Source organism: Paenibacillus sp. IITD108 (assembly GCF_036541265.1).
In the GTDB taxonomy this organism is placed as follows: domain Bacteria; phylum Bacillota; class Bacilli; order Paenibacillales; family Paenibacillaceae; genus Pristimantibacillus.
Window position 1 is genome coordinate 115,343 of the sequence record NZ_JAZHCT010000003.1, and the last position, 57,671, is coordinate 173,013.

Genomic DNA, 57,671 nt, shown 5'->3' on the forward strand with positions numbered 1-57,671 from the left:
GGAGGTGCCAGCCGGCACAGATGATGTGGAATATGAAGAACATGAAGAAGAAACAAGCGGATCTGGAGGTACAGGAAATAATAACGGAGGAACAGGGGGAGAAATAGTGAATGAGGAGGAAGTTCCTCTAGAAAAACTTCCAAAGACTGGTGATACTTCCGCGCTGCCATACTACTTCATTGGCTCATTCGTAACATTGGCGGGCATCGTAACCCTTTTTGCACGCAGAAAATCCCTGTAATTTAACCCAGTTCTAAGAGATACCCTGCGCATCCTTGCTAAGGATGCGCAGCTTCTTGATGACATATAAGAACATGTAGCGAATTTGCTAGCGAATTTGGTTCTTCGGATGCGGCTGCGACGGACACGCTGCATGCTGATTGTTGCGGTCATAAACGACCGTTAGGACCCTGTTTTTCTATTTTTTGAATTATAACGGTCAAAAAGGTCCCTTATAGTTTAATTTACTCCGTTCATTGCTTGTTTTTATCGTGTAACGGTCACCCTTGTCTGTTACAAATTTTTTTACACCATTTTCGTCGGCTAAGGGACATTTATGTCCGGTGTGATTATAAACTAAAAAGAGCAACTCCCAAAATACTAGAATGTAGAAAATTCTAATATTCAAGAATTGCTCTTTCTTTTATTAGTTCAAGGTAACCCAGCCGTATTTGATGGAGTTGATAACCGCTTGCGTACGGTCGTCTACCTCCATTTTTTGAAGGATACTGCTGACATGGTTTTTAACTGTTTTCTCACTAATGAACAGATGGTCGCCAATCATACGATTGCTCTTGCCTTCTGCCATCAGTCTCAGCACTTCAGCTTCACGGCGGGTTAGCGGGCTTTCCTCGCTATCAATATATTTCACGCCATTCTCACGAGCTGCTGCTGCTCCTCCAGCGACACCCATCTCATCCAAGTATGTCATGCGGCGCAGCTGATTAATCAGCTTGCCAGTTACCTTTGGATGAATAAAGGAGTGCCCCTGCGATACTGAACGAATTGCATTAATAAGCGATTCCGCTTCCATATCTTTAAGCAAATAACCGGTTGCTCCTTTACGCAAAGCTTCGAACACATAGCTTTCATCATCATGTATCGATAATATAATAACCTTCACTTCGGGAAACATCGTTTTAAGACGCTCGGTTGCAGCTACCCCAGTCTCGACAGGCATATTAATATCCATTAATACAATTTCAGGCTGGATTTGATTGCAGAACTCCATCACTTGAATGCCATCGCCGCACTCGCCGATGACCTCCAAATCATCCTCCATATTCAAAATACGTTTTAGCCCTTCGCGAAACAATTGATGATCGTCGGCTAAGAGGATTTTAATTTTTTCTTTTTTGCTATCTGGATTCAAGCTCATTCATTTCATTCTCCTTTCCACCATCTGTAGTAGTTGGAATATCTATAGTAATTGTCGTACCTTCTCCCCGTATTGAATCAATATTTAGCTTTCCGTTTACCAGTTCCACACGCTCTCGCATCCCGATAATGCCAAAATGAGAATTTTGCGAGGATGCCGATATTTTGTCGAGCTTGTTAATAGAAAAGCCAACTCCATTATCTTGAATCATAAGCGTGATAAGTCCTGGCTTGAACGTAATTTCCAATACTACAAAAGTTGCGCTGGCATGCTTCAGTACATTAGAGAACGCTTCCTGCACCAGACGGAAAATAGCAGCCTCCATAGCCGAAGGCAATCTAATTTCTTTACCGACTAATTCGTATTTTGTATGGATTTTAGACTTTTCTTCAAAGTCTTGAGTAAATTTGCGCAAAGCAGGCACAAGTCCCAAATCATCCAGCGCCATTGGCCGCAAATTAAATATGATTTTGCGAATTTCCTCCAAGCCGGAGCGGACCTGCCCTTTTAAATCCATCAGCTCATGATGGACAAGCTCAAATTGCTCTCTAACGAGCATGCGCTCGGCAATCTCTGTACGAAGTACAATATTGGCAAGCGATTGGGCTGGACCATCATGAATTTCCCTTGCAATTCGTTTGCGCTCTTCTTCCTGAGCCAAAATAATTTTTAAACCTAGCAGCTGCCTAGTCTTGGCTGATTCAATAATTCTTGTAACCTGATTCAAATCTCCTGACAAATACTCAAGCACGACATTCATTTGCGAAGCGATCATTTCGGCGCGCTCAATCGATTGCTCGACATTGCGCGCACGCTTTTGCAAATCATCGCGGCGAGCCTTCAAATAGTGCTCTTTCTCACGAAAAATAGCAAGCTCTGTCTGAATTAAGGTCGCCTTTTCATAAGCTGTTTTTATATCAGCCTCAGTATAGCGCACAAAATCTCGGCTCACCTCTGTCAGGCGGATTCGGGCATGCCGATAAGACATTTCAAGCTGGTCTACCTTATCAATAATGGTGACCGTTTCTTGAAGCACCTGCTCCAGCTCTTGCTCTAAGGACTCAAGCTCCTTGCGGGCGGATTCGCAAATTTCATATATTTGATACTTGCTGTCTTCCATTACCTTTATAGCATTCGAGATGACTCGGTCTAAATCAAAAGTAAGGTGGTCCAATTGATCGGCACCCCTTTATGAATAACGTTTTCCATTTCTATAATAACACAAGCCTATACAGCTGAGTCTATGCTATTCAATGGTAATTTTTTTGTTTGTAGGCTCATATTCCACTTTGAATCCCAGCTGCTCAGAAAATAGTCTGATCGGAATCAAGGTGCGCCCATTTTGTGTAAATGGGGCAACCTCTGACTGATAACGCACGCCGTTAAGCGTATATTCCTTCTGGCCTATATTCATCTCGAGCATTTGCTTACCTCGCAAAACCGTCACTCTTCTTGTCTTATGCTCATACACAATTTCTGAGCCCATCGCTTCGGATACGAAACGTACGGGAACATAAGTCGTGCCTTTCTGCAATAGCGGTGCTGTTTCCAGCTTTAGTGACTTGCCATTGACCTTAGCTGTGGAATTGCCAACCTGCATCTCGATTTTAGCATTTTGCGGATTAGCCACTTCAGCCGTTGTCAGCACGCGGATATTGTCTATGGCGACCGCGCCGGCTGCTGCTTTGTTAGAGCCCGCCTCATCTAGCTGTACGACATATACACGTTTAAGCTTTACTGGATATTTCATTCCGCTTGGCAAATTCATTCTGACATTTTTCCAGCCGCTCCAGTTAAGCTCCTTGGCAATGTCCACATAATTTATTTTGCCATCTGCATCTACAATTTCGGCACGCATCCAGTTGCGGCTATTATCGCTGTATACATCCATCGTCATAGCGCCTGGTGTACCTGGCAACGTAATACCGCCGCTTTTTCCAAATACAGCATAGGAAGCTTTCGTCCCTGTACTGTTTGTAAAGTCATAAGAAATTTGCAAAGCTCTGCCTGTTTTCTGATCAGGAAGATCGGTAACAAGTTTTACTGACCCTTTAGTTGTATCGGCAGGAGTGACCTGTGATGTAATAGCATATCGAGAAACTTCGAAATCTTCCAGCATATCTGCACTCTCGCTCTTCGCCAATGGAATCATGGCGCCATAGCCATCATATCTGGCAATCGCATAGCCGATTTGCGTGTTTGGCTCGATAGAATGTACAGTTACTTGCCCATCCTTGTAAGAACCTTCAAATCCGACAAACTCCCATTCCAAAGCGCTGGTGTTCAAGGTGTAGCTCTTGCCGTTTTTCAAAGTTACTGATACTGGTGCATTAAATGTCGCGCCTGGCACTAACAACGCCGAACCGGCGTTTATTTTCATGGACTTGATTTGGTCGGATCCGACAACGTCCACTTTATATTTTACTGAAACGTCTCCAGCAGTTGCAATAATATGGGTTTGACCAATTTTGGTTGCTGTAAATTCATTCCCGTTCAACGTACCAATAGCCTTTTCGGATGACCATACGACATCAACCTGATCCATAGCAACAGGATTGTAGTAAGTATCATAACCGCTGACATTAAACTTTGCGCTTTGACCAACTAGCATCATATTATCACCGCTGACCAGCATCGCCTTCAGCTTGCCTTGCGGCGCCAGACTGAATACGCCAATGCCGTTAGCAACGCTGCGCATGGAATTCTCCTGCGTTGGATGAGAAAGCTGAACGTTAAAGCTGCCGAGTGGGCGATCAATCATTGTGGTTGAACCTCCGCCATCGAGGTTAATACCTTTATAGACGCCGAGCTCTACCATCGCCTGCTGCAGCTCCTTCAGGCTCAAACCCGTATTTCCGTTTTTGCGCTCACTAGTAATCATATACACCTTAGTTCCGTCTTTGGAATATCCAATAGCAGAACGGGAAGTATAAGAAGAACCGCTAACACCTGATATGTCGCGCGAAAACGCCGATGGCGCGCCTTGATCAACTAGCAGCGTATGACCGCCCATAAGCATCTCAAAGCTGGACGGATCGACCGCCTTGCCTGTTGTATTGGATTTTAAAGCATACTCAGACGTAATCGCCTGACCAATTTTCAAATTGTCGCGAACAAATTTTGCAGCTTTTCCGCTTGTGCGCAAAATGTATCCATTCTCAGGAATAGCATCTGCAAGCGGAGTTTCATACGAGATTTTTTCGATAATGCCGTCAATGACCAGCACCTCTGTCGGCTTGGTTGCAGAATTGCTCGGACGCTGAGCTCCTCCCCAAGCACTCGTATACATATACATCACATCAACATGACTATATGTAATGCCTTCTACCTCCGGGTAGTAAGCAGATTGATTCACACCTTCCAACGGAAACGTAAGTCCTGTATCGGTTGTTACCATGCCTTCAAAGGTATATGAATCTATAACGGGCTTGCGATCCTTCGTAATCGCAATAGCATACATCCCTTTTTGCCTGGATGGGCTGGACAGCAGCATGCCGCTTGTAACTTGCGCTCCTAACGGCGCCCCATCATTAGCCATTACGAAAATATCTCCGTTAATACCGGCCACTGCCTTATTTTCTTTGACCATATTCATTATGTTATTTTTTTGTGCGATGCTGTTCCCTTTTCCACTCATTGCATTTAATGCAACGTTGGGGTTGGATAAATCTACTTCGATCACATGAACAGCTGTTTGAACATTGGCGCTGCCTCTTTTTATCGTAAACGTATAGTCTATCCGTTTGGCACCTGACGTAATTATCGACTGCTGCACCTGCTTTAATGAGCTGGCTGCCGCCGCTTGCTCTATGCTTAAAACATTCCATTGCCTCGGCAATAATTCTCCTGCAGTCTGGGTTAATAATAATGCCCCTAAAGTAATAACGATAACTCTTTTTCCAGTTCTGGCAATCCGACGGCCTACCAAGTGAAACTCTTTTTGCATAGCTTCTGCAACTCTCCTATCTCTACTTATCTTCTATTATAGACTACATAAGTAGTAGAAAAGTTCCGTTTTATAGCAAACAAGCTAGCAAAATTTTGGCAGTTTCATATTTTAGCTACCTTTTTACTATGATATAGGTGCTGAGAAGCTTGCAAAAAAGCCGCCAAATATAGCTTTCATACTATACCTAACGACTTTTCGCAATTTGCGTTAGCAATCATTAAAAATTTTTAACGATAGGATGTCTTCGTCATCATGCTCTTTTATGGAGTTAAAAATTCTGCTTTTTCCAGCAAACGGCGGATCATGACTGTGCCTTCTGCACGAGTCGCATTCGTCTGCGGGCTAAGCGTCGTTTTTGTTTTGCCGTTAATAATGCCCAAATAAATCGCATTGGCCATATCTGTTTTGGCATAGGCACTGATTTTACTGCGGTCGGAATAGACAGACAAATACGTATCTACAGATTGTGGAAGCTTATCTGTTATGCCTGCCACCTTAGCAGCCCGCATCATCATGGCCGCCATTTCCTCGCGCTTGATCGGATCATTCGGTTTGAAGGTTGTCGTCGTCTTGCCGTTAACGATGCCTGCTTTGGCAGCTGCGCCGATATAAGCGCCCATTACCGTATTGGCATTGACATCCTTAAACTTGGCGGCTGCTGTACGATCTCCTTCAAGTCCTAAGCCCTTGGCAACATAAGTAGCAAACTCGCCGCGCGTTATTTGCTTTTGCGGCTCGAATTTTGTTGCACTGTAGCCATCAACAATAAATTTGCGTGACATCATAAGTACGTCTTCAGCAGACCAGTGGTTTGCAATATCCGTAAAGGTAGCTGTATTGCGCACTAGCGCATAGGCGCTGTTTCCTTGGCGTTTGAAGGCAGCGATGGTCCTATTGCCATCCTGCTTGAAAACAGTCGGAACATACGTAAGCAGTCCTGTTACAGGATCTACCCATACGGCAGCAGTCTGACTATAGTTAACAGACGATGAAGTGCTTATCGTTCTTGTCACATAGCTTCCAAAGCTTGTAATCTCCTTGCGGCTGCTTCCATTCATCACTGCAACCTCATAGTATACCGGACCTGCAATCATCGTTGCTTTTGAATTGCTTATTGCTCTAGTGAGATCAGAAGTAAACGTAGATGTTCCTTCGTCAATCGAAATCACGACTTCATTAGAAATGCCGCTTCCATTGTTGTAGCGCGACAACTCTGCGAAATTCAACCCTTTCAACGGCAATTCATAACTAGCATCGCCATGTTGGACTATCCACGTCACATTGCCGCTTATTTTTTGCGACATTTCCAATGCAATAACCGGAATCGACACGATCCCTGCCCTCTCGGTCGAAGGTACTCGGAAAACAATTCGTGGATTGCTTATTCCCGCATTGTGTGAAGTCGTAATCGCTGTAATGAAGTTTTCATTGTTTATTTTATACTTGCTTGCACTCGTTCCAGCTGGCGATACCGAAGAGCTTGTTGTAGCGGTTGATGTTTTCAGCAAAATCGCATTCGTCTCTACAACCTCATAATCACCTGTAAGCGTGTCGATCAACGTCGTTTGGTTTACTACATTGACATTATTGAAGCTGCTTACCAAAACGCCGTTCGCTGTCTTCAAACCGTTATCCGACTGAGTATAGTAGACCACGACTCGCTCCCCTACTTGAGCCGGCGAGGTTAGCGTTAATATGATAGAATTGCCGCTGATATTAACGTTATTTACCAATCTAACTGAATCATTGACACGAACCATGAACATGCTCGTTGGTAAGGAATTGTTATACTGCAGCGGTTCAGTAAAGCTTAACGTAACGATAGAACCTTTAATTATTGCGCTTTGCATAGAAGCAGGCAAACCGCTTCCGCCCGAGCTGCCTTGGTTAGCCAAAATATTGCTGAAGGAAGGGGCGAAATAACCGTAATAATCATTTACGAAACTGGTTGATCCAACATAAGTCACTGATACCGTTTGATTCGCTTGAATGCCGGACGTAAGCGTCAAATATACAGAGTCGCCTGATATGCTGACCGATTGAATCGATCTTGCTGCACTATTGACCAGTACACTATATTGCGATGCAGTTGGTACCGTGTTCGGATTTAATGTTTTGTTATATTTAAGAATGACTGACGTGCCAGATGCTGTAATATACTGCAATGCTGGAGGATACTGATAATTACCTCCTGTTGATGACTGCGAGATAGTATAACTGCTGATGGAACCCACTCTAAGACCATTTTGACCAGTAAGCGGGTAGCTGCCCGGTGTGTAGGATACTCGAACCGTACTGCCGCTTGCAATTGAAGTGTTAATGTAAAGAATGACTGAGCTGCCGCTGACCGAAAGGGATGATGGTACGTAGCTCGTGCCATTTACATAAACGGTAAACTGGGAACTTGCATAGCTGTTAACACTCGACAATGGCTGGTTAAAATTAAGGATAACCGTATTACCGGATGCACTGCCGCTAGATAACGCGGGTGCAGAGCTGCTCAAGCCATTTTTGACCTCTAAATTATCAAAGCTCGGAGCGAAATTACCGGACAAATCCTGAACAGGGTTGGTCGCCGGCCTTGTATAAGACACCTTCACTTGATGATTGCTGCCAATTGTACCGGATATCGTTAACGTTACCATGTTTCCTGCTGTGTCAACCTTCGTCACCTGGCGGTCAATGCCAGCTACCTTTACAGCATAGCTCGCAGGGGAGGTTTTGATTTTGGCATTCAACGGCTCGTTATAAATTAAGCGAATGATCGATCCGCTCGCTTCACTTGAAGATATAGCTGGCGGAGTTGTATCTCCTCCGACCGTTTTGAAGGTCCAACGATTCGTATTGTCGATGCCGACAAAATAATTGTCGACTAAATCGGATATTGCATCATCCGCGATAGTAATATAATAATCTCTGTTAGGTGTTAAATTAACACTAGGCTTAAACGTAATTGCTTTGCTGTCCTTCGAATCGACCATAATGTCAGAGGCCGAAATCGGGGTAACAGAGCCATCCTTCTGATTAAACCAAATTCTAGGGATCGAGGATACTTTAACAGGCTTGTTAAAGATCGCCGTAAAGGTTTCATCGACGGCTACAGGATTAGCACCATCCTCTGGCGTCATGCCAACCAGATAAGGGCCTTCAGTAACTGTTGTAACGCTAAAGCGCCATTCTGTCGTATTCGTAATTCCTCTGAAAGCATTACCCGCCGCATCTCGAATCGCTGTATTGGAAATTTTCACATAGTATTGGGTATTGTTCAAGTAAGGAGCTGAAGCCTCGCCTGAGATTGACCCTGTTACATTAACCGTAATCGTATTCGTTCCCCAGCCTGAAATACGCGATGAGGTAGCCGGAATTTCACGCAACAGCTTATCGCCAGTTACTTGACGCACCTCTAGTTTGCCATTCCAATCGCCAGGAAATACAGGCTCATTAAAAGTAATAACAAGCGGCGTATTTACCCCTGCCCCACTGCCTGTAGGCGTTCTTTGCGAGATGGTTGGAGGGTTATTATCATCAGGTGCTGTGGTGAATCTCCAATCCATCGTAGATGTAATCCCCGAGAATATGCGATCGCTGGAAGCTCCTCTTTCGCTAAATGCCCCAGGCTCTACAACGATGTAATAGCTGACATTTGCCGTTAATCTACTACTCGGTCTGATGGTTACTTCATTATTTACGATTGTAACCTGTGAGCTGTTTGCCGGAATACTCAAACGAGTGCCTGTACTCACCGGAATAATATCGATATTTTTATTCGGCTGCGCCACGACATTTTTATCAAATCTCATTACAAAGGATGTATTGCTTGGTACTTGAAAAGCATTGTTGCTTGGAAATAATGCATCTGTTGCCTGCAAATTAACCGGCGATGCTTCCGTTTTAAAATTCCATGTGCGATAATCCGATAAATTACCGTTACCATCTCTAAAAAGAGCAGCCGGAAGTTTAACTGTATATTGCGTATTAGGACGGAGTGCATCCTTTGGCGTTATTATAATTCTTGAGGAACCACTTCCAATAACCTCTGTTGAAGTAATGGAAATTTTGCGGATATCACCCGCGCCTTCAAGCTCAATTTCACCGCCGTTGCTGTAAACCGTTTTGTCAAAATCAACAATGAGGCTGGTCATAACGGGCACATTCGCAGATTGATGCACAGGTGAGACACCCGTAATGACTGGTCTTGCTGTATCGTCGGAGTCAGATGTTGTAAAGCGCCATTGTGCAGGCTGGCCAATTCCGATAAAGGGACTGCCATTGCTTATATTTTGAAAAGCGCCTGCTTCTATTTGCACGTAGTATGTAGTATTTAAATCGAGCTGGACAGTACGATAAAAAGTAACTTCCTTGCCATCGGAAGATATACGTACACTGCTGGCATTAATCGTATTTACAATGCTGTTATTGCTATCCAAATGTATCGTAATTTTCGCATTGCTTTGGCCAATTCTTACGGGCTCATCAAATAAAATCGTCATAGGCGATGATGTTTTGCGACTCACATTCGTCGATCCATTAGCGGGAAATTGACTCATAACGACAGGGCCGCTGCTGGCAGCGCTCGCCGTCTCCTGCCTTCCGCCCCAACCAGTCATGACGAAGGACAATACCATCATAACCGCCACGAACAGCGACAGCTTGTTCTTCCATTTCATAAATACACACTCCTCGTAAAAATACACTCGTACTTTTTATTTCGGTTTTTAGAGTATGAAAATGAATACCAAGAAGAAAACGAAAAGCGAGCATCCCTCTGAATGAAGGGAATGCTCGCTTCTTGTTGTTCAACTAATCCGAATTTTCAATTCTAGAACATCTTCATATTTTTAGTCGGAATTATTGAATCATTCATCTTTAAAAATGCTTTGCGATATCCTTTGGATTTCCTTTGCAATTTTTCTGCCAATTCACCGATGCCTCTTGCATAAGATTCATTATGAAAATACGACCAATCCAAATATTCATACATGCCTGTTAATAATCTTTCCGCCCACTCTTTGCTCTTGCCATCGTTTGTTGCATAAAATGATTCAATCCTATCTAATATTAGATCTTCAGGGGAAATAATATAAACCGGAAGATTAGTTGATTCACATTGATAGGTAAATATTCGTTCTTGATTTCCTGCCAAGGGTCCCTTAGGAAATTCCACTAATGATTCTAACTCTTTATGATACAGATTTTTATCACCAAGAACTCGTTTATAACCAAGGCTCTCCATTAATGCATATTCCAGGCCGTCTAAATCAGCAATAAAATCAGTATCATGAGTCGCATATTCGCCACCCGTATACACTTCAACTGCTCCGCCGCCAACAAGAACCGGAACAGAGAGTTGATTTTCTTTGAATGCTTCAGTTATTATACTGGCAATCGCTAATCTGCGTTCCAAAGTATCTGTTAAAGACCTGCATTCGTCTAATTTATTTTTCAACTCTCCAGATATCTTCATTTGACTTCACCCCCAAAGGCTTACCTGTTTTCATATTGATAAATTTTGAGGGGTCAAATTGTTTCCAAATTCTAAATGATTCAAGTGCAATTACTGCAGTCCTTTTTTCAATATTACGCGACCTGGTTTCTGGCTGCTCTGAAATAATTGCCTTGCTAAAGGCTAATATCCTAGAAGACCTTTGAATCTCCCTTAACTTATCCATATTCAACATGCAAACACCTCCTTGAGGATTACTAAACAATCCTACTGGTACATTTCCTTTTATTTATTATATCACTTTTTCACAAATCTGAACCCTCAGTATAATACAAAAACGCCACTTTCAGCTTCCTGTAGGAAGTTAAAAGTGACGCTTTATTGATTTTATTAAAGGCCAGCTTGCTGTTGAAGCACTTCTACCTTATCCAAACGCTCCCATGGCAAATCAATATCAGTACGGCCAAAATGACCATATGCAGCTGTTTTCGCATAGATCGGACGACGAAGATCCAAGGACTTGATAATGCCCGCTGGACGCAAGTCGAAGTTATTTGTAATTAGCTCGACTAGCTTCTCATCTGTCACTTTTCCTGTTCCGTAAGTATCCACATTGATGGACACCGGCTTCGCAACACCGATAGCATAAGCTAGCTGGATTTCGCATTTATCAGCAAGCCCAGCTGCAACGATGTTTTTAGCCACGTAGCGTGCCGCATAAGCCGCCGAACGGTCAACCTTAGTTGGATCCTTGCCGGAGAATGCGCCGCCGCCATGACGCGCGTAGCCGCCGTATGTGTCGACGATAATTTTGCGGCCTGTAAGACCAGCGTCACCTTGCGGTCCGCCGATTACAAAACGGCCTGTTGGATTAATAAAATATTTCGTTTCAGCATCAAGCCATTCTTCAGGAACAACTGGCTTAATAACATGCTCCATAATATCGCTTTGAATTTGCTCCAAAGTTACCTCTTCAGCATGCTGAGTGGAAACTACAATGGTGTCGACACGAACGGGACGTCCGTCTACATACTCAATTGTAACTTGTGTCTTGCCATCTGGACGCAAATAGCCAAGCGTGTCATCTTTACGCACTTCAGACAAACGGCGAGCAATGCGATGAGAAAGAGCGATTGGAAGCGGCATAAACTCAGGAGTCTCGTTTGTAGCGAAACCAAACATTAAACCTTGGTCGCCTGCCCCGATATCTTCATTCTCTTGCTTCATATCCTTGCCTTCACGCGACTCAAGAGCTGCGTTAACACCTTGAGCGATGTCTGCCGATTGCTCGTTTAGAGAAGTCAAAACTGCGCAAGTGCTGGAATCAAAACCATATTTTGCGCGTGTATAGCCAATTTCTTTAATCGTGCGGCGAGCAATAGCTGAAATATCAATAAAATCAGCACGGCTGCTGATCTCGCCAATAACAAGCACAAGCCCTGTAGCCACAGATACTTCACAAGCTACGCGAGCATTAGGATCAGCTTCTAGAAATGCATCCAAAACCGCGTCTGAGATTTGGTCACAAATTTTGTCGGGATGACCTTCTGTAACTGATTCCGATGTAAACAAGTGGCGTCCTTTAACTGACATCCGTATCAACCTCCTACAACCTAAATAAAGAGAATAGACAAGTCCAACGATCCTACAAAAAAAATTAACCTTTTCCATATAGGAAAAGGTTGTTAGACAACTCTTCTAAAACAGTATGATAACGAAAATGTCGCTTAGTGTCAATGAAATACATACTTTCCCGGTTAGAAAAATGCGGAAATTTGTATCTATATGCATGTATCCCTTATTAGAGCAGGCTGTATTACACAAAAGTTAAAAATAATTTAAATTTTGCTTACAGCTGAAATCCTAACTGCTCAGCTTGCTGCACCAATCTGCGCGTCATTTCACCGCCGATTGAGCCAGTCTGTCTGGTTGTCATACTAGACCATTGCGGCACTTTTGGTGCGCCCGAAATAGCGCCTAGCTCTCCTGCAAACTCTGTATCCGCTGAGCCTGGTGCTGCTTCAGCTGGCATCAAGCCAAATTCCTGAGCGATTTCATACTTCATTTGATTTAGCGATGCGCGAGCTTCCGGAATAACAATCTTATTAGAACGAGCCATTTACAAACACCTCCGACGTATATTGGATTACGCCTGTAGTATGTGTCAATGGCTCCATTCTAAAGCGTATAATCTTCTGTCAAACCGACCAAATTATACATGTATAGATCAAAATTGGACATCTTTAAATCGATATTCTAAAGATGCATTATTTAATTGTATAACTGCCTTTAACCATAATCGTAAGCGGCCGTTTCTCATCAGCTGCACCTTGAATACCTCTGCCTTCACGAGGGAACCATATTAGATGATTAGTCGGCACTTCTTTGCCCTTCTTTATATCTACACCGCCAGTTAGATCTGATATGCCATTCGTATCCGAGCTGAACGCAATCGCCTTACCAACGCGTACAACCGCTTCCGTACCTGCATCAGCCATCAACGTCTTGCCAACCGGAAGCTCTACGATCTCGATTGCATCACTAACCGCACTGCCGCCATTTGAGCCGCCTTGGTTGCCGCCTGAGGAGCCTCCCGCTGCCAGTTTAGCGATTTGCTCATCGACATAGCTCTTCGTGACCACTGGATCTTCTATCGTACCTGGCGTAATCGCATTGGAATTGGCCACCAACGGCTTCGCCATTATCATTCCGACTCCAACTCCCGCCGCTATAAGTACCGCCGCGCTCGTCACTTTTAAAACTTTCATATTCACTTCTTACAACTCCTCCTGTCTAGTATCCTATTCAATAGGATACTAGATTTGAAGATGGTAGGCTAGAGAGAAAACTACCACACATTTTCTTTGCTTGCTAATAAAAATTTGTTACCATCATACTCATGATAAATATTTAACATATATTTATGATGAGTAACTTCAAAAATTGCATTTTCGTCTTTAAAAATAATTTTCTTAATTTTACCTTCACCTGACTCCAAAAACTCTGTATCAACTTTAAATTCATCTATTGACAGAACCTTAGAATAACGAACATATGGTTTATCAGCATCAACTAGTTCAATAATAAGTTTATGCTTTTCAAAATCATTTTCGTAAGCTCCATTTTCTATTAAATCATAATGTAAACTTAATTCTATACCATCAAAATCAAAATCTGATGTCGACTTATCTCTCACATGGAAAGAAGCAAATGAATTATTAATGCTAAAATCATAGTTTAAATAGTTTATTTCTGTAAGTTCATTTTGCTTTTGTACGATATCTTCTTTTTTCAATTTATAAGCTACTGATTTAATTAGTGCATTGTTAGATGTATCATCCTTTTCATGAATCCGCTGTCCAACATATAGATCTAATTCTTCTTTATAATAATTTCTAGGAATTCTAGCCATCGCACTTAACAGAACTCTCCCGTCAGGAAATACTTGCTCTGAGAAAGTATTAATATCAATCGGAATAACTGCTTTACCATCAGCTTGAATATATCCGCCTAAATCTGTTAAATTAACCGCCCTTCTTTCCTTATTTGTAAGAATAATCTCAGCATAAAAGAAATCATTCTTGCCATCACCATAAACTGCTGTTTTTCCAATAGATATTTCAGATTTCATTCCAATATTTTCGATACTGTAAGTATAATTTTTTTCACGTTTTATAATTGTACTTGTTTTAGTATCAGAAAATTGGTGTAGAACTTTTTCATCTTTTGAATCGCTCTTCTCTGTGACAACGAATGATATTTGTTTTATGTCTGTAGAGTAAGGAATATCTGCGTAAACAACAAAATTCGTAGAAGCTTTTGATGTAAGAATATCAACATCATCCAATTGCAAAGTTCCCATATTTTTAGGTTGAATTTTAACTCCATTTACCAAGAAATAACCACTAATACTAGGTATTTTCTTACTTCCATTGCTATTATTAGTTATTAGTATATCAGCAACCAACATATCAGACTTCTCCAAATAAGTTCGCTCTACGCTAGTTACTGCCACTTCGTAGTCTCCATAGGTAAAGTTACCGCCAATTGAACCTTGTTTATTTTTTTCATCCAGCTTGTAACTAGCAACAATAAACCCTTTATTATTATCTTGCTTAATTCGAATTATTAGTTCACTATCTTTTAATACCAAATCATTAGGTAGCATTCCAGTCAACTGAACATTATTATTAATACCAGGTAATAGTTCAATGCCTTCTCCTGAATAAGTTAGTGGATAACTGGTTCCATTTTTTGTTTGTAAAGTAAAAGAAACATCTTTTAAGTTTATAGTTTCTTGACTGTTATTTTGAAAAGTGAAATCAGTATAAAGATAACTATTATTCTCAACCTTATTTACGAACGATTCATTCACCTTAGTGTCTACTTTGCTATTATTTATAATAAGCTCTTTATTTTTTCCAATGGGTGTTGCAGTCATGGTTGCTTGTTTTGGAAGTTGATAAACGCCAAAAGGAATATAAGCATTTTTACTGTTTTTCAATTGTGCGACTAATTCTGATTTATTCATATCAAAATCACCAGTAATCTCGGCACTTAATTGCAACGATTTCTTCTCACCAATTTGTAATTCTGCTGATTCATTTTCAAAATTCATCAAATACTGCTTTCCGCTTTTATCTTTTATATAAAACTTTAGATCTGGGAACTTTACATTTTCACTTCCAGTATTGTGTACATCAAAGTCAACAAAAACATATTTTTTACCTTTATCTTGATATATTTGAGCCTCTTTAACTAATGTATTAATAATTTGACCATTTAAGTATAGTGGATTAACTTTCCCGAAGGTTATGCTTGGCATTTGGTTTGAAATAGGCAAAGTGAACAAACCAATAGGTATTTTAATGCTACTTGTTTCTTCAGCAGTAACGACAGCTAAAGTGAAGCTTTTCGCAGTACTTGCTATTGGTACCATGGATTGCAGAGTTATTATTCTCTTTTCTCTCGGTTGAAGGCTAACATTACTTAAATCTTCGGCTTCCACATTGTAAATTAATTGATTTTCAGTTTGTATAAAAAATTTCATCTTTCCTAAATTAACTGGTTTGTTTCCAGTGTTATCAAGAACAAGATTTATTGTGAAATACGAATTATTTTGATCTTTATGGACAATCGCTTGTTTAACTGATGCTTTAACGTTAGTACCATCGTAAATCATATTTTTAGAACTCGTGGCTGGAACTTTATCTGTTCCTTTGGCAGGATACTTTATTGAACCTAGGGTTCTCTCATAATTTACAGCATCAAAATCCCATTTAATAACATCAAAAATAAAATCATTAATTTTAGTTTGCTTATCTACCAAAGCATAATATGTAATCGTCACAGAAGTATCCGATGCAACATAAGTCTTATTTTTATCTTGTTCACTTATTTTAACACTAAATACTTTACCATTTTTATTTTTAACTCTCATCCAATAATCAATTAAATTCATTTCCCTTTCGTTTTTATTACTATAAGTAACTGAAAAAGATAAAACATTTCCTTGATCTTGCATTAACATGTGTGCATCACTTATAAACGCAGTACTCTTGCCACCTATATTGACAACTTGACTACTAATTTCATTTTGCGATGCTGCGTATACATAAGATTGGTTATTATTTGGCAAAATATTGCTCATACTTACTGCACTAACTGTCAATGTGATAGCTGCAACTTTAACAAACCTATGTCTCATTATTTTTCCTCCTAATACTCTATTACTAATTAGACGTTAATGAATAGGCTTTTGTTTCATATTAACAAAAAAAGACTGTGGGGTAGCCCACAGTCTTTTTTGTATTGGTTATTAACCAATAATAATCTTAAGTGTTTTAGTTAGACCATTTGAAGTTACAATAGTTACTTCAAACGATTTACCGGAGTTACTAGCTTCAACCAAACCAGAGATAGTACCAGTTGCATCAATAGCAAGTGAAGCACCTAACGCGCTATCTTTACCAGTAATTGCATACTTTTGATCTAGGTTGAAATCAATACCATATTGGTCACGTACTCTGAAGTTTACTTCAGCAGTTGCTGCTTTTGGACCAATAGATTTAGCGTTTAGAGCAGTACCATTAGTTGTTACAAAAACAGGAGAAGTATAGTCACTGCTTCCTTTGCGAACTACGATTGTAGAAGCAGCAGGTTTAGCACTATTGTACTTAACAGTCTTAACAAGATTTTGAGCACCATTAGCAGTATCAACAACAACAGTTAATGTAGCTTCTTTTTCTGCTCCGTCAGTGTTAACTTTAGCTGCTGGAGCCTCAATTGCGCTGTAGCTAGAGTTAACGGATAGACCGTTACTAATTCCAGCAGTAACAACTAGACCTTGGTCTACTTTAACTTTTTTGTTGCCTTTAAGACCTTCTAGTGTAATAGCACGGTTGTAATCAGCTAGATTGAAAGAACCAGAAGTGAAGTCATTATTAGCTGTAGTAAGATCTCCACCTGTGTAAACTGTACCGATATCAGCAAGTTGGAAAGTAGTGATTGCTTTCAATTCAACTGCTTCTAAAGAAAGCACGTACTCATCTACTTTAGCGCCAGTATCGTTGAATAGAGTAAGCTTAAATTGCTCAGTACCTTTTGCAGCTGTGGATGTCGAAAAAGCAACCGTTGCAGGAGTTGAAGCTGAATCAATTACGTTAGTTCCCGCAGGAATTGTAACGGCATGAGTTGTAGCAGAAGAATTAACGTACTCTACTTCAACTTCCCAGTTTGCTGGAAGGGAAATGCTGTTTGCATATTGGTCAATTAGTGCTAGGTTGCCAGAACCCAAAGTAATACCTTGACCTTGTTGTAGCAATGTGTAAACATCATCTTTTAGACCTTTAATAGCTGTAGCAACCGGAGCTGCTGCTGCACTCAAAGTCAAGCTTTGAACTTTATGATTAGCTGTAATAGTAGTTAGAACTACTGTATCAGCATTTGGAGTTACACTGATTTTAACTGCATTTTTGTTTACATAGTCCACATCATATTGGATAGTAGCACCTGTTACAGAAACAGTAGTACCATCTTTAAGTGTCAACTTGTCATTTGCAGGAGCATTAATATTGTCAAGAGCCAATTCACTACTATTCACTAGAGCATTGCCAAATTGATCTGCTGCTGTGAAAGGAATTTGTGTCTTAACTGATTTCTTTAATTGCGCATCCGGTTGAGAGAAATTCATTGTATCAACTTTTGCGTTAGCAACAACTTCAAAAGATTTATTAGCATTAGTACCATTCGGAGCAACAATTGTTACAACTGTAATACCATGAGTTGCATCAATAGTATTAGCATTGATATTGATAACTGTTTGATCATTGCGATCAGCTACAGCTGTGTCAGTATCCAATACTTTAACACTGGAGCTAAGAATTGTAAGCGAACCTAGGTCAGCTGCAGTCAATACATTGCCGTATTGATCTTTCGCAATTACCGGAATGTAATAATCACTTGCATTGTCATTCAAACGATCAACATTGATGACTTTACCTTGCAAATCTTCATTTTTAGTTGTTAGATCACCAATTTCAATGGATGCTACTGCTGCAGCTTGAACCACTGATAGAGTAGCAGTGCCTACTGCTGTAGAAGGCTTGTGAACAATAGTCACAACTACTTTTTGATCTACAACATAATCATATGCAGATGCTAGTGAGGAACCATCAGATAGCACCAATGCACCTTTATTAAATGAATTCACTGTACCTTTAGAAGAAGTGATCGAAAGATCGCCTAGGTTAATAGTTGATGTTACATCTTCTCCATATTGGTTATAGAACTTAACATTAACGCGAAGACCTTGTTTGTTGCCAGTAGCAACTGCAGGGCTTTCAACAATAATACCATTTTGAGAAGGGAATTCGATTTTAGAAACTTTAGCTTCAGTCACATCAGTCTCAGCTGTAAGTTCCACATCTTCACCTTTAACTGTAACTTTGTGTTTACCAGTTGAGAAGTTAAAAGAAGCTGTTAGTTTTGCTTCATCCTTCGCTTCGTTCCATTCAACTTTAGCAATGTTAACGTTCACTTTATCTCTTTTAAGATCAAAGGTAAGTTCTTCTTTAACAGCTTTGTTGAATTTAACAGTAATTACTTTAGCGCCAGTAGCTTTTGCAGAAGAGATTTGTAGAGCGCCAGCTTGAGCAAGAATTTCTTTTGCAGAGTAAACAACCTCTACAAGCACACCACGGTTAGCATTAACTGTGTAGTCGTCTTGCTTAGCAAGAAGACCAGCAGCGATAGCAGATGCAACTGCGTCAGCAGCCCAAGCATCTACTTTACCTTCAACTTCTTCACCAGCTGGTACAGTCACGTCAGCATGCTTAGCAAGCTTAACAGCGATAGTAGCCAATTGTTGAACAGTTACTTGTGCACTTGGATCGAATTTATTATTGCCTTTACCTTCAAGGATACCAACTTGAGTAGCGTAGTTGATGTAGTCAGTTGCCCAACCAGCACCTACTAGGTCAGTGTAACCAGCGTCTTTAACTTCAACGCCTTCGCTGTAGCCAGTTAGTAGAGCTACGATTTTGGAAGCTTGTGCGCGAGTCATTTCTTTGTCAAGGTGAGCCTCACCATCAGGATAACCTTCGAAAAGACCTGCTTTCACAAGCTCTTCATATTTTTGTTCAGTTGTAAGTTTTGTCTCTTCCGCTGCGGAAGCGACAGCTGCGAACATGGAAAATACCATTGCAATCGCAACTAATAAGGATAAACTTTTCTTCATAACCTTTTTTTCTCCTCCTCTAAATTGCTTCGGTTGTTGAGAGTTTTGTTTGAAAATAGAATTGCTCGTTTCCCTCATAGCCGATTCACCCCCTTCCCAGAGTAGAGCATGAATTTGTATAAATAATGTCTACGCATGTTAAACCCTATGTAAGCCATGTCGTAGAAACTTGTAAACAAGAAGAAGGACTACCATCCCGTTAAAGGAAGTAGTTTTTAAACAGTTAAGAGTGTATGTACCAGCTCACTTATAAACTCTTAAGATTAGAGATAGAAATAGACGCAAAATACCTGCATCACTACAACATTATACAATGGGTATCTGCTACCGTAAAGAGTAAGTTGTGAATTCATTCCATTTCTTCACAAAAAGTTTACTTTCTTACTCCTAACAGCTCACTTGTTCCAACTTACATATGTTAAGACGTTTGAACACGGAAAAAGTTGCGCGAAAAACAAAATAATTTTCTTCAATTTTAATTATGTATATCGACAAACTTTACTCCGTTATGGCTCTATTATAGCCCAAGCCTGCCAGTTTCGTCGATGCTTAAGATTTTCCATATGAGAATCACATTTTCCACGTAATGGTAGACTAGCTATACTTTAAAGACTCTAGTACAAGCATACCTTGTACTAGAGTACTTTGCAAATAATTACAACCTTAGTATATGCAAGAAAGGTCAGAAGCGGCTGCCCGCCTCCGACCACCTTTTTGTTAGTTATAAATTTTAGGAAGCTTCTTGAGATCGAACATTACTTTTGTAATGATGATAGCCGCATCACTGCGAAGCAAGCGTGCTTTTGGTTCGAATACTGAACCATTCTTAGGGTTGCTAGCATCAATATACTTTCCTTGGATAAAGCCTTTTTTCTCGATGGCTATTACAGAAGGAATAGAGTAATAATCGAAGCTGCCGCTGTCCTTAAAGATTTTATCAAGATTGGTCTTAGCTTTAGCTGCGTTTGTCTCCAGCTTCAATTCTAGTGCGCGCGCAATAATAACTGCCGCTTCCTGGCGGGACAACTCTACGTCTTCGTCAAAGAAGCCAGGACGCTTACCATTAACAATATTTGCTCTTGCTAAGGTCTCAATATAGCGGTAATCATACAGGGCCGAAGCGTTGTAAGCGTTGGTGATTGTCTCCGGATAGTATGTGAAATGCATATCCCCCTGATAATTGAGCGGTATATCCAGTGCTCTTACGATCATTCTAGCGAATTCTCCGCGTGTTACGAAGCGATCACCGCCAAATACACCGATTGGATCAATCGCGTTCATAACGCCCTTGGCAAAAGCAGCTTCCATTGCTTCACGTGCGTAAGGATGATCTGTAATGTCATTGTATCCTCTGGTCATTTTAACAGCGACATAGTAACCAAACTTAGTAAACGGAACCGTGATCGTGTTCTTTTTGGAATCGACTACACCACCAATGTTTTCCCACATGCTGTTGTACGGATCAAAGCGGAACACTGTAACCGTAGTCGCTCCTGAAACAACGATGTTCGGATCATAAGCCAGCGTCAGCGATCCTGCAGCTGATGGCATTAATTCACGATCAAATTTGTCTAGACGATTGGCGAAGTTCTCCTTATACATACCTACAATATTATAGAAAGGGAACGGATCCATCCCAGCTTTGATCGGATCCAACTTAGCTGTAGACGGATCATCCGCTAAACCGCCGTCGATCCAAAACAACGGGCTTGCTTTGATATATTGCCGTGCCTGATCCTGGAAGCGATAACCGATATGCAAATTGCCTGTCGCCTGCGACTCTGCTGAGTAGTTCGGAATTTGGTTCTCGAATTGTCGGCGGTTAATAATACCGTCATCCGGATTAGCAATAGCAAACAAAATATCATGCTGATTGTAAATATGATTTTCGCCCTTAATAATGGAATCCAGATCTTTTCTATTAGGTCTGATCAGCTGTGTGTTTTTAGGGAACGTCAAAGTAAGAGCATTATTAAACACTTTATGAGATGCTGCCATCGTCTGCAGTGCTTGTGCGCCTGGAATATTAGTAGGCACGTACTTCACAATAAGCTCCTGCTTAATCGTATCCTTGCCGCGCGTGATTGTGAATGGAATTTTCGTGTCTTTATTCGCGCCTAGATTTTTATATACGTACCGGAAAGCTTCCTGATATTTCTCCTCACCAGCTACATAATTGATAAAGGTGATCTTCTCTGCCTGTTCTTTGCCAACCATAATAGAATCAGCGCCTGGAGAAGCAATAATAACCTCAGCATAGTTCATATTTGTAATTCTGTTCTCAGGCAATGGCGCCAAAATCGTATATGGAATGGAAACAGAGTTCACTTCCATACGATAAGTAGCACGTGGACCTGCCTCGCCGCTGTTGAACACGGAGATGACATACACCTGTGGACTGCCATCGATCGGCATCATCTGCTTTTTAATATCGAAGTAAAAGTATTCCTTGTCCACATTGTAGTAGAATTCAATTAGCGCATCTACGGTAGAAGCACTCTCTAGAACCACCATATTATTTTCTGTGGTCCGACCTACTTCAGTGCCATCATTTCTCACTGCAATAAAGCCCTTGCTAAGATCCCATTTCACTGGAGTTTTCCAGTTTGGCGAATCAATTACTACCATGTAGTTTTTACGGTCAGTCGCTAGTTGAAGCCAACGATTGTTAAAGTCTGTCTCTTTTCCTAAATCGATAAAATCAAACGTACCAAATACATTGAATTCAGCTTCTTTAGTCGTATACACGCTGCCATTGCTTGTAAACTTAGGGTCGCTCGGATTGCGCTGACCGCTTGTTGAATATGGATATACACCCTCTGTATCCGGTGCCGGAACGACAGGCAGATTTTTCGGCACAATTGTAAACTTCATTGTACTTTCATATAAATCTGTATTGTTTCGATAAACGAATTTCAACGTATTCTCGCCGGCTTTGTTAATTATTGCCCCTAGGTCCGGAACAGGATTACTGGATGTACCAGGTTTCGGTTCGAACTTAGTCTTAATCGTTGTCCCCGTCTGATTTGCAGCCACTTGCAATGGAATTTCTACATTATTAATATACATAAACACCGTTTGACGCTTGGTTACGCCGCCGGAAGTGGTATCTTCATACCAAATGTCATCTTCATTGGCTACGTTAAACAGTTGTCCTTTAAATTGGCCAAGTTTAGTAAGAAGTGACGGTATTGAATCAAACACGGCATCATATGACTCGGTCATACCATTTACAATCTTGTCAAACTTGACAAATGGGCCATATAAAAGCTTCGCTATAATAGTTTTCTTATCTAACGTTGCTTTCCCAGTCTCTTTGAACTCAAACGTAATTGAATTCGTTCCTGACTTAGGGAGCTTGCTGACTTCAATAAAGACACGCAGGAAAGGTACCTGTTGGTTGTCAATTTTTCTATACACAACTTCGTTAAAGGTTAACTGGCTAAAATTAATACCGGTATTGAGTTTGAATATATCGTTGAGATTACTTAAAGATGTATGGTTGCCAACAAGCACTTCTACAGCCATAGGCATTGAATAAACGTCCACTCCGCCACTAGGAATGCTTTGTCCTTGCAAGCCTTTTACACGCGATTCTGACATCGATTTATCATAACCGGATAAGTAATTTATTTCATGGATATAAGCCTTTGTATTATTCCTAACAGTAAAGTTGTATAAGTTAGACAATGAATACACTGTTTTATTAGGCGCTTTTATTCGCAAATTGTAATTAGCATCGAATTCAAGCTGCGGGAGCTCGACTTCAAATGTAACAGTAGAAAAATCAGGATTGTCTGTGGTATAGCTAATAATATTTGTGCTGCTTAAGCTAACATTTGTGATAGCTCCGCTTCCCTTCTGCAATTGAAGGGATATTAGCCTGGATAGTGCTGTCTTGTTAAGCGTAACCGTGTCGCCAGGATTTGCGGGATCAAATAATCTGTACAGCGGGAGCGGTACAATGGCTGTTCCCGACAAACTAATATGCCCAGCACCTACACTTGGAGCTTGAAAGTTCAAATTAGGCGTTAAAGATGTCGTTTGGGACGGATTCGCTGTATTGAACAGCTTCATGTCATAAAACGTTACTGCTCCATTATAAAAAGCAACTTGTCTTGTTGTTTCAGTTACTTGGCTGCCATTATGAACTTTAAAGGTAATTGTGTTAATACCTGGATCAATCGTTAATTGTGATGTACTGAATCTATTTTCAGAGGAAGCTGTCGACACATTAAAATCAAAGCTTCTACCGTTAATAATAACAGTAACCTTCTGAGCATTAGGCGCTTTACCTGAAATAACAATTGTTCCTTGGTTAACAGTATTTGTTTGCGTTGTATACAGCATCGTTACGCTGTCTTCAAACAGCTCATGCTCACGGTTCTCAAAGTTAACCTTCAAGTCATAGAGCATCGGACTGTCTCTGTACTCAATATAAATCGACTCTTCTACTCGGGCAGCTCCCGATATACCGGTAAACGTAATTTTATTCAAACCCGGGAACAGGATCAGACCAGATACAGTAATCCGGTTATCTCCTGTTGTTTGAATACCCGTGGTAATTTCTTCTGTTTTGTTTAATTCTTTATCATCGAGTGTAACCTGTTTTACGTTATAGCTGATCGTGTTGCCAACTATATCATGAATAGTTCCTTGCAATTGAATGGTCGAAGTAGATACAATTCTCGCACTTTGAGCTGTGTACTGCTCATTAGGGAAATTAAATCTTCGATTTTCACCCGGATCATTAGCTGCACTCGCACTCGGCGCAAGACCTGCTGCCGGAAACAGTCCGATCAATAAGGCGATTGCAACGATAATCGATAATACTTTTTTCAAAATAATGCTCCTCCCTCGTCCTATTAGTCAGATGATCTGTTCTATTCTCTATAGACGCACTCACCGCCAAAAAGTTCTGTACTTTTGTTATCGGCACTATTTTGTCAGATGTTTAGAGATGTTAGCGAATCTTCTTCATAAAAAAAAGCTTCTACTCCGTCCGCCCTCTCGGGCTGGCTCGAAATAGAAGCTTCAGTAATTCATTATTATTTATAATAAGAATAATTAATATAATAGCTATTACTTGCCGCGCGATGGCGTGTCCACCTTCGCTATACGAACTTTAATACGGTGAAACAAATTAATGAGCGGCTTGCGGGTTTTGTCCACGATGCCTGTAACCTCAGCGCCCAGCTGCAAGAAGAATAAGAGCAGGCAGATAACGACAAAGGTGATCCAGTTGGCTGCGTTAGATTGGACAACGGCCGATTGAATAACGGCCAGGACGCCGAACACAGCGCTCACGCCCCAAATGATAAGCACGGTGCGCTTGTGGCTGAAGCCCAGATCCTGCAAGCGGTGATGCAAATGCTCCTTGTCTGGAGCGAATATCGGCTTCTTGTTCACCCAGCGTCTTACGATAGCAAAAAATGTATCGGTAAGCGGTACGCCGATAATAAGAAGCGGTGTTACAAACGATACGATCGCGACCTGCTTGAAGCCAAGCATGGACAGTGTCGCAAGGCTGAAGCCAAGGAAGAGCGCTCCTGAATCGCCCATAAATATCTTGGCCGGATGGAAGTTAAATACCAGGAAGCCGATAATACCGCCAAGCAACAGCGTGCTGAGCAGCATAACAGGCTGATTGCCCATAATCAGGGCCATAACTGCAATCGTGGCAATAGCAATTCCGGATACTCCGCCTGCAAGGCCGTCAAGACCATCGATCAGGTTGATGGCGTTAGTTACGCCGACGATCCATAGAATCGTAATCGGTATACCGATCCACTCTGCAACTGGCTGCATCGTTTGGCCAAACGGCACATTAACCAAATCGATATGAACATCAAAGCCGAATACTACGACGCATGCTGCAATAATTTGCCCGAGCAGCTTAACCTTTGCCGAAAGCTCGAAACGGTCGTCCAGCGCTCCTAATAGAATAATAATTGTGCCGCCCACCAGCAGCGCGTTAATCATATTCAAATCCTTAGGGCGCAATAGACCTTCTGGAATAAATGGCGATAGTGCAAAATATGCTGCTACAAATCCGATATAGATGGCCAAGCCGCCTAGCCGAGGCATAATCCGCGTATGTACCTTCCGGTGATTAGGCTTGTCTATGGCTCCAACGAAAAAAGCGAACTTTTTAACTAACGGTGTCATGACTACTGCAATAAGAAGTGCAACTATAAAACCGATAAAATAAAGAATGCCAACTGGCATAAGAGCAACTCTCCTTTTTCGACCTGACGAAATCCGTGACTCCGAATGAATTATACTCCTAAAGAGCTATAATTTCCATCCCTTTTTCTAGAGATTAAAAGGAATTAAGATTAGATTTTCGTCATTTTAAGGTTGTTTTGTTACTTTTTCTTTATCTCTCAGCACGTTCACTACAAATTTCGGCAGTGCAAGCATACGTCCGAAGCGCTTCGGCTCTTGCAAAAGCCGGAACAGCCACTCCAGCTTCAGCTTCTGCACAAGCATCGGCGCACGCTTCAGCTTGCCCGAAATAACATCAAAGCTGCCTCCGACACCCATAATAAGCGGAACGCCCAGCTGCTCGCGATGCTTCACGATCCACGGCTCCTGCGTTTCAGCGCCGCGCGCTACGAACAACAGCTGCGGCTCCTTCTGCTTAATATGCGCAATGACCTCCTGGTCCTCGTCCGCGCCGAAAAAGCCGTTGCGAGCGCCTACAATCTTAACTTGCGGATATTGCAGCTGCAGCTTCTCAGCTGCCGCATCAATAATTTCTTGCGTCGTGCCAAGCAAATAAGCTTTCCACTTGCGCTTCTCTCCTTGCTCCATCAAAAGATTAAGCAGCTCGATGCCCGCAATGCGCTCGGCAACAGGCTCGCCGCATTTCTTGGCAGCCCAAACAACGCCTACGCCGTCAGGAACGATTAAATCGGCTTTCTTCATCATTGTTTTATACGCAGGCTTCTCAAGCGCCGCCATGACCATGATCGGATTCGCTGTGATGACATGGGTTTGCTCGCCTGCTTCTATACGTTTTGTTAAATATTGTACCGTCTCATTCATTCCCATCTTGGAGAAGGGAATGCCGTAAATCGATACGCTAGGAACCTCTTTTGTCATGAGGAAATCACCTCGATCTATTATGACGCAAAAACTGTATCATTTGTTGCGCTGGTTGCTGGGATTGATGTCTTAATTGATCGATTGCTGCCTGATGCTGCTCCAGCCACGCCGCTTTCTGATCAAGCAGCCGGCAAGCCTCGTCTGCAAAAAGCCCGGCATCGAGCCGCTCAGTCGTACCTGTAGCGGACAGTCCAAGCCGAGCCAAAAATTGATCGATCTTAGGATCGTACGACAGGCCCAGCATCGGCACGCTCTGGTTTGCTGCATATATTAACGCATGAAGTCTCATGCCAAATAATAAATCGCAGCGGCTTACTTCAAGCAGCATGAGCTGCGGATCATCCTTCACATCGACTAATTCCATCTTGCAGCCATCGCCCAGTTTGCCTTCAAGCTGCTGCATAACCTTTTCAGAAGTAATGCGGTCAGGCGGCAAATGAAAGGGCAAAAACCGAATGCATACAGCACGGCGCTGTGACAATTCGATCAATGCAGCTGCCACTCTGTCCATATCCGCGCCATCGCTGCGCCAATCGCGCAGCGATACACCGACAACAGGAATATTGCCAGCTGGCTTATCCCGCAAGTTGTCCGCTCGATTGCTTCCGCTTGGCAGCGGCATGCCCATTACAGGATCGGGCACAAGCTCGATTCCCTCCGGCCGCACGCCAAGACTCGCCAACAGCTCCGCAGACTGCGCATCACGCACAGATACATAGGCGCTGCGCTTCATGACGTGGCGGATCATCGGCTTCAGCCAGCCCCGATTGACAGGTCCGATTCCCTGCGCATATATAAAAGTCGGCTTGCCCAGCCACTGGGCAAGCTTAATAACAGCTGCATAATAAGGAATCGTCTTCGAACTAGTAGCATCCTGCAGCAGGCTGCCGCCGCCGCTGATCAAGCCGTCACAGCTGCGCAGCGCGCCAAGCAGCTCTGCCGGGCGCATGCGATGCACAGCCTCTACCCCATACATTTGGCTTGTCCAGGCAGGGTCGGAAGACAATACGACCGGGACGATCTGCACCCCTTGCTTCTTCCCCTGCTCGTCCAGCGCCAGCAAAATAGACCGGAGCACAGCTTCATCCCCGCTATTTTTATATCCGTAATAACCGGAAATGGCTATGCTGAAACTTTTTTCATTACGTTTTTGGGCATCCATTTGCGCCAAGCTCCTTCCAATACCAGCCATACAGCTATAAACAAGCAGCCAATGATAAGACCGGTACCAAGTCCAAGCAGCGTACGTATGCTTGAAATGTAGAATGGTGTATGAATGTGAGTAAATGTGCTTACCATTGTCAATTGTCCGATTACGCCTGCAATAATGAGCAGCCAGGACGCACGATAACGCAGTGCAAGGAACAAGCCCAAAAGCATTGGCGGATGGCCCAGCATGAACTCTTTGAACCGCGGCCTAACACCGAAGGAAGACTCCAGCCAATTGCGGATAAGCAGCTCTATTGCGGATACCTTGCCGGCGTTGCCTGTACGGGACAAATAATATAACCCTACCGCTGCCAGCACGACAGCGATACAAACCCAAAGCACCGTAATCGGCTGTGAAAGCGCACCGCGAATGCGCTTGATCACACCGCCAAAGCTATTCGTGCTGTAGAAGAACACATAAATCGCTACTAAAATAATTGGAGCAAAATGCAATACGCTCACGCCTCTAAATTGCTCAAGCACAAGGCTGTACGTAATATTGTTCAGCAGTCCGGTTACTAGCGGAACAGCAGATAAAGAGATAAGTGTAGCTACGATAAACCAGTTCAGTGCAAGGCCAAAGCGGCGCTTGATCGACTGATTTGGGAAAATCCATTTCGTTTCCTGTCCAGACTCAGAAACAGAAGGCGATTCCGTCCAAACCTCGCCGCCAACCATTCTGCGATCCCCGATCGTTCTCGCGTATATTCGGTTAAGCACCCAAATAACGCCGAGCGTTGGAGCTGCTACGGCAGCCCCTAAGGCCAGTCCCTGCTCCAGCAAGGAGCTGTTAAGAACAAACAAGCCTGCGGAGCCAATCAAACCTAACACGAACACTGGAATAATAACAGCAGGTATAAACGCAGCTATAAGCAGCGCGATAATCGCAACCGCACCCAGCGCAACTACTGCACGGAGCGGCTTGTCCCAAGACGGCACGCTATAAGTGAATGCTTGCGCCTCGCCAGGAGGAAAGCCTGCTTCCGTCAGCTGCTCGATTACGCCATTCTCGCCGCCCATAATGGAGGCAAGCTTGTCCGCGGAATGAATAAGGCCAGTACGCTGCGGATTTTGCTTAATCATCGTATTCAAGAAGAACATTCTAATGTTGCGGTCTTTGGCAGCAAGCAGAAAACGGTCGGCAATGCCTTCCTTCGTCATCTCAGCACTATCCTCTGGCGACAGCGAATATAATCTGGCTACATTATAGTCTGTAATAAAAGCAAGCTTGTTTATGCCTTGCTGCGGTTTTTTCAAGTTCTCAATAGCTACTAAACCGATGTTTTCCTGATTAAGCAGCTCGCCAAAGCTGTCCAAGCTTTTCAATTCAGCCTGGTCGGCAGCGCCTGTCGCCTTATCGCCGTCGAACAGCAATCTCTTCACGCCATATTGCTTCAAGCGGTTTAACTGAGCAGCTGCCTTTTCGGAATCATAAGGAATACGGTCTGTAGGTCTTGGCAAAATATTAAAGCCAAACTCCTTCAATGTTTGCAGCGTCATCGGATCGTAATCCATCGGCTTCAGCACAACATCTGCCGAAGCCTGTTCTATAACAAGGCCTTTGCGTCCTTCAAAGCTCCACGGGCTATAAGAAACCTGGAATGTATCCAAAGCATCCTTAATAATAGGAGCGATCAAACGCTCCTCTTCCGGTCCCGTAAATAAAACATAAGTAAAGTGAGTACGCTCGTCAGGAAACTTTCCTTGCAGCAAGGCAGCATCCTTCTCGTTGTAATACGTCAATCTGCCGGCTTGCATAAGCTCCTTTAGCGAGCTCTCGTAGACAGACATCGTTGTAATGCCCGCATCCTTTAGCAGCTGAAGATTTTCCTCCAAAAACTGCTGCGGTCTTGACTGATACTCTGATACTTCTATTAAATCCCGGTAATCAAATACATATTCTATCTGCTTGGACGAGCTTTCCATATCCATGCGCTGCACAGTAAGCGGAATAGCTGCTCCAACACCTAATATTACTAATGCCACTAAGATCAGCTTCGTCAGCTGGTTCAATCGATGCCATTTCCCTCGCACGTTCATCCCCCGTTCTTTTATAGCGCAGATTAACTCAAACGATCGACTCGTGCCATGACTTCAGTCTGCAACGATTGCATCCGAGTATCCGCTTCTGCGGCAGTTTGACCTTTTACAGCAAAATAAACTTTAATTTTAGGCTCTGTTCCGGAAGGACGAAGACAGAACCAGGAACCGTCTGCAAGTATAAATTTCAATACATTTTCCTTGCGCAGCCCATCAATGCCTTGGCTGTAATCCAGCGCTTGAACAACGCTGGAGCCGGCTGCCGCCGCAGGCGGAGCTGTACGCCAGTCTTCCATAATAGCTGCAATTTGAGCAACCCCGTCCATCCCTTTCAGCGTACGGGATTGCTGGCTTTCCTTATAATAGCCAAAGCGTTCGTAAAGCTCTTCAAGCACATCAACAAGCGTTTTGCCCTGCTTGCTGTAATAAGCAGCAGCCTCGCAAATAAGCATAGTCGCTACAATGGCATCCTTGTCTCTTGCATAGTCTCCTGTCAAGTAGCCGTAGCTTTCCTCATAGCCAAACAAGAAGGAGCGCTCCTTGGTTTGCTCATAGCGAGTCATTTTTTCCCCGATATATTTAAAGCCGGTCAAAGTATTTTCAACCGATGCTCCGAACGATTGTGCCACAACGGCACCCAGCTCGCTCGTCACAACCGTTTTAATAACTACGCCATTTCCTGGCAAACGATTCTGACGCTGCAGCTGCTCCAAAATATAATAAATCATAAGTGCTCCGGATTGATTGCCGCTCAGCACCTCAAAGCTGCCCGATTTGTTTTTTACAATTGCCCCCATGCGGTCGGCATCCGGATCGGTTCCAACAATAATATCGGCTTGAACCTCTTCAGCCAGCTTGAGCGCAAGCGCAAAAGCATCCTTCTCCTCCGGATTCGGAGACTTCACTGTAGGGAAGCTGCCATCCGGATCCCGCTGCTCCGATACAATATGAACCTGGCGGAAGCCTATTTTTTTCAACGTTTCGCGTACAGCCATATGCCCTGCCCCATGAAGCGGCGTAAAAACGATGTTGAACGCATCGCCAAGCTCGCCCTGCAGCAGATCGCCGCACAGACTTTGCGCCGCGACCGTTTCAATATAGCTTTCATCCGCCTTTTCATCCAAATATGCAAGAAGCCCGGCAGCTATCGCCTGCTCCTTGCTCACACGCTTTACAGCATGAAAGCCGGTAACATGCGCAATAGCCTCTATTACTTGTTCAGCTTCCTCAGGTATAAGCTGTCCGCCGTCAGCGCCATAGGCCTTGTAGCCGTTATATTCAGGAGGATTATGACTTGCCGTAATGACAATGCCGGCCGAAGCGTTCAGCAGGCGCACGGAATAAGACAGCTGCGGAGTAGAACGCAAACTGTCAAACAAATACGCTTTAACGCCGTTGCCAGCTAACACCAATGCCGCTTCCAGCGCAAATTCAGGCGAAAAATGCCTGGAGTCATGGGCAATAACGACCGAAGGCGGTGCTGCAGCATCCGTTGCATGACGAGCCAGCAGCCATTCCGCCAGACCTTGCGTTGCCTTGCCAACCGTATATGCATTCATCCGATTCGTGCCAGCGCCTATAACACCACGCAGCCCGCCTGTGCCAAATTGCAAATCGCGGTAAAAGCGGTCCGCAATTTCCTTCTCGTCGCCTGCGATTGCTCTGAGCTCTTCTTTTGTATGCTCATCAATCAACGCATCATTAAGCCAACCATTATATTTTAACATCCACTCTTCGCTGGATTTCATTGTCATTAGTCAAAACCTCTTTCTATCGTTCTTATTCCGTACTTTTTCGGAACTAACATCTGAACGCTGCCCGTCATTATGACGGGTCACTTAGAGCAAACATAAGCTCGCCTTCAGCAACGACCTGATCGTCTACCTTGGCTGTAGCCTTGCCCTTGCCAATCGAGCCTTTTAACCTTGTAATCTCAACCTCAAGAATTAAGGTGTCGCCCGGCTTTACCTGTCCTCTGAAGCGGAATCCGTCAATTCCAGCAAAAAAGCCCAGCTTGCCGCGGTTAGCCTCCACCTGGAGCATAGCAACAGTGCCTACTTGTGCCAAAGCTTCTACAATAAGAACTCCGGGCATAACCGGATATCCTGGAAAATGTCCTACGAAATAAGGCTCATTCATGGTTACATTTTTTAAGCCGACTGCACGAACGCCTGCCTCCACCTCTAAAATACGGTCTACAAGCAAAAATGGCGGACGATGCGGAATGATTTCTTGAATTTCTGTTATATTAAGCAAAATAAAAAACCCCTCTCCATATTCATAAGTATAAAATAAAGCATTTAAAGAAAAACTATACATATCCTTCATAAAACTGCAGTTTATGGAGGTTGAGATAGAGGAGCTTGATTACTGACCCGAAGTGTCTGTAGTCAAGCTTCTTTCTGTATGGCGCTATGTATCAGAGGCAACGCGGTTAAGTGTCTTATACATAATCATATACACAAACATCGTAATAAATGAGAAAGCAATGACGATCCATAAGAAGGTTTGGGCAAATGAAGCTTCGAAGAATATAAACATAATAGCAATATACAATAATACCGTCGTCAATTTTCCCATCCAGTTCGCAGGTACCGTTTTCTTGCCGCGGAAGTGAGCGCGAAGGCCAGCTCCTATCATGCTAAGATCACGCAAAAACATCGCCCCGGCAGCATACCACGATATATGGCCGGTCAGCACTAGCGATATGATAACCGTAATGAGCATGAGCTTATCTGCCAGCGGATCGAGCATAATGCCGATCTGCGTGATTTGACCGCTGCGCCTTGCAATATATCCATCCAGTACATCCGTAATGCCTGCTGCTGCAACGATTAGAAAGGCTGGTATCATATGGCCGCTCATAAAGACGCCTATATATATGGGTATGAGCACAAAACGCAACGATGTTAAAAAATTAGGCAAATTCAATCCCTTCACTCCCTCCTGCCCATTCCTAAAGTACCTTAATCATCCCAAACTATTATAAACTACCTTATTGTAAAATGAAAACAAGAGATGCCCTGCCAAGTCGCCCATGTCGATTGCAGAACATCTCTTGCTCAAGCTATATATACAGCACCCTTATGATTCTGCGAATATCAAATCATACAGATGGCGCCATGTAGGCCATTGAAATACTTCTTCCTTAGGCTGCTCACCCAACACAGTATAACCAATATACAAGCCTGCTACCAGCATAATGATCATGATGATCGGCACAATGCTCTTACGAAGTATCCACAGCAAAATACGAACGCCTAACGGACGTTCATAATACTCATCCTCAGCCAGTTCGTCTTGCCCGCTCTGCTTATCAGCAGCGGAAGCCTTATCGGATCTGGCGCTTTCGCCCAGCTCCGCCTGCGCCCGAGACGATTCCGGTATTCGAATATTGCCCTCCGGCACGCGTTTTGAATCATCGCCATCCCGCTGCGAGCTGCTCATGGCATACCCGCCAATAGCTGCATTCGGACGATTGCTGCTATAGGTCTGTACACGACTTAGCCCTGCGGCTGAGCGTGTGCCACGGTCTAGTCCTCTTGAATAGCTATTGCTAGTTGTTTGATTCGCGAACCCGGTTTTGCTCTGAATTCGTTCATCGGCCATACGTATCACCTTCATCCTGCTCCTACGCGCGCATCGTGTTAGCAAGTCCCATCATCGTATCACTGGACGATAAGGCTCTTGCTGCCAATTGATAGGCCCGCTGAACACTCAATAATTCGGTCACTTCATCCGCCAGCTCGACATTGGATGCCTCAATACTGCCCTGCAGCAAAGCGATGCGATTCTCCTCGCTAGGTACAACCTGCTGCAGCACACTGTCTCGATTGAGACCGTCAGCTACGACGAATAAATTATCAGCTACCGGCGTTAATGCCGCTGAACGCATAACCTCCAGCACCTTAATGCTGCCCAGCGTTCTAGTCGCGCCTGTGTCCGACACCGCAATTACCGTACCATCTGGATCGACACGCATTGTATGCCCCTGCGGCATAACAATAGGTCCTTCAACGATATTTCCGAATTGATCGGGTACACGAGCTATAACCGGATAACCTTCTGCCGTTGCGAGAATAGTATCACCGTTTGCTCTCACCGTCAACTGAAAGGCGCCATTGCGAGTAAATGCGCGGGTTCCTGCATCATCCGTTTGAACCTCGAACAGCGCATTGCCTTGAATAGCTATATCGGTCGAAAGCCCTGTCTGTTTAATGGAGCCTTGGCTAATATTAATCTCAAGCATGGACATTCTTGCGCCCCAGCCCTGATTGTAGCCCATAGGCGACAGACGGCCATCTTGTCTAAAAGCTTCCGGCTGCTCCTTGACATTGGTAAGCAAGTCTTCAAAGGAAGACTGCTTGCGCTTGTAGCCGATTGTATCCACATTGGCTACATTATCAGCAATCGCATCAATTTTGCGCTGCATAGCATTCATTGACACCATTGCATTAATCATAGAACTATTCATAAAATTGCTACCTCCTGTTACAGCGGTTGAATGGTCTGTATTCTAATACCTATTAGATGCGGCCAACCTCATTAACAGCTTTTTGCAAACTTTGATCATAAAATTGAACGACCTTCTGATTCGCTTCATAAGCGCGCATCGCAGCCATCAGATCTATTGCAGCCTGGGACACATCAACGTTGGAGCGTTCCATAAAACCCTGGCGCACCTCTACACGCTCGCCTGCTCCGAGCGCTTCCGCCACTTGTTCCTCATCCGCAAAGCGGAAGTTGCCATTGCCCTCGCGAATCAGCTCATTCGGATTATCAATGCGGGAAATCAGCATCTCTACGCCGATATCGTTGCCGGCTTGGTCAATAAATCTTCTGTCTTCGGTAAGCGTAAGCTGATCGATCGTCGTATTGGCAGGCAGCTGTATAGGCTGCCGGTTAGCGCCTAGTACCCGATAGCCGTCGCTGCTAAGCAAAAAGCCATCCTCCGAAACAGAAAATTTGCCTCCACGCGTATAGCGGATCTCGTCATTAGGTCCTTGTACCGTAAAAAAAGCTTGCGGCTGATAAGCTATCTCTCCGTCCTCAGTCACAGCTTTTCCTGAAGCATCAAAAGTTAGACCTGCCACCTCTATATTCGAAATAATAGCAAAGTCAGCAAACCGGTTCGTCTGAACCAAATCTCCCTGACGATGCGTAGTAACGCCTTCCTCCGCAAACACGCCGCTGTTCCAGCGTCCAATCTCTGTTCTTGGCATGCCATTTTCTCTAGTTGCAGAAAGCAGCATTTCTGGAAAAGAGCGCGTTACCGCATCCACTTGCTTGTAGCCAGGTGTATTAATATTGGCGATATTATTCGTTACTGTATCATGCCTGCGCTGTTGGGCAATGAGGCCCGATGCGGCGCTGTATAAACCTCTTAGCATGCTGTCTACCTCCTAAGCGTCTCTTGCACAAACACTTTCCTGCGCGTCTTGCTTCTATGTATTTGCAAAGCAAACATCTTGGCAAAGCTTTTATCTGCAACAAGCATTATCTTTTCTATATTATCGGATTTCTGCTTGCGTTGCTGAATAGCTCGTCCATGCGACCAGAGACTTATTTCTGCTTCGGCACGTCCCCCTAAGACGTCCTACCTGTAAAAATAAGCGCTCATCCGCAAGCTATTTCTTAAGCTTATCCAGATGATCAAGCAGGATTCCGGTACCCTTCACCACACAATGCATCGGGTCCTCCGCTATAAGAACGGGAACCTTCAGCTGATCCGCGAGCAATGTATCAAGACCGCCCAGCAGCGCGCCGCCGCCTGTAAGAATTACACCGCGATCGATAATATCCGCCGACAATTCCGGCGGTGTCTGCTCCAATACAGACTTGGCTGCCGAAACGATTGACATCACCGGATCCCAAAGCGCTTCGCGCACTTCATTCGTATATATTGTAACGGTAAGCGGCAAGCCGGTCACCATATCGCGGCCTCGGATATCCATATCGTCATTGCTGCCATCATTATAAACAGAGCCGATCTTAATCTTAATATCCTCGCTTGTTCTTTCGCCGATTAGCAGCTTGTACTTATCTTTAATATATTTCATAATCGCCATGTCAAACTTGTCGCCTGCAATCTTGATGGATGAGGCGGTCACGATATCGCCCATGGAAAGAACTGCGACATCAGTCGTACCGCCTCCAATATCAATAACCATGTTGCCGCTAGGCTGAAAAATATCCATTCCAGCCCCTATCGCGGCAGCCTTTGGCTCATCCTCCAAAAATACATCCTTAGCCCCGCTTTTTTCAGCAGCCTCGCGAATTGACTTTTGCTCTACGGAAGTGATATTGGCTGGTGTGCAAATTAGAATGCGCGGCCTGCTAAGCCATTTGCGGCCTTCGACACGATCGATAAATGCTTTTAACATAATTTCAGTAATCTCAAAATCAGCGATAACTCCGTCGCGCAGCGGCCTGATTGCCACAATATTGCCCGGCGTTCTGCCTACCATGCGATGCGCGTCGCTGCCTACGGCAAGCACGTTCTTCGAATCGCTTTCAATAGCTACAACGGAAGGCTCATCCAGAACTATGCCCTTCCCTCTGACATGAATAGAAACATTGGCCGTACCAAGGTCAATCCCAATATCCTTGCTTAGCATAAGGCTTAAGTCCTCCAACGAATAGTAATAACCTAATTAATATTCGCCAAAATAGACAAAAAACCTGCATGCATTTTCCTATTTTGCATAATATTTTTTAAAATATAGGAAAGTATAAGTTTTCACTTTATTCCTGTTCCTATATTTCATCGGTAAACGCGCCCGCCTTTCCAAAGGAAGGCGAAATCGTTTATCCTTGATTATTTTTTACTAGCCGTTAGGACCTCCCGCTGCTTTTTTGCATTTGTTTTCTTATACTTAATTTTGGTCGCTTCTCCCCCCCTCAAATGACGTATCGACTTATGGTATTCGAGAATGTGCTTCACCTGATCGGCCAGCTCTGGATTGATTTCTGGCAGCCTCTCAGTCAAATCCTTATGCACCGTGCTTTTGGACACGCCGAATTCCTTGGCGATCGTTCGTACCGTTTGTCTAGTCTCCACGATACAACGTCCTATTTTATTCGTTCGTTCCTTGATGTAGTCATGCACGTTCCCGCCTCCCTACTCGAGATAGTTTGGTACATTATATGAGTGGGGCGAGTATATATTCGTTGTGTCCAAGCCTGACAAGCCCGAATGTACAACATTTTTATAAAATGCCAAAAAGGCAGAGTCGCTTCACTCTGCCCAAAGGCCTTCATTTTCCTTGCTATTGCTGGATTTTTTGCCGCTTGCAGCTCTGCCGCTCGCAGCAAAAGTTTTCAACCATTATTTTTGAATGTACTGGCTCGGATTAATATTTTCTCCGTTCAGCCGTGCTTCAAAGTGCAAATGTACGCCAAGATCTTTTTCCAGCTCATTGCGTCCTGCTTTTGCAATAACTGTTCCCTGCTTCACTTCCGTACCAAGCTCAACCTGAACGTTATCCAAGCTTTGATAAACTGTTACCAGGCCATTGCCGTGGCTGATTTCAATAATGGATCCATTCGTAGGATGCTTCTGCACATGAGTGACTTTTCCTGACATAGCTGCCATTACATCAAAGCTTTGTCCATTCGGATCGACAAGGTCAATCCCCATATGCGGCATAAAGGTCGTGTCCACTTGAATAAGAGCCGCTTCCTTCTCAGCCGCAGTTGCGTTAGTGTCGTAGAATGGTGTGTCCACTTGAAGCGCCATTATATTGGCTACTGGCCACTCCATCATCTCACCGCCGACCGCAATATCCTCCGGATCTGGGTCTGTGTTTCCTTCCACCGTCTTCGAAGGTTCGCCTTCTTGCGAAACACCAGCTGGATTGGACGGCAAGGAGGTTTTCTCGGATGGGTCCGTTCCCTGATAGATCCACATTAAGGTTACAATAATTGCTGCCGCGGCCATGAAGATCGCTGGAGATACCCAACGCTTGGCAAATAGTCTCTTCCATCCACTGCTAGATTTGACGGCAGACGCTGCTCCCACTGCTTTTTTGGGAGTTTCTTCAGGTCTTTGACTTGTCTTATTTTTGTTTTGGTCATTCATTCTCTATCACCTCACTACCCATTGTTGCCACATCTATCAGGTTTATACGTGAGGTAAACTATTTTTTTAAGAGCTTTGCGCAATTGAAAGTTTCGAAGCTTGTTCTATCTCAACATCACTATAATAGTAGTGTATAATTTGAGCGGCGCTCTTTCCTTCCAAAGCCATTCCATTAGCGCCCCACTGGCTCATTCCGACTCCATGACCATAGCCCTGTGTGTAAAATACGATCTCTTTCTTTCCTATCTTCCAAGTAAATTCAGAGGACGCCAGCTCCAGCTTTTCTCTTACTTCCCGCCCGCTAAACTTTACCCCGTTAATAGTCATAGTTTTTATCCGCTTGCCTTCTGACTTTTCTATTACTTTCATCGTGAGCTTCTTGCCCGCTTCCTTCCCTTTCAAGCCGAGCCTCTTATACAGCTCTTCTCTCGTAAAAGTGAACTGCTGCTCGAATCTGGGTGACAGCTGTTCATCCCATGGACTGGCTACACTGCGCAGATACGGAAGATTGCTGCCCCAATAGTCCTCCGCATTTTCAGTATATCCATTGCTCGTAGAGAAAAAACTTGCCTCAATTGCCGCCCCTTTATAAGTGACCACCTCGCCTCTAGTCTGATCGACCGCCAGCTGCAGCTTCTCCAAATTTCTCTTCTTTGTCTCGCCCTCCCAACGCTGTTCAAGCTCCTTTTTGGAAACATAGACCTGATGACGAATTGTATCCATCACGTCCGCGCCCAGCTTCTCCATTTGCTCATCTCTTCCCAGCTCCAGCCTTCGTATCGCATACGTTCTTGCTGCAATTGCCTGCGCCTTCAGCGCCTCTATTTCAAAATCGATAGGCATTTCGCCTGCTAGCACGCCTAGCACATAGGTTTCAAGCGGAACCGACTCTACTTTTTTCTCCTTTGTCAAATAAACCTGAATGGTCAAATCCGTTTTATCTTGCCATCTATGATTTGCTTCAGCATTTTCTTGATCCTGCTTAGTACCAGTGTCCGTACCGCCGCCTGCTTGTTCAGAACTGCTGCTTGCTTGAGGCTTTTGGCTGGCAGCTGGCTTCTGCCCCCAGGATGTGCCGGTGTTAGCTTTGTCAGTGCCGGTCGTCTCACTTGAGCCAGTACGCTCCTCTTTTATTATCTGATTGCTTGCTTCCGGCCGCTCCATGCTGACGCGATGCAGCTTGCCATCTTGCAGCTCGTACATATAAGCTTCACTTTGCTGCTCCTCATTCTGCTGACTGTACTGCATCTTAGAGGCAGACAGCAGCTCCTTGCTCGGATCACTTTTAAGTTGATAGGCTGCAAATAGGACTATTGATCCCATAAAACCTGTTAAGAACAACAGCCACCAAGACCGAACCTTTCTGCCTCCCCAACGGTTTGTTCTTCTAGCGCCGACTCTCATGCTTTCCCCTTTCAGCCTACATAAGATTACGTTGCCTAGTTTTCCCTTTCGTCAGTAAACGTGCTCGTCCAAAGGACAGCGATCGTCGTTTATTCTTGTTACTAGATACTAATACCTGATGCTTGCTTCCTCTTAAATCGCTTTATGGTTTATACTATGTGCAAAAATAATAGGATAGAACCTGGGGCCATGCTTTGCCGTTCTAATAAACTCTTATATTTCATGAGAAAACGGCCTCTGAGCCTATTTATTAAAAGTTATTAATTTTATAATTTGTAACGAGGCTGATGAAGGTGTCGATTCATTGTGGATAGGGCAACAAGCAATCGAAAGAGATGTTACTACGATCACATTGCTAATCATTAGTTGCCCACAATTAATCGATATCCTCTGGCGCTATTTGCGATAATTTAAGGTGTTGATTCGTTGTGGGCAACGGCGGCTGGTCGCTCGAACAGGATCAGCAGTATTCTTTTCAATTACTCGCTGTTTTATTCCCATTGGCTCGACACTCTCTCTAGCTGGTCAGTGGTTCCGTTATTGTGTCCAAAATCGCAGTTTTGAGGAAGCAAAGTGACAGAGGTTCCGTTATTGATCAACAAATTGCAGATAAAAACACGTTTAGAGCTATATAGCGGAATGTGTGACCGCGAAACTAGAAAAACGGCGTTTTTAAGGCAAATAGCGGAACGTGTGACCATATCGATTGATTGAAAGCAACAACCGCCCAGTATTCCTTTCAATTGTTTATTACCTTATCGTCGATATCGCATCGAAAGCCGAATAGGCCAGCCGAATACAAAAGAAGAAGCCCTGCAGCACAATGCCGCAGAGCTTCTTTTCATGCTATTGCCATGCTATATTGTAGAGTCTGTAAATTAGAGCGGCAGCTTCCGCTCTTGTAGATAATGCTTGCGGCTTTAATTGCCGCTTATCGTCACCTTTAACGATCCCCATTTGTACTAATGCAGAAATATGAGGACTCGCATAACCAGCCACAAGACTGTAATCCGTATACTTATCCAATAAAAGCGTCTCATCTGCTTTTTCCTGTAATAGATTTGCAGCCTGCAGCGCGCGCGACATAATAACAAACATCTCTTCTCTCGTAATAACTCCGCGCGGATCAAAGCTATTATTTCCTTTGCCGGCTATTATTCCAAGCTGCTTCGCTATCGCAATATCTTCATAATAATAGTCAGTCTGCTTAACATCCGCAAAGGCATCGGCTGCAGCGCCGGTTAGTTGAAGCGCTCTTACAATTAATCGAACAAAATCTGCTCTCTTTATAGCTGCTTCCGGGGCGAAATGTTCCTCTGACATTCCATTAATGATGCCTTTGGAAGCCATCACCTCTATATCCCGCTTCGCCCATGGCGTCTGCTGCAAATCGGCGAACGTTTTGGGAGCAAATATAAGCTTAAATATACCGACCCGTACTGCTGTAAACGAAACCTCACCACTAATCGGATCATATCTTCCACTTGCTACAGCTGTAGTTTTACCATTTTCATCCACATGTTTAATCGCTAGTAGCTCCGGATTGTCAATCTCTTTCCCTTCCAGCATATAGGTGGCGTGCAGCTCATAAGGCGCCATCAGGCCGAAGCTGTCTATCGGCTCGCCATTATGAAGCAAACGCAGCTCCCAGATCTTTTTATTAGGGTCAGCTGAAACAGCTATTGTAAGCAAATCCGATTGCTGCCAATGTGTATTGTTTAGCAAGCGGCTAGGAAGCCTTAGCGTCGCAAGCTCAGATGCCAGTACAATATCGCGTGACTGCTCCTGACCTGCCAATACCCAGCCTGGCAATGTTACCTCATAGCCGCTTTCATCCCCAGCTGCCTTCAACTGAAACACTACAAACTGTGTGCCCGCTTGGGATTCCGCTCCTTCAATCGCTTGTCTCAGCTGCTGTTCACTGACGCTGGCAATTAGCCTACCATTATCGCTCTTGGCGACCAATTCAATTGTAGAACCGTTCACTTTGTTCTCTGGCAAAGTAATCCCGCTATTGCCGCCTGCTCCAGGATAAGTTCCTGGCGCAATAAATTGCAAGAAGCTACCTCTAATAATAGACCCGTCTGCAGCCCGTTGATAAGGCAGACTCGGTATTAAACTCGCAAAATGGCGGTCCTCCAATATCGTCCCCACCTTATTTTTAGAAACCTCTCCATCAAACAAGTAATTATTGTAAGCTTGCAGGGAAGCCGGGTAATTATCCTTGGCTGCACTGCTGTTCTGATAGGAAATAAAGCCGTCGATCGTAAAGTCAGTCGCAATGCCGCTGTAGGTTGTAAAGCTCAGGTTGCCGCCTTTATTATCAAAAGCAATATTGTTGACAGCAATTACGCCTGGATTGCTGTTGCTTGTAAAGCCGTATGCGCCATTGCCGAAGGCGATGCTATTAATAATTTTATGCGGCACATGAATGCCTTCTCCGCCAAGCTTGAAGCCATTCTTATCGCCAGCGCCTGTAACGCCGCTTGTTAAAAATCCGTTGTTGTATGCAATGCTGTCCTCAATCAATACAGCCCCTATAGCTCCCGTGCCTGCCTTCGTATACAAATCCCAGCCGTCGTCAATATTGTTATGAGCGATGCAGCCCCTAAACACATTGCCAACGCCGGAGGTTAATTTGGCGGCAAAGCCGTCTGCATTATTGTCGGAAGGATCACGATTGTCAAAGGACGTACTGTTTAAGATCAGGTTATGGGACGGCCACTTTGAGCGGTCGTTTTCTGTACTGTCAGTACGGCTGATTTGCAGCCCTGTATCGCCATTTTCATAGAAGCGGCTGCTTTCCACTATGTTATAGCTTCCTCCGATTGTAAATCCTTTTGTATTTCCAGCTGAACGGGTTACGTCCAGCCCCTTGATATGCCAGTAGCTGCCGCTTAGCACGACTCCCTCTGATTTTTTATCGAAATCTAAAATAGGAACAGCACCCGTATCGGCAACAAGATACTTCAGCTTGCCCAGCTTGCCGTCATTATATTTGGCTATTTCTAGCTTGCTGCTGCGCACATATCGGCCGTCAAGCATAATGATCCGCTGGCCCGCCTGGACAAATGCAATAGCCGTATCCAAATCAATAGGCTGTTCACGCGTCCCCGCTTCTGAGCTTATTCCCTCTGGGGAGACGTAGATATCCCCGGTAAAGCTTTTTACTCGCACCGTAAAATTAGTGACTATTTTATTGTAAGACGTCAAATATTGGCTATCATCAGGCAAAAATACAATACTGAAATTTGTATGTCCAGTTGACGCCAACTGAGCAGGTATTCTCGTCTCTTGATCTTTTTGTACCGCAATTTCATCTGCAATAGATATTTGCCCCTGCTTCACCGATATGGAACCATTGACATTCGCTTTCACAATCAGTTCATAACTCGTGTCAGCTGTTTTGTCCAGGGATACGACCTGAACCTGCGGCTCAATTGCAGCTGGAGGCGGCAGGCGACGAGGCTCATCCGTATCGGCGGCGCTTATTTTTAACTGTACATTGCTCACTTCAATCGTTGCTAATCGGGCTGCATAGAATCCGACATACATCCGATTATTTTGAACACTCAAAATATCCGGTTCAAACAGCAGCTGCTCCGGCTCGTCATTAATACGCCCGATAAATCCGCTGTTTGTTTTAGCCAGCGTCAAGCGATACGGCTGGGCTGGAACTGTGTTGCCCGGAGCCGGCCGCTCGTTGCGCAGCATAATTGACTTGATCCCTTCACTGCCTGCTCCATCCGGAGAAGCTACCCCTGTTCTGGCAAATAGCTGCGTGCCGTTCGGATTGGTTGTCGAGCCGCTGAATCCGCCGACTGCCGCGATATTCGAAGCAAACACACTGGAATTGCCTGCTGCGCCTATAGCATCGCGCGCCATTAGGCCAAAGGACTCTTGTCCGTCATGATTTGGCTTGGCATATTCAATAACTTTAATATCCGCGCTTAATTCAAAGTTGTCTGCAATAGCATCGAGCTCCGTGTAGTAAAAGGAGATGCCATCATGATCCCCTGTTATTTTGCCTGCGCTCCCGCCCAAGGCTTCCAGTCGGATTGTTCCATCCTCCAGTACAGTAACCTTGTTATTAGTTGTAGAGGTCGATTGTCCAAATCGAATAGTGCCCCACTCTTGCTCAGCTTCTTCGCGTACCGTTACCGGCAAGGAAACCGTCGCAAGTTCGGTATTTACTGGAATGATGGAGATTACGTATGTCCCGGCTTGAGTGGAATCAAACTGGGAAGCATCGATTGTATATTGGGAGCTGTCCAACAATTCGGTGTCACCGTTGTCGTAAACTTCCGATACTAATAGTCCAGAGTTAGAGAAGGGCTCGCCAACCGAGTACGTCGTATGCGGGTATTGCGTAATTGCAATAGCTTGCAGCTTCCTCTCCCTAACTTCGATTTGAAGCTTAAGCTCCTTGTCCTTATAAGTGATTGTAATTTCTTTCATTCCCGCAGTTGAGCTGTCTAAAAATGAGACGGTATATTCGCCGTTCATGAGGCGTACCTCAGATCCGTCATTATACTGTGCAGTTAAGATGATGCCTGTCAGATCAAGCTCATCCCCTAGGTAATAAAGCTTTTTCACCGGTTCTTGCTTCAGCACCAGCTCTGTCAATAATGAAGATTTCACTTCGATAGCAAAAGATGCCGTTATTTCAGGCATATCATTCGCTTCTACTAATACCGTATAGCTGCCCGCCTCTAGCAATTTATAGCTGGAATCTGCGACCGTACCATTTATAAGTAACTTGTAATCGGCTTTCTCCAGCTCAGCTGTTTGACCATTATTGTAAGCAGCAGTAATGACCAGTCCATCTGGATCGAAAAAATCACCGATATAATAAACCGTTTTGGCAGGATAATATTTCACTTGAAGCTCAGTTATAGAAAGCGGGACAATCGATAAAGCCAGCGACGCACTCTGCCCTCCATAATGGATCTGAATCGAGTTGGTTCCTTCAATGCAGCTATTAAAGCCCGTCACCACATATTGATCCTCTGTAAGACTTACACGCGTTCCATCCTCATAAACGGCCGTTACCTGGAGGCCTTCTGTTTGCAGCGCTTCACCGACCAAATATGTTTTTTTCATATTTTCCGCATTAACTTCGAGGGAAGCCGCTTTATTGCTATCTATAGTAAGGCTATAATCTGAAAATTGAATGCTCGCATCTCTTGCCACAAAAAAACCTGCGTGAATCGAGCTGCCCCACATATCTGATGCTGTAAATACCGAACGCTCCCCGTTAATCGAGGCAATATACAGCTCGCCTGACTTTTTCAAGCTAATTTGATAAACCTCATTCGCCCCTGGCTTATTAGCCTGGCTATATGGCATCCCTTTAGTAAGCACACCATTATTTTGATAAAAAGCCTTCATGTCCGTGTCCAATGCTCCAACAGCAACATAATTCGAAGATTGCTTCGTGGAATCACCATGCTCGCCAACTTCGCTGCGCAGCATGAAGCCGAACGACTTTTGATTAGGCGTGCTTATCGAGCTTTGACTATTAAAATGAACCACCTTTGCAGTTGCTGCTAACTCAAAGTCCTCCTCAGCCGGCAGCTGCTGAAAGTAGAACGATAAGCCTTCGTCGCCCTGTGCTATTTTTCCTCCAGACGCCTCAAGCTTGATTGCTCCATCCTCTTGAAGCTCGGGCTCCGGATTACGGGAAGCGGCCGTGTTCGAACCAAACGCACGAAAGACCCACGCCGTATTTTCCGCTTCTAATGCAGCTAGCATTGCCGCGCCTTTTACAGAGTTATCTTCTTCAGGTGCACCTGTTGTGGAGGCTTCCTCTTTCGGCTCTTCCGCTGCGGATACTTCTTGCGATCCCCCTTCTAAAGACCCTTCTAAAGACACCCCTTCAACTGTCCCCGCAATGGATGCATCCTCATCTAATGCCCCCGCTGCCACTTTTTCCAGTGCCCCAGTTGCAGATGCTTCATTCTCCAACGCTTCATATATAGGCATAGCTTGTACAGGCGCCACAATAGCTGCAAAAAGCACAACCACCACTAACCATGCCGCGATCACGCGCACCCGTGACTTATGTAATCTGCTCCAGTTGAAAAAATGCTTCATATACTGTTCTTTGCTTTGTGACTGAATATGATAGGCTGGTTGATTGTTATGCATGTACTGACTGTTGACTGCCGGTTTTGTATGCTCAGATGGAATACTGCTTATTAGACCATGTTCATTCATAGCTGTCCTGGAACTTTGCCATTTTTCATGTTCAGACAACGTAGTACTCGTTAGCGGACCCGCTTTACTGTGTTGCATCTTATCCACTCCTCCTTCTTCTTGTCACTTGTATTGGCTTTCCACCTCCAATTAAAGCGCTTACAATTGATAAATTCAATAATCATTAGCCCATATGTTGCTGAAGCCTTGTAGCCATCGGCTTTAATAGCTATACAGCGTCAGATCAGTTGTCGCGCATGTACTCTAATGACACTTCGTCATCAAGCCGATTATTTCTTGTTACCGCCCGCGATCTGGCATAATTCAACGAAGCGCAGTAGGAAGTTGATTAATTGTGGATAGGGCAATAGTAATCGAAAGGGAAGTTACTACTTAGCGAAAATGAGCTGGTTTAGAAATGTAACGAAGCACAGATGCGCTATTTGGCAAAAATCAGCTATTTTAAAAATGTAACGTAGATCTGTTGCGCTATGTGTGAACTTTCCACTCATTTTGGCACTGTTAGGGGCAAATAAGATCGAATATATTCGTTAGATTTTCAAAAGGAGCTTTTAGGCGAAATAACGCTCTCACGATTCGTTAGAAATCAAGAGAAGAGAGCTTGGGTTGAGTTTGTGTGAATAAATGCTGTAGCTTTTGTAGTGGCTTCTGATTATACCTATCATACTGTTGGGCTAGCACATAAAAAAACAAATCAGTAGTTGGCTGATCTACTAATATAAAAAAGCCTTGCAGCAGCAAGGCTAAACTTTAAATCTTCATTAATAACTAAATATAATTACAGGAATACTTCCTTGCCCGTACGCGAGGATTCATAGATCGCCATAATAACAGCCACCGCTTTACGCGCTTCAGCACCGCTAACGAGCGGCTCTTTATCCTCTATAATGCAGTCGATCAAATCGTCCAGCAGAATGATATGGCCTGCATGCGCAACTTTGGAAGGATCCGCGCCCGGGTTGCCGGCATCGCTTTGCGAAGCAGGCTTTTCAAGCTCGCCATCTATCGCTTCCCACGTTTTAATGCCTTCGTCGCCAAATATAATAGAGCCCTTCTCACCATGCAGCTCAAATCTGGTTTCTTGAGCAGGATAGACTGAGGTTGTTCCTTGAATAACGCCAAATGCGCCATTGGCATATTTTAAAACGATTACTGCAGTATCTTCTACTTCAATATCACGTACCAATGCAGCAGTATGAGCGAATACAGACACGATATCTCCCATCATCCATTGAACAAGGTCAATGCCGTGAATGCCTTGGTTCATAAGAGCTCCACCGCCATCATGCTCCCATGTTCCGCGCCAGCCGGCACTCTGATAGTACTCAGGACTACGATAATACTTCAGGTAAGCGTCGCCCAGCACCATACGGCCCAGCTTGCCGTCACGGATCGCCTGTCTTGCCGCAATTGCCTCCGGCATCGTTCTGCGCTGATATACACAGCCCAGCTTCACCTTATTGCGATCCGCAGCTTCAATAATGTTGTCGATTTTCTCAAGTCTAATATCCAGCGGCTTCTCGCACAAAATATGCTTCCCAGCATTGGCGCATGCAATCGCAGCTGCCTCATGCATACCGCTTGGCAAGCAAATATGAACGATATCTAATTCCTCCAGCTGCAGCATTTCGTCCAGGGATGTAAATACATGAGGCGCGCCGTAGGTCTCGGCAAACTGCTTGCCCTTTTCCAAATCGGTATCGCAAACTGCATAAATTTCAGCTCTTGAAACTTCTTGAATCGCTAACGCATGAATTTTCGAAATAACACCTGCACCCAAAATACCGCATTTCATCGTTTTGCTCACTCGAGTCACCCCATTATAATTTTAAAATAGCTGCAATAAAGAACTGTATGCCGACTACCTTGTACAACCCAGCCCCAATAACCTCAGGCTGCTGAATAAGTATACAAGGGAGAGTAGACAAGTGCCCGTGGTAACTAACTACATTTTATGCATCTAGATTCATCTTTTTTTTTTCAAAAAAACGATTCTAAGTGGATTTCATGTATCTAGTCCACCTAAAGCTTAACGGTTTGACCCGTCTTTCTGCTCTCGTTGGCCGCTTCGATAAAGCGGATAATTTGCAGCGTTTCAGCCTGATCGATATCTGCTTTTCCTGTTTGGAAAAGAACCATAATTTTTTCCAGCATGCTGGCATAATAAGGCTTTGCATGTGCGTACACATCCACAAACTGGCTGCCTTTATCTCTATGCACAACTGCGCCGAACTGATGATTTGCTTTGCGGTTGCCGCGAATGGTGCCGATACGTCCGTCAGCCCATGTACCGACAATGAGATCATGGTCCTCATTCGTGACAGAGCGTACTTCCACACAGCCTGTGCCCAAAGCGCGGAACAGCATTTCTACGGTATGAATGCCATACCAGAACAAGCCAGGCTGTGTTTCCTGCATTGCGAGCGGGCCATAGCAATCGATGCCGAAAATGTCGCCATGCTGATCATCGGCAAGAACCGCTTGCAAACCCTCTGCATAGCGAAGCGACGAACAGCTCATAATCGGGATATTGTTCTCGTTCGCCAAACGGAATATTTCCTCCGCATCGCTGTAGCTCACTGCCATTGGCTTATCGATAAATACCGGCTTGCCATACTGAACAATGCGCTTGAACAACTCAAGATGCACTCTGCCGTCTACAGATTCCAGCAAAACAACATCACTTTGCTCTGCCACTGCCTCTGGCGAGTCCACGATTTGCACATCATACTTCTCCTTAAGCTCCTTCGTGAAGTTCTCCACTCTGCTGTAGCTTAATTCAAAGTCAGCCGAACCGCCCGGATAAGCAACAATTACTTTTCCTCCAGGCACATGGTAAGTATTGTCCTTATTATTCAGAAGATCCGAAAAAGCTGTTACATGTGAGGTATCCAGTCCTATCATGCCAATTTTCAAAGCTTGGTCGCTCATATACGTACACCTTCCTTTATGTTAATAATTTCGATTTGCTCATCTGCTTCAATCGTAGCCAGCGTCGCAGCAAGAATATCCTCACTGCTTAACAGGAATTGCTCTCCTCTTATCCGGTTAATAAAATCTCCGCTAATAGAGGCTGACGTTTCTGTAAGCTCCACCTTAGCCGGCTCTTCAGAATTAGTCGTACATAGGAAGAGTGATTCTTTCTCTACAAAAGGATCTCCTGCAAGGCGCAGCTCTGCAAAGCCTTCCGTGCCTGTTACGCAAATACGGCCGTCTCCCCAAGTCCAGCTTTTGCCCGGCGTATACCAATCGGCATACAGCTGCGCCGTAACTCCGCCCTCCATAACGACCTGTACACTGACTGTGTCATAGAAACCAGGATGTTCAGGAAGCAGACGCTTGGTCATATTCCCCTGCGTTTTCACGATTTCTGTATCCGTAAACCAGCGCAGCAAATCATAATCATGAATAAGCAAATCGATTAAAATGCCACCGCATTGCTCTTTTGAAAAAAACCAAGACGGGCGCTTGTCAGGATTCAGCAAATGAGGCTTGCGCATGCTTATAGTGACAATATCCCCAAGCAAGCCCTGATCGATCTTGTGCTTCAGCGTGTAAATCGCAGGGTGGAATCTCTCGGTAAGCAGCATGCCGACTTCAATTTTCCCTCTTTCAATTACTGCCTTCAGCCGTTCAAAATCGCGGCGATTGGTCACAGCAGGCTTGTCGATCATAATAGGCTTGCCCGCGCGCTCGCAGCGCTCTACAATATCAATTTTTTCATTGTTGATCGCAGCGCTGCCAACAATATCGGCTTCCTGAATCAGCTGCTCAGCATCGTCAATTATCGGAATATTATATTTCTCCGACATCGCTGCTGCGAGCTCATGATTGCGCGGCTCGTAAATGCCTATGCCCTCATGTCCAAGCTGCTGCATTTCCTCCATAAAAATTGAAATATGCCCGTGTTCGCAGCCAATAATTGCAAATTTCAGTTTCTCCATCGTATAGCCCCTCTCCTGCTTTTTGCTAGAAATACTAGGAAAGTATAGTTTTAAACTTATACCCTTGTTCCTCTATTTCATCGGTCAACGCGCCTTTTTAAAGAACGGCGAAGCCGTTTATCCTTGGTTGCAATATTTGTAATCTCCCTGCTATGATAAGATCACCGTTCGAATAAGACTATTTCGAAAAAGTGACTATGTTCAAATACGAGGTGAGCTTCAATGACCAAGTCCAGAGGCCGTGGTCCTACCATCGCTAAGGATATCAATAGAAGACTGGTCTATCAGTTAATTAAGCAAAAGCGCATCACTTCTCGCGTAGAGGTTGCCAATGAGCTGAAGCTTAATAAAAATACAGTTAATTCCATCGTGGACGAAATGCTCGCCCACGATTTTATAATCGAGCGCGGTCCTCAAGAAACGCAGACCGCTGGGCGGAAGCCAATTATTATTCATTTTAATGCCAGTAAGAAATGGGCGATCGGCATTCAGCTTACATCGACTGTCATTCATTGGACAGTTACTGACTTGCATGCAAAGCCGATTCATTCCTTCTCTGTACCGCTGCAAGCCTGCACTACTGAACATGCCGTGCTTGCCATTGAAGCTGGCGTCCGCGAGCTGCTCCGCACATATCCGATTGACAGCTGCATCGGAATGGGCATCGGCGTTCCTGGCCTTATGAATGCAGAGACAGGCACCATTATCCGCTCCAGCCATCTGAACTGGAACAACATTCCTTTCCTTAAGCTGCTTAGCGACAAAATCTGTTTGCCGATGCAGCTCGACAACAGCGTTAAGCTTGCTTCCTTGGGCGAAGCTTGGCATGGCCTCGGACAAGGTGTTTCCAACTTCGTCTACTGCTATTTTGGCAACGGAGTTGGCTGCAGCATTATGATGAACAATATGATCCTGCGCGGCGACGTCAATGCTGCCGGCGAGCTGGGCCATATTGTGACCGAGCCGGGCGGTGAGCTTTGCGGCTGCGGCAATCGCGGCTGCCTGGAAACGTCCATCAGCCTGCCGGCCATTATGAAGCGCTTAAAGCCATATAGCGTATCCGCTACGCATCAAGCACCGCTTGATGCAATGGAATGGATAGCAGCGGAGCTGAAGCAAGGCAGCTCTCCTGTTGTCGAGAAGCTGGATCAAGTTGGCGAGCAAATCGGACAAGCGTTAAGCTACGTTACCAATCTGCTGAATCCCAAGTTGATTATTTGCGACGGTCCGTTGATGGAAGTGTCTGACTATCTATTTCCGATCATAGAAAAACAACTTAAAGCACGCTCCGTGTCCAGCACGGTTGATAAGCTGCAGCTGGCACGTTCCGAGCTATTCCCGCTTGCAAGCTGCATCGGCGCAGCCGCTAACGTGATTCAAGCATGGGAAGAAGTGCTTATCGCATTCGATTAAGTGATCGGCTGCTTACAAGCCCGCATCAAATACTCGCTTCCCTTGCTTGTATACTTCCTTAATCTTCAATGGAGCATTTTCGTTGCCTGCCCAATCAAATGCAATCAAATCAGCTGGCGCTCCGGGACTAAGTCCCTGCCTGGCATGAAGACCCATAAAGCTTGCCGGAAGGATGGATGCCATATCCCATGCCTGCCTCAAGTCAGCCGTCTCTGTACGTACCAGATGCTCAACACCCCGGCCGAGCATCTGAGCCGAGCCGGCGAGCAAGCGCGCATCCTGTGCCAGATGCAGCCTGCCTTCCTCGGTCAGTACCACCTTGCCTCCGATATGCGTCTCATACTCTCCTGGTTCCAGACCGCTCAAATAAACCGCATCGCTCACTAAAAACAATTGGTTGCCCTTAGCTTTCAGCATCACCTTGAGTACAGCTGTCGGCAGATGAAAACCGTCGGCAATTACAGTTGCAGACAATTTTTCGTTAGCAAGCTGGTCCCAAATATAATTAGGGTGACGGGGCAGCATTTGATGAGCGCCATTGCCCAGATGGGTGCTCAAGCTGGCGCCCGCTTCGACTGCCGCCTCCAGCTGAACGCTACTAGCAGCAGTATGGCCGATAGATACGGCCACTCCCGAACGGACACAGTCGCGAATAAACGCAGGCGCCTCATCCCATTCCGGCGAAAGCGTTATCAGTTTGATCAAGCCTCCAGCCGCTTCCTGCCAGCGCTCGAACATGGCAAAATCCGGCGGTCTGACAAACTGCTTGCTATGAGCGCCGCGCGGGCCATCCTCTGGCGATATAAAAGGCCCTTCCACATGAATGCCTGCAATGCTGGCCGCTGTCAGCGCGTCTTCCCCGCAAGCTTTTGCGATAGAGCGCACCATCTCCTCGATCGTATGCGGAGCATTCGTAATAACCGTCGGATAATAGGTCGTTACGCCTTGTGCCCACAGCTTTCTAGTAACCTCGTGCACAGCTGATGTTTCAATAGGAGGGGTATTGAAATCTATCCCCCAAAATCCGTTAATTTGCAAGTCGACAAAGCCTGGTGCAATAATAGGCATCGCACGATGTTTTTCGGTTGGTTTTACAGCATCTATCATACCATTATTCCATATGATTTGAATGGCTTCGCCTGTTCGATAATCAATTCCTTCAAGCTGCTTCACAGCAGCATCAGCCGCGCAGGCCATCTCAATTGCGCCCCCCTTCATAAGAGTCGGCATCAACATATAACGTACAATTAGAATGAATCCGCAAAATAGTAGCAGGACAAGCGGTTGATATCTCATCATGCAAGGTGCGCGTTACAGCTTCACGCTTAGTTGGACCCGGCACCATACAAAACAGCCGTTTGCCGGCCATCATCGTTGGAATCGTCAGCGTCAAAGCATGCGTTGGCACAGCGTCTACCGCTGGGAAGCAGCCGTCATTGACTTGCTGCTGGCGGCAAGGCAGATCAAGCTCTACCGGCTTAATAACAAATGAATCATTAAAATCTGCTACCGGCGGATCGTTAAACGCGATATGACCGTTCTCGCCAATACCCAGGCAAATTATATCGATAGGCGCTTCAGTAATCAGTTTGCTATAACGCTCGCACTCCTCGTCAACTGTACTGCTGCAATCAATTAAATGCACTTGTCCCGGACGCACCAGCTGGAATAATCGCTCCTGCAAAAATTGACTGAAGCGCTGCGGAGCATCAGCCGGCAAGCCGATATATTCATCCATATGAAATGCCGTCACTCTCGACCAATCGATGCCTTCTGTATGGACTAGCGCATGCAAAAATTCATTTTGCGATGGAGCCGCTGCAAATACCATACGTATGCTGTCCTGCTCTGACAGCAATTGCTTCATATGATTGGCTACATCCGCTGCTGCCGCTTCGCCCATCTGCTGGCGAGTCGCAAATGCCTGTACCTTCAACTGCTCGAATTGCACGTTCAACCCACTCCCTCCAATTAATATAAATATTATACTAATTAATATACATCATCCCTGACAGCACTGCAATCTAAAAAAAAGCAGCTATGCCCTAAATCTGATTGCTTCTTTGTTTTCTGGCATACTCGCTCGGCGTAAAGCCTGTGAACGCTTTGAAGCATTTCAAAAAATAGCTTTTATTATCATAGCCAAGCTTCTCAGCAAGCTCCTCTACCGTGCTTGCCGTTTGGTCAATAAGCTCCTTGGCCTTTTCCATCTTTGTTCTCGTTGTAAACTCTACAAACGTTTCGCCCGTCTCCTTTTTAAAGAGCCTGCTGAAATAGCTCGGATTCAGATGCAAATAATCTGCAACCTCTTCCTGTGTCACTCTTCTGCTGATAGCTCGCATCACATAAAGCTGCGCGTCTGTAATTTCTTTACGCTGATTTTGCATATAGACCTTATCCATAACCGGAAAAGTACTGTTCAGAACTGAAGCAACCATTTCCAGCAGCTGGTCCAGCGATTCGGCATTCAGCACAGACTGATGCAGCACCTCCAGCGTATAATCTGAGCGGAAATGCTGCAGCGATTTAAATTTCAGCTGCAAATCCATCATAATTTTCAAAAACCATTCTCTAACCGTTTTCGGCTCATAAAGCTTGCCCGCTATAAAATCAGCCCAGCAGCTAATAACGGCACCAACGCGGTCCGCAGCTTGCTCGATTGCAATTTGAATAAATTGATTAAGCGCTGTTGCATAGTGAATATATAGATCCTCACTGGAATATTGTGCAGGACGAGTGCAAATCAGCACGCCAGGCTTTGAATAGAAACGCGCCTCCACTGCATGAGCAAGCAGCTGTAAAATGCTTTCTCTGAGCATTATTTCGTCGCCTGCTTCGCCTCCAATTACGAACGAAACATGAATCCGCAAAAACTTAGTAAGCGCCCTTTGAATATTGCCAAGCATTTGCTCCCGCTCATAGACGCCATAATGACGATGCTTCATATAGTCAGCAGGGAAAAGCAATATAACCTTGCCTGACGAATGGCGAAATATAGCAACTTTCTCCGGTCCCTGTGTCAGCTCCTCAATCACATTACCTATCGCGAATGTAAAGTTGTCCGCAGAAACGAACCGTTTCTTAGCCTCCTCGTATCGGTCTATGATGCAAACGACAGGAATATAGGCCGTTCTCGAAAAATCGATACCATTATCTTTAGCCTGCTCGGCAAGCCGTTCAGGAAATAGAGGCGGATGATAAAGCAAAGCGTTCATAAATTTGTCCATCAGCAAATACGCACTTTCGTTTTTCATTTGCTGCAGCCGATTAATACGGCCGCTTTCCTTATCCATTTCCTTAAGCTGTGCGGCAAGCTTCTGAAGCAGCGCGACGACGGACTCTATTTCTATTGTTTCTTTTAAAATATAATCGTCTACCTGCAGCCTCACTGCCTGCTGCGCATAAGAAAATTCATTATGACACGATAATATGGCCACCTTCAGCCGCGGCTGCAGCTCCTTCATTTTTTGAATCAGCTCAAGCCCGTTCATATGCGGCATGCCAATATCGGTAATTAAAATATCAGGCAGCTGCTCCTCTGCGGCAGCCAGAGCCTTCAAGCCATTTTCATAGCAGCCCTGTACCTGCATGCCTAGCGAGCACCAGGGAACTGCCTGCAGCAAATATTCAAGCACAGGAAAATCATCATCTACCAGCATAATGTTAAGCATGCTATTCACCACGCCTTAAAGGTATTTTCAAAGTAATTATCGTCCCTAAGCCTAGTTTGCTTTCAATTACATATTGAAAATCTTCGCCATATATTAGCTTTAACCGCTCAAATACATTTTTGAGGCCTATGCCTGACAGCCCTTTATGAACCTCTTCCTTTTTTGCAGCCGCTTGCTTATCCGAAGCCAGCCTGTCAAGAAGCTGACTCAGCTCCTCCCCGTTCATGCCGCGGCCTGTATCGCTTATTTGAACATGCAAGCAGCCATTCTCATTATGGGCCGTAATTGAAATAAGCCCTGAATGATCCTGAAGTCCATGTATAAGCGAGTTTTCAATAATCGGCTGTATAACGAAACGCGGCACTTCGATCAGCGCTGTCTCTGGCAATATATCGATATGAATCTCGTTCGAATCATTCGTTCTGAAATTCATCAGCTTAAAATAATGTACTACCGTTTCTACTTCCTCATGAAGTGTAACGAATTCATTGTTACGGTTAATCGTCATGCGCAGCAAGGAGGACAACGAGCTGATTAAAGCCGCATTTTTATCATCGCCGCCCAGCTTGATCTTCAGCCGGATCGAATTAAGCACATTAAATAAAAAATGCGGATTGATTTGCGCCTGCAGCATTTCCAGCTCCGCCTTGCGTTTGCCTGCCTGCTCCAGCGTAACCTGATGAATCATCTCCTCGATCCTATCGAGCATTTGATCAAAGGACTGCCCCAACTGGCCAATCTCATCACTTGCTTGCATACGGGTGCGATACTGCAAATTGCCTGACTCTACCTTCGATACGGCACGGCTCAGCTTAAAGATCGGCTTAGTAAATTGTCTGACCAACGTAACGAGAATGAGCAAAAACAGAATAAAGAACAGCGCCTGCACAATAACATTCGTACTTTGCACTGCGTTGATCTGCGACAGCGCCTCCTGGTAGGGCACCATGCTCACCAATCTCCAGTCCGATATCGATAGCTTACGGTCAAGCAACAGAAATTTTTCACGGCCTACCTTAATAATGCTGGAGCTTGATTGCTCATCTATTTCATCAAAGTGAGAAAATGGCTGTCCAATTTGGCTTGCATCCATATGAGAAAGTATCGTGCCGTTAGAATCCAGCAGCATAAACTCATGATTGGATTTATTTTTAGGAAATATATGGCTGATTTGTTCTTCGCTCAAGCTGACGATCAAATATCCATCCGGCTTTGAGGAGAAGCTTTTGATCGTTTGGGCAATCGTAATATAATAACGGCCTTCCTCGCGGTCATCCTCCAAATAGGCAGGATGCGTGCCAATCCAGTAGTTGTAAGAAGAATGGATATCATTTAAATGCTTAAACCAGGGCTCATGCACGATCTGTGCAGCATCATAAAGCAGGTTCGTATAATTCGTGTAGGTCGTTCCGTTATTTAAAACGATTGAAATATGCGTTCTTTCTCCAGGGAAAGAAACATTGTTCAGCTTTTCGGTAATTTTTTTGGTGTTAAAATAATCGACAACAAACTGCGCTTTGCTGTCGTCTATATCGGCTTTTGATTTTTGCCTGACAATGGATTGAATCTCACTATCGAACTGGACAAAGTTAGTGACATACAGCATTTTATTAACCATATTTTCAATATAGCGGTCAATTACTTCTAGCGAACCTAGCGCATTATCAATCGCTTGGCGCTGAATGACGCTCTTAGTATTGGCACTGGATACGATAAGGGTAATAACAGCAGGCAGCATAAGACATAGGATCGAGGATAGGATAAGCTTCTGGCGCAGTGAGACACGACGCATCGATGAATTCTGCTTCATAAGTTTGACCTCTTTGTTGTTGATTTAAAGGCGAAACGGCTCCGCCGTCCTTTTGGAAAGGCACGTCTACCGATGATACAGGAAACAAAACCCCCAGACTCATGAAGTCAGGGGCACAAATAATGCCTAGCATGCAGCCGCTTCGTAACACATATCCTACAATCAACTGTCAAAATTGCGTTAACGGTTGCCAGCGAGGCTATTTCGATGTTCTTGACCAAATTAATATTATAACGGTTGTCATGGGCGCTATTGCACCATTTATTGAGCAAAATCAGTGCTTTTTGGGAAATTAAGCGCAATAGCGACCGTTAGAAAATTTGAGCTGTCATTTTTGCACAAATAGCGTTTGTGGCAACCCTTAGAAGTTCATCATTGCTCGGTTTACTCTGCGGCGAAGCAAGCCAACTCGATGGGCAATCGCATTGCGAACGTTGAGTTATAACAGAAGGAGAGTGCACATCTGCTCACTCCCCTGCCTCGATCGTCTATTCTATTTTATTGAGCTGTTGCTATTTATTATTAGCTACTACCTTTTCAATTTGCTCCTTGGCTTTAGCTAATGATTCCTCTACATTTTGCTCGCCCAAAAGCATAAGCTCGAATTGCTCCATATATGCTTTGTTGATTTCTTCCGTATAAGCAACCGGAATATCTCTTGTAGTTGCCTTTGAAGCATTGAGCGTGTACAGCAGCGACTCTTTATCTACCTTAGAAGGATCCTTGGAAGCTTGGATGAGAACGTCAATCGCAGCAGCCGTATCTTCCTTCTTCCAGGATGACAAATACTTTTTCATCATTGGAAGTCCTTCAGTCGTGAAGAAGCGCAGGAATTTATACGTTTCTTCCTTATGCTTGGAAGTCGAGACAACACCGACAAAATTGGAGCTCATAGCGGTATAGCCATCAGGATCTTCCTTGCTGTTTTTAGGCATTGGAGCGAAAACGGTTTCAAAGTTAGCAGTAAATTCATTCGTACCGCCTGCTTCTCCGATCATCCAGGAGCCGATCGGCAGCATGCTCGCTTGCCCGTTAAAGTATAGAGGACGATAGGAAAGTTTTTGTGAAATAATTTCCGGATACGGTGTTACCGATTTGTCTACATGCTCCGCTTGATAGCGGATTTCAAGCGATTTCTTAACGCCGGGATGATCCACGTTAACGGTGTGGTCAGCCAGCACCAAATCGCCTTGAGTAGGCTGATTCCATAATCCTAACACAAAATAATCGATCCAGGTATGGAAGTAGGTCCCATATCGCTTGT

The 57,671-nt window shown here is 44.4% G+C and carries 37 protein-coding genes (2 of these 37 running past the window's edge); 2 read left to right on the forward strand and 35 right to left on the reverse strand.

Annotated elements, in window-relative coordinates; genetic code table 11:
* On the forward strand, positions 1 to 241 hold the 3' portion of the coding sequence (locus V1L65_RS03670) for an LPXTG cell wall anchor domain-containing protein (protein ID WP_331697712.1). Its footprint begins 23 nt before the window's first position; 241 of the gene's 264 nt are visible here — the last part of the coding sequence; the start codon falls outside the window, past its left edge; its stop codon occupies positions 239 to 241.
* A gap of 405 nt (positions 242 to 646) precedes the next feature.
* Here the strand turns inward: V1L65_RS03670 and V1L65_RS03675 are convergent, their stop codons facing one another.
* The 30 genes from V1L65_RS03675 to V1L65_RS03820 all read right to left on the reverse strand — a co-directional run bounded on the left by V1L65_RS03675 (position 647) and on the right by V1L65_RS03820 (position 49,513).
* Positions 647 to 1,378: a response regulator transcription factor gene (locus tag V1L65_RS03675; RefSeq protein WP_331697713.1), complete on the reverse strand. Its 732-nt coding sequence runs from the start codon at positions 1,376 to 1,378 to the stop codon at positions 647 to 649.
* Positions 1,359 to 2,552 (reverse strand): sensor histidine kinase, encoded by a 1,194-nt coding sequence (locus V1L65_RS03680; protein ID WP_331697714.1) that lies wholly within the window; start codon positions 2,550 to 2,552, stop codon positions 1,359 to 1,361. The genes V1L65_RS03675 and V1L65_RS03680 overlap by 20 nt, the downstream gene beginning before the upstream one ends.
* Before the next feature lie 72 nt (positions 2,553 to 2,624).
* The gene (locus tag V1L65_RS03685; protein ID WP_331697715.1) at positions 2,625 to 5,324 is read right to left on the reverse strand and encodes a stalk domain-containing protein; all 2,700 of its coding nucleotides are present in this window, start codon (positions 5,322 to 5,324) and stop codon (positions 2,625 to 2,627) included.
* 263 nt (positions 5,325 to 5,587) lie between these two features.
* Positions 5,588 to 9,994 carry an Ig-like domain-containing protein gene (locus tag V1L65_RS03690; RefSeq protein WP_331697716.1) on the reverse strand — a complete coding sequence of 1,469 codons (4,407 nt, stop codon included), beginning with the start codon at positions 9,992 to 9,994 and terminating at the stop codon, positions 5,588 to 5,590.
* A 152-nt stretch (positions 9,995 to 10,146) separates the two neighbouring features.
* Positions 10,147 to 10,791 (reverse strand): DUF6036 family nucleotidyltransferase, encoded by a 645-nt coding sequence (locus V1L65_RS03695; protein ID WP_331697717.1) that lies wholly within the window; start codon positions 10,789 to 10,791, stop codon positions 10,147 to 10,149.
* Positions 10,763 to 11,005, reverse strand: a complete 243-nt coding sequence (locus V1L65_RS03700) for a hypothetical protein (protein WP_331697718.1) — start codon at positions 11,003 to 11,005, stop codon at positions 10,763 to 10,765. Before V1L65_RS03700 ends, V1L65_RS03695 begins: the two co-directional genes overlap by 29 nt.
* A gap of 155 nt (positions 11,006 to 11,160) precedes the next feature.
* The gene (gene metK, locus V1L65_RS03705) at positions 11,161 to 12,363 is read right to left on the reverse strand and encodes a methionine adenosyltransferase (RefSeq protein ID WP_331697719.1); all 1,203 of its coding nucleotides are present in this window, start codon (positions 12,361 to 12,363) and stop codon (positions 11,161 to 11,163) included.
* A gap of 256 nt (positions 12,364 to 12,619) precedes the next feature.
* Entirely contained in the window at positions 12,620 to 12,889 is a 270-nt protein-coding gene (locus V1L65_RS03710; protein ID WP_331697720.1) for an alpha/beta-type small acid-soluble spore protein, read from the reverse strand.
* 148 nt (positions 12,890 to 13,037) lie between these two features.
* Positions 13,038 to 13,538, reverse strand: a complete 501-nt coding sequence (locus V1L65_RS03715) for a hypothetical protein (protein ID WP_331697853.1) — start codon at positions 13,536 to 13,538, stop codon at positions 13,038 to 13,040.
* Positions 13,539 to 13,618: 80 nt separating this feature from the next.
* Positions 13,619 to 16,477: a hypothetical protein gene (locus V1L65_RS03720; RefSeq protein WP_331697721.1), complete on the reverse strand. Its 2,859-nt coding sequence runs from the start codon at positions 16,475 to 16,477 to the stop codon at positions 13,619 to 13,621.
* 111 nt (positions 16,478 to 16,588) lie between these two features.
* Positions 16,589 to 19,585 (reverse strand): S-layer homology domain-containing protein, encoded by a 2,997-nt coding sequence (locus V1L65_RS03725; RefSeq protein WP_331697722.1) that lies wholly within the window; start codon positions 19,583 to 19,585, stop codon positions 16,589 to 16,591.
* A gap of 639 nt (positions 19,586 to 20,224) precedes the next feature.
* Positions 20,225 to 24,349: an S-layer homology domain-containing protein gene (locus V1L65_RS03730; RefSeq protein ID WP_331697723.1), complete on the reverse strand. Its 4,125-nt coding sequence runs from the start codon at positions 24,347 to 24,349 to the stop codon at positions 20,225 to 20,227.
* Positions 24,350 to 24,589: 240 nt separating this feature from the next.
* Positions 24,590 to 25,735, reverse strand: coding sequence for a glycosyltransferase family 4 protein (locus V1L65_RS03735; RefSeq protein WP_331697724.1), 1,146 nt, complete (start codon positions 25,733 to 25,735; stop codon positions 24,590 to 24,592).
* A 126-nt stretch (positions 25,736 to 25,861) separates the two neighbouring features.
* The gene (locus V1L65_RS03740; protein ID WP_331697725.1) at positions 25,862 to 26,614 is read right to left on the reverse strand and encodes a WecB/TagA/CpsF family glycosyltransferase; all 753 of its coding nucleotides are present in this window, start codon (positions 26,612 to 26,614) and stop codon (positions 25,862 to 25,864) included.
* A gap of 7 nt (positions 26,615 to 26,621) precedes the next feature.
* Positions 26,622 to 27,779, reverse strand: coding sequence for a polysaccharide pyruvyl transferase CsaB (gene csaB, locus V1L65_RS03745; protein ID WP_331697726.1), 1,158 nt, complete (start codon positions 27,777 to 27,779; stop codon positions 26,622 to 26,624).
* Complete coding sequence (locus V1L65_RS03750; RefSeq protein ID WP_331697727.1) at positions 27,740 to 29,860, reverse strand: DUF5693 family protein; 2,121 nt, start codon at positions 29,858 to 29,860, stop codon at positions 27,740 to 27,742. The genes csaB and V1L65_RS03750 overlap by 40 nt, the downstream gene beginning before the upstream one ends.
* Before the next feature lie 29 nt (positions 29,861 to 29,889).
* The gene (locus V1L65_RS03755; RefSeq protein ID WP_331697855.1) at positions 29,890 to 31,614 is read right to left on the reverse strand and encodes a phospho-sugar mutase; all 1,725 of its coding nucleotides are present in this window, start codon (positions 31,612 to 31,614) and stop codon (positions 29,890 to 29,892) included.
* 76 nt (positions 31,615 to 31,690) lie between these two features.
* Complete coding sequence (gene fabZ / locus V1L65_RS03760; protein WP_331697728.1) at positions 31,691 to 32,122, reverse strand: 3-hydroxyacyl-ACP dehydratase FabZ; 432 nt, start codon at positions 32,120 to 32,122, stop codon at positions 31,691 to 31,693.
* 156 nt (positions 32,123 to 32,278) lie between these two features.
* Positions 32,279 to 32,797, reverse strand: a complete 519-nt coding sequence (locus V1L65_RS03765) for a CDP-alcohol phosphatidyltransferase family protein (protein WP_331697729.1) — start codon at positions 32,795 to 32,797, stop codon at positions 32,279 to 32,281.
* Between the two features lie 153 nt (positions 32,798 to 32,950).
* Positions 32,951 to 33,490, reverse strand: coding sequence for a DNA-directed RNA polymerase subunit beta (locus V1L65_RS03770; RefSeq protein WP_331697730.1), 540 nt, complete (start codon positions 33,488 to 33,490; stop codon positions 32,951 to 32,953).
* Between the two features lie 7 nt (positions 33,491 to 33,497).
* The gene (locus V1L65_RS03775) at positions 33,498 to 34,340 is read right to left on the reverse strand and encodes a flagellar hook-basal body protein (protein WP_331697731.1); all 843 of its coding nucleotides are present in this window, start codon (positions 34,338 to 34,340) and stop codon (positions 33,498 to 33,500) included.
* 52 nt (positions 34,341 to 34,392) lie between these two features.
* Positions 34,393 to 35,256, reverse strand: a complete 864-nt coding sequence (locus V1L65_RS03780) for a flagellar hook-basal body protein (protein WP_331697732.1) — start codon at positions 35,254 to 35,256, stop codon at positions 34,393 to 34,395.
* A gap of 237 nt (positions 35,257 to 35,493) precedes the next feature.
* On the reverse strand, positions 35,494 to 36,483 hold the full coding sequence (mreB, locus tag V1L65_RS03785; RefSeq protein WP_331697733.1) for a rod shape-determining protein MreB: 990 nt from the start codon (positions 36,481 to 36,483) through the stop codon (positions 35,494 to 35,496).
* A gap of 200 nt (positions 36,484 to 36,683) precedes the next feature.
* Positions 36,684 to 36,974, reverse strand: coding sequence for a sporulation transcriptional regulator SpoIIID (spoIIID, locus tag V1L65_RS03790; protein WP_331697734.1), 291 nt, complete (start codon positions 36,972 to 36,974; stop codon positions 36,684 to 36,686).
* Positions 36,975 to 37,193: 219 nt separating this feature from the next.
* On the reverse strand, positions 37,194 to 37,946 hold the full coding sequence (locus V1L65_RS03795) for a M23 family metallopeptidase (RefSeq protein ID WP_331697735.1): 753 nt from the start codon (positions 37,944 to 37,946) through the stop codon (positions 37,194 to 37,196).
* A gap of 66 nt (positions 37,947 to 38,012) precedes the next feature.
* Positions 38,013 to 39,269, reverse strand: coding sequence for a stage II sporulation protein D (gene spoIID, locus V1L65_RS03800; RefSeq protein ID WP_331697736.1), 1,257 nt, complete (start codon positions 39,267 to 39,269; stop codon positions 38,013 to 38,015).
* A gap of 927 nt (positions 39,270 to 40,196) precedes the next feature.
* Positions 40,197 to 45,647 (reverse strand): bacterial Ig-like domain-containing protein, encoded by a 5,451-nt coding sequence (locus tag V1L65_RS03805; RefSeq protein ID WP_331697737.1) that lies wholly within the window; start codon positions 45,645 to 45,647, stop codon positions 40,197 to 40,199.
* Between the two features lie 700 nt (positions 45,648 to 46,347).
* Positions 46,348 to 47,376: a Gfo/Idh/MocA family protein gene (locus V1L65_RS03810; protein ID WP_331697738.1), complete on the reverse strand. Its 1,029-nt coding sequence runs from the start codon at positions 47,374 to 47,376 to the stop codon at positions 46,348 to 46,350.
* Between the two features lie 215 nt (positions 47,377 to 47,591).
* The gene (locus V1L65_RS03815; protein WP_331697739.1) at positions 47,592 to 48,500 is read right to left on the reverse strand and encodes a Gfo/Idh/MocA family protein; all 909 of its coding nucleotides are present in this window, start codon (positions 48,498 to 48,500) and stop codon (positions 47,592 to 47,594) included.
* Positions 48,497 to 49,513 carry a Gfo/Idh/MocA family protein gene (locus V1L65_RS03820; RefSeq protein WP_331697740.1) on the reverse strand — a complete coding sequence of 339 codons (1,017 nt, stop codon included), beginning with the start codon at positions 49,511 to 49,513 and terminating at the stop codon, positions 48,497 to 48,499. The genes V1L65_RS03815 and V1L65_RS03820 overlap by 4 nt, the downstream gene beginning before the upstream one ends.
* 222 nt (positions 49,514 to 49,735) lie before the next feature.
* Here V1L65_RS03820 and V1L65_RS03825 point away from each other — a divergent pair, with 222 nt between their 5' ends.
* Positions 49,736 to 50,926: an ROK family protein gene (locus V1L65_RS03825; RefSeq protein ID WP_331697741.1), complete on the forward strand. Its 1,191-nt coding sequence runs from the start codon at positions 49,736 to 49,738 to the stop codon at positions 50,924 to 50,926.
* Between the two features lie 12 nt (positions 50,927 to 50,938).
* Here the strand turns inward: V1L65_RS03825 and V1L65_RS03830 are convergent, their stop codons facing one another.
* From V1L65_RS03830 to V1L65_RS03850, 5 genes are all read right to left on the reverse strand, one after another.
* A complete protein-coding gene (locus V1L65_RS03830) occupies positions 50,939 to 52,162 on the reverse strand; it encodes an N-acetylglucosamine-6-phosphate deacetylase (RefSeq protein WP_331697742.1) in 1,224 nt (407 codons plus the stop codon).
* Positions 52,125 to 52,829 carry a glucosamine-6-phosphate deaminase gene (locus V1L65_RS03835; protein WP_331697856.1) on the reverse strand — a complete coding sequence of 235 codons (705 nt, stop codon included), beginning with the start codon at positions 52,827 to 52,829 and terminating at the stop codon, positions 52,125 to 52,127. Before V1L65_RS03835 ends, V1L65_RS03830 begins: the two co-directional genes overlap by 38 nt.
* Positions 52,830 to 52,971: 142 nt before the next feature.
* Positions 52,972 to 54,597, reverse strand: a complete 1,626-nt coding sequence (locus V1L65_RS03840; RefSeq protein WP_331697743.1) for a response regulator transcription factor — start codon at positions 54,595 to 54,597, stop codon at positions 52,972 to 52,974.
* Between the two features lies 1 nt (position 54,598).
* The gene (locus V1L65_RS03845; RefSeq protein WP_331697744.1) at positions 54,599 to 56,407 is read right to left on the reverse strand and encodes a sensor histidine kinase; all 1,809 of its coding nucleotides are present in this window, start codon (positions 56,405 to 56,407) and stop codon (positions 54,599 to 54,601) included.
* Between the two features lie 512 nt (positions 56,408 to 56,919).
* Positions 56,920 to 57,671, reverse strand: partial view of an extracellular solute-binding protein gene (locus tag V1L65_RS03850; RefSeq protein ID WP_331697745.1) — the 3' portion only. Its footprint extends 622 nt past the window's final position; the window shows 752 of its 1,374 coding nt (coding positions 623-1,374); its start codon lies off the right edge, out of view — the gene reads right to left on this strand; it ends in the stop codon at positions 56,920 to 56,922.

What these genes read in the sequence shown, in the direction of transcription:
- mreB (WP_331697733.1), bottom strand. Translation starts at nt 36,483, where the DNA reads ATGCTAAGCAAGGATATTGGGATTGACCTTGGTACGGCCAATGTTTCT.
- V1L65_RS03775 (WP_331697731.1), bottom strand. Translation starts at nt 34,340, where the DNA reads ATGAATAGTTCTATGATTAATGCAATGGTGTCAATGAATGCTATGCAG.
- V1L65_RS03835 (WP_331697856.1), bottom strand. Translation starts at nt 52,829, where the DNA reads ATGGGCGAAGCGGCAGCAGCGGATGTAGCCAATCATATGAAGCAATTG.
- V1L65_RS03685 (WP_331697715.1), bottom strand. Translation starts at nt 5,324, where the DNA reads ATGCAAAAAGAGTTTCACTTGGTAGGCCGTCGGATTGCCAGAACTGGA.
- V1L65_RS03675 (WP_331697713.1), bottom strand. Translation starts at nt 1,378, where the DNA reads ATGAGCTTGAATCCAGATAGCAAAAAAGAAAAAATTAAAATCCTCTTA.
- metK (WP_331697719.1), bottom strand. Translation starts at nt 12,363, where the DNA reads ATGTCAGTTAAAGGACGCCACTTGTTTACATCGGAATCAGTTACAGAA.
- V1L65_RS03795 (WP_331697735.1), bottom strand. Translation starts at nt 37,946, where the DNA reads ATGAATGACCAAAACAAAAATAAGACAAGTCAAAGACCTGAAGAAACT.
- csaB (WP_331697726.1), bottom strand. Translation starts at nt 27,779, where the DNA reads ATGGATGCCCAAAAACGTAATGAAAAAAGTTTCAGCATAGCCATTTCC.
- V1L65_RS03820 (WP_331697740.1), bottom strand. Translation starts at nt 49,513, where the DNA reads ATGGAGAAACTGAAATTTGCAATTATTGGCTGCGAACACGGGCATATT.
- V1L65_RS03720 (WP_331697721.1), bottom strand. Translation starts at nt 16,477, where the DNA reads ATGAGACATAGGTTTGTTAAAGTTGCAGCTATCACATTGACAGTTAGT.
- V1L65_RS03805 (WP_331697737.1), bottom strand. Translation starts at nt 45,647, where the DNA reads ATGCAACACAGTAAAGCGGGTCCGCTAACGAGTACTACGTTGTCTGAA.
- V1L65_RS03780 (WP_331697732.1), bottom strand. Translation starts at nt 35,256, where the DNA reads ATGCTAAGAGGTTTATACAGCGCCGCATCGGGCCTCATTGCCCAACAG.
- V1L65_RS03735 (WP_331697724.1), bottom strand. Translation starts at nt 25,735, where the DNA reads ATGCCAGTTGGCATTCTTTATTTTATCGGTTTTATAGTTGCACTTCTT.
- V1L65_RS03695 (WP_331697717.1), bottom strand. Translation starts at nt 10,791, where the DNA reads ATGAAGATATCTGGAGAGTTGAAAAATAAATTAGACGAATGCAGGTCT.
- V1L65_RS03770 (WP_331697730.1), bottom strand. Translation starts at nt 33,490, where the DNA reads ATGAAGGTGATACGTATGGCCGATGAACGAATTCAGAGCAAAACCGGG.
- V1L65_RS03715 (WP_331697853.1), bottom strand. Translation starts at nt 13,538, where the DNA reads ATGAAAGTTTTAAAAGTGACGAGCGCGGCGGTACTTATAGCGGCGGGA.
- V1L65_RS03690 (WP_331697716.1), bottom strand. Translation starts at nt 9,994, where the DNA reads ATGAAATGGAAGAACAAGCTGTCGCTGTTCGTGGCGGTTATGATGGTA.
- V1L65_RS03710 (WP_331697720.1), bottom strand. Translation starts at nt 12,889, where the DNA reads ATGGCTCGTTCTAATAAGATTGTTATTCCGGAAGCTCGCGCATCGCTA.
- V1L65_RS03740 (WP_331697725.1), bottom strand. Translation starts at nt 26,614, where the DNA reads ATGACAAAAGAGGTTCCTAGCGTATCGATTTACGGCATTCCCTTCTCC.
- V1L65_RS03840 (WP_331697743.1), bottom strand. Translation starts at nt 54,597, where the DNA reads ATGCTTAACATTATGCTGGTAGATGATGATTTTCCTGTGCTTGAATAT.
- V1L65_RS03725 (WP_331697722.1), bottom strand. Translation starts at nt 19,585, where the DNA reads ATGAGGGAAACGAGCAATTCTATTTTCAAACAAAACTCTCAACAACCG.
- V1L65_RS03845 (WP_331697744.1), bottom strand. Translation starts at nt 56,407, where the DNA reads ATGAAGCAGAATTCATCGATGCGTCGTGTCTCACTGCGCCAGAAGCTT.
- V1L65_RS03815 (WP_331697739.1), bottom strand. Translation starts at nt 48,500, where the DNA reads ATGAGCGACCAAGCTTTGAAAATTGGCATGATAGGACTGGATACCTCA.
- V1L65_RS03755 (WP_331697855.1), bottom strand. Translation starts at nt 31,614, where the DNA reads ATGAAATCCAGCGAAGAGTGGATGTTAAAATATAATGGTTGGCTTAAT.
- V1L65_RS03830 (WP_331697742.1), bottom strand. Translation starts at nt 52,162, where the DNA reads ATGTTGATGCCGACTCTTATGAAGGGGGGCGCAATTGAGATGGCCTGC.
- V1L65_RS03700 (WP_331697718.1), bottom strand. Translation starts at nt 11,005, where the DNA reads ATGTTGAATATGGATAAGTTAAGGGAGATTCAAAGGTCTTCTAGGATA.
- V1L65_RS03825 (WP_331697741.1), top strand. Translation starts at nt 49,736, where the DNA reads ATGACCAAGTCCAGAGGCCGTGGTCCTACCATCGCTAAGGATATCAAT.
- spoIID (WP_331697736.1), bottom strand. Translation starts at nt 39,269, where the DNA reads ATGGGATCAATAGTCCTATTTGCAGCCTATCAACTTAAAAGTGATCCG.